The sequence below is a fragment of the Bacillus sp. Xin1 genome (assembly GCF_013314535.1).
GTDB lineage: Bacteria > Bacillota > Bacilli > Bacillales > Bacillaceae_G > Bacillus_A.
In genome coordinates, this window is sequence record NZ_JABUAE010000001.1 from 115,344 (window position 1) to 173,014 (window position 57,671).

Here is a 57,671-nt window from a genome sequence, read left to right on the forward strand (position 1 = left end):
ACAGTGTTAAACCATAGAGGATAGTTTTATTTTATATTATTTTTGTTTATAGATAAGTAATACAGGAGGGGGAAAATTTGAAAATTCATATCGTGCAAAAAGGGGATACCCTTTGGAAAATTGCGAAAAAGTACGGAGTAGACCTTGAAACGTTAAAAAAGGCGAATACGCAGCTTAGCAATCCCGATTTGATTATGCCAGGTATGAAAATAAAGGTACCATCTAGCAGTGTGCATGTGAAAAAAAATATGGGTGCTGGCTCAGCTCCTCCAAAAGAATATGTAAAAGAGGTACAACAAAAAGAATTTGCAGCGACACCTACGCCGCTTGGAATAGAAGATGAAGAAGAAGCACCATATCAATCTGCCCCAATTACGCAGCAACCGGCTATGCAACAAACACAAAAAGAAATGCAAGTAAAGCCACAAAAAGAAATGCCGATTCAGAAAGAAGTGCCAATACAAAAAGAAATACCGATTCAGAAAGAAGTGCCAATACAAAAAGAAATGCCGATTCAGAAAGAAGTGCCAATACAAAAAGAAATGCCGATTCAGAAAGAAGTGCCAATACAAAAAGAAATGCCGATTCAGAAAGAAGTGCCAATACAAAAAGAAAAACCAATTCAGAAAGAAGTACCTATTCAAAAACCTCCTGTCGTTGAAAAACCAGCTGTAATTGAAAAGCCACCAGTTGTAGAAAAAGTAGAGAAACCAGCGGGGAAAGAAAGTACAAAGTTTTCAGTAAATATATTACCACAGCCACCACAACCACCAATTAAACCTAAAAAAGACTATAAAATTTCAGATGTAATCAAAAAAGGAAGCGAGTTAATTGCCCCGCAAATTCAGAAGATGAAACCTAACAATATAGTGTCACCACAAACGAAAAAAGAAAACGTAAGTAATATAGTATCACCGCAAACAAAAAAGGAGAATGTAGGAAATATAGTGTCACCACAAATGAAAAAAGAAAATGTAGGTAATGTTGTTTCGCCGCAAGTGAAAAAAGAAAATGTAGGTAATGTTGTTTCGCCACAAGTGAAGAAAGAAAATGTAGGAAATATAGTGTCACCACAAACGAAAAAAGAAAATGTAAGTAATGTTGTTTCGCCACAGGTACAAAAAGAAAATGTGGGAAATATAGTTGCACCGGATGTAACAAAAGAAAAACTAGTTATTCCACAAGTAACACCGCCCCATATTACGATGCCAACGATGGATAATAACCAAATGCTAGATATCCTGTCGATGATGAATAATAATCAACCACCGAATATGATGCCGATGATGGATAATAACCAAATGCCGAATATGATGCCGATGATGGATAATAATCAAATGCCGAATATGATGCCGATGATGGATAATAACCAAATGCCGAATATGATGCCGATGATGGATAACAATCAAATGCCGAATATGATGCCAATGATGGATAATGACCAAATGCCGAATGTCATGCCGATGATGGATAATAATCAAATGCCGAATATGATGCCGATGATGGATAACAATCAAATGCCGAATATGATGCCGATGATGGATAACAATCAAATGCCGAATATGATGCCAATGATGGATAATGACCAAATGCCGAATGTCATGCCGATGATGGATAACAATCAAATGCCGAATATGATGCCAATGATGGATAATAACCAACTACCGCCAATGATGCCACACCAAATACCGATGCCATATCAACCACAAATGATGCCACAACAGCATCCATATTATCAAATGCCATATCAACCACAGCAAAATCCGTATTATCAAATGCCGTATACACAAGGTGTGCCAATAATGCCGTACCAAATGCCAGTGCAACATAATTCAATGCCATATCAACCACAAACGGATAATAACATGCCACCAATGATGCCGGCAGAAGAAGATTGTGGATGTGGTGAGGAAAGAAATTTATATAGTCCACAGCCAGGGGGACCATACTATCCGAATTCTCTATACTACCCAACAAATCAAGTTGCGTATGCACCGCAGCCAGGTGCGATGTTTTATCAAGATCCGCCGAGAGTTTTTGGAGAACCACTTGAAGAAGATGAGGAATAGAAAGAGTTGTGTTAACGGTAAAGAAGTAGTGTTAGAAAATTCCTAGTGAAATATTAACAAGTGTAAAAACCTCCTTTGTTACTCACTATAAGAAGGAGCTTTTCGAGAGGGAAGTTCAACCTAACAAGGGGGGTTTTTATATTGAGTAAAAAGATTAAGATTATTGCCGCTTCTTTGTTAGTTACCAGTGCGTTAGCTGCATGTGGTACACCTAATAATAACAATGCGATGGATGATCGTAATGCAACTTACAATTATGAACGTACATCGTATGATGATACACGTCCATATAGAAATAATGTGACGCGTACCGATCGATATACTGATTATGTAACATATCGTAATGGTGACCGAATGAATAATAATGTTTACGATCGTCGTGATAATGTTGGGTATAATTATTACCGTGATGTAAATTACCATGGTCAAATTGCAAATCCTTATCCAACTCGTAACATTACAATGAATAATTCATATATTAACAACGATGGTAAGACAGCAGAAAGAATTACAAATCGTGTTAAACGTATGAATAATGTAGATCGCGTTTCTACTGTTGTACGAGGAAATGATATAGTAATTGCGGTAAAACCACGTGGTGCAGTAGTAAACGAAACCGCAATGGCAAATGAAATTCGTCAAGCTGTTGCCAACGATGTGAAAAACCGTAATGTGTATGTAACTGTTAAAAATGACATGTTTGACCGTGTCGATACAGTGAATACACGTTTACGCAATGGAACAGTAACAAACGATTTAAACCGTGATATAACAGATCTGTTCCGAGACATCCGTGATGGTCTAACTGGTACAGTACGATAACAAAAAAAGGGGAAGGTTTACACCTTCCCCTTTTTTGTTATCGTAAGTATTAGCAGGATACATAGAAGATTATTCATCCATATCCTGTAATCTTTTTTTCTTAATAAAGTAACCAACAGAATAAGAAGCTAAAAAGCATAAGAAAAGAACGCTTCCAATAAGCAGTGCTTCCCACAATGGTCTTTCAGGACTGAAAATAACATAAATTACAACAAAGATGATTCCTACGATAGCAGAGCGGAAAACAAGTTTGTAGTAATGTGTTATATGTATCCCTTTTTCGTTTTCTTCTGTATCAACAGAGATTCCCATTTGTAAATAGGCTAGAAGTATACTTGTTAACATAAATAATAACCATAGCGGAGATTTTGTAATTTGATCTATACCTTCATGGAAGCCAATATACCCCAAAATCCCTATTATACCAATTGTTTGAAATAGAAAAGCGATTCGAACATTTTTTAGATTTTGAAGGATTAAACGTTCATCTTTTATTTTTTTCAATAGACTCACTCCTGTTTTACCATACTTTATCATTTTATACATGTTAATTGTAACATATATATTACATAAATCAATTTATATTTTACTTAAGGGGCTTGAGGAATACATATTGGTATGAAAAGGTAATAAAAAAAATTTAGGATTAGCTTGCGTTCCTTTTACATTAGTGTTATATTAGCAAAGCGATGAGCTAATTTACGTAAGACGAGAGATATGCTTAAGTGCTAAACACGCGGATGTGGCCGCCTGGTCTCTCGCCGTAAACGCATCAAGACGCCTGCTATGTTCAGGCGTCTTTCTTATTATATAATAGTAAACGACTCATGCAGGTAGGCTTATGTCTTACCTGCATTTTTTATTTTCATTAAAAATAACTATTGCTGTTATTATGGATAAATCCCCCATTTCCGGAAAAACTACAAATGGAAGTTTTATTTTGCTTAGAAGAGGTGAGCGGAAATGAAATTCATGATGATTGCAGTTCAAGTCGTAATCGCTATGTTTTGTTTATATCATGAATCAAGTGTGATGGCTGAGTCTTCTGTACCAAAAGTCACGCAAAAAGAACCTCAAGTTACGATTCTATTAGAGCGTATGTATGTAGATGGAGAAGTAAGTGAGGAGATTTTTACTGAAAAAGTAGCAAACTTAGAACAGTTTCTTCAGCAGTACAAAGAATGGCAACTTGTTGATCGTGATGATACACAAATTGTATTACAAAAAAAGGTAGATGATATTTCACCACTACTTAAAACGAGTGGATATTTTGGTGTTTCTAATGAGGGAATACTGCAAATTTTTAATGGGGTGCCAAAAGAAGATAATGCGATTCATTCATTCTTTCAAATTGATATGAAAAAGCTAGAAAGTTATGAACGAGCAGAGTTAAAACGCGGTATTCGCATCAAGTCCAAAGAACGTTTTGTGAAGACGATTGAGAAGATGAAGCAGTATGCAGTACAAAATAAGAAAAATAGCAGCTCGGGATGAGCTGCTATTTTTCTTATTTGTTTTTATCTAAAATTTGTTTTGCAATTTCATCAATTAGCATATCTTTTCCGATTGGATTGAATGCTTTTGTGTTAAAGACTTCATTGCTTACTTCGTAAACATGATTATTTTTTACAGCTTTATTATCTTTCCAAACAGCGCTGTTTTTGTAGTCGTCAAACACTTTATCTGCCTCGCCACCAAAGTTTACGATAAACATTTGATCAGGCTGGAATGCAACAAGACCTTCTAGTGATACTTGTGCCATCGTTTGTTTTAAATCTGTACCTTTCGTTGCAGGAAGCTTTAAATCGTTAAAGAGAATATCACCATATCCGAAACTACCATATACACGGAAGTTTTGCGGTGTTACAGCAAGGAACATAAAGTTCTCATCTTTTGTTTTCTCTTTAATTTTTTTAGATAAGGAAGCAGCTTTTTTATCGTAATCTGCAATCCATTTATCTGCTTTTTTCTCTTCGTCAAATAGCTTGCCTACTTCTTTAAATTTACCGCGCCAGTTTTCTAAGTTTGTTTCTAAAACAACTGTAGGTGCAACTTTTAATAGTTGATCATAAATTTTCAATTGACGGTTGTTTAAAATAATTAAGTCTGGTTTTAAAGCAGTAACCGCTTCTAAATCGACTTTAGGTGCCCAGTACCAACCAACTGCTTTTACACCTTCTAGTTCTTTTTGTAAATGATTTTGGATTTTATCTTTATACGTGTTGGCAGTACCAACTGGTTTATGACCAAGAAGTAATAATTCTTCAGATGATCCAGATAAATCAACAATTCTTTTTGGATTTGTCGGAATTTCAACTTCTCCTTTTGCATGTTTTACAACTTTTGTTTTTGGTTGTTCTTTTGCCTGTGATTCTTCTTTTTTAGAAGAGCAACCAACAATGGTAAGAACAACAAGAATGAGAGTAAGTAGAATAGATAGCTTGCGTTTCATCTTGTATGTAACCCCTTTAATTAGTATTGATAATCATTATCGCAATTGTAATATTAATTGGCACTATATCTTTCTGTCAATATTAAAAAAATGGAAAATCCAAATGGAGAACATTTGTTGGGTCAGTCTCGCTTTTCCAGCATTAGATATGTTAAAATGGAATACATGATTTAAGAGGGAGAGATCGTATTTTGTTTGAATATGTTACAGGCTATGTGGAATATGTAGGGCCAGAATATGTCGTTCTTGATCATAATGGAATTGGCTATCAAATTTTTACGCCAAATCCGTATGTATTCCAAAGAAGCAAGCAAGAAATTCGTGTATATACATATCATTATGTGAGAGAAGATATTATGGCGCTTTACGGATTTAAGACACGTGAGGAGCGTTTATTATTTACAAAACTCTTAGGTGTGTCAGGAATCGGGCCAAAAGGTGCGCTTGCAATTTTAGCTTCTGGTCAAACCGGACAGGTTGTACAGGCGATTGAACATGAGGATGAAAAATTCTTAGTGAAATTCCCGGGAGTCGGAAAGAAAACAGCACGTCAAATGATTTTAGACTTAAAAGGGAAGTTAGCGGATGTTGTACCAGATGTATTTGTTGATTTATTCTCAGATGTAGAACGTTTTGACGAGAAGAAAGGCTCATCAGCTGAGCTTGACGAAGCGCTTGAAGCACTGCGTGCACTTGGCTATGCAGAACGAGAAGTAAATCGCGTTATACCGGAGTTATTAAAAGAATCACTTACGACGGATCAATATATTAAAAAGGCACTTAGTCTTTTACTAAATGGTAAGAGGTGAGTAGAATGGACGAACGTCTCCTTTCAGGAGAATCGGCATATGAAGATGCGGATTTAGAATATTCGTTACGGCCACAGACGCTCCGTCAGTATATTGGCCAAGATAAGGCAAAGCATAATTTAGAGGTGTTTATTGAGGCGGCGAAAATGCGTGAGGAGACATTGGATCACGTACTATTATACGGACCGCCAGGACTTGGTAAAACGACGCTTGCGAATATTATCGCTAATGAAATGGGCGTTAATATTCGAACAACGTCAGGTCCAGCAATCGAGCGTCCAGGGGATTTAGCGGCAGTATTAACGGCGCTTCAACCTGGTGATGTACTATTTATTGATGAAATTCATCGCCTGCACCGATCGATTGAAGAAGTGTTATATCCAGCGATGGAGGATTTTTGCCTTGATATTGTCATTGGTAAAGGACCAACTGCAAGATCTGTAAGGCTTGATTTACCACCGTTCACATTAGTTGGTGCAACAACACGTGCAGGTGCTTTATCAGCGCCGCTCCGTGACCGATTTGGCGTGTTATCACGATTAGAGTATTATACAGTAGATCAACTTTCGGCGATTGTAGAGCGGACAGCAGAGGTGTTTGAAGTTGAAATAGACTCATTAGCTGCTTTAGAAATTGCAAGGCGTGCGCGTGGTACGCCGCGTATCGCGAACCGATTATTAAGACGCGTGCGTGATTTTGCGCAAGTTCGAGGCAACGGAACGATTACGATGGAAATTACTCAAATGGCATTAGAGCTCTTACAAGTCGATAAATTAGGGCTTGATCATATCGATCATAAGTTACTGCTTGGTATTATTGAAAAGTTCCGCGGTGGACCAGTCGGATTAGAGACTGTTTCAGCGACAATCGGGGAAGAATCTACGACGATTGAAGATGTATATGAACCGTATTTACTTCAGATCGGTTTTTTACAACGAACACCAAGGGGACGAATCGTAACACCGCTTGCATATGACCATTTCGGAATGGAGATGCCAAAAGTATGACGGATATGCCGAAGTTGCTTATTACGGCGGGTATCCTTCTCATTGTCGTGGGAATAGCTTGGAAGTTTATCGGGAGGCTTCCAGGCGATATTTTTGTGAAAAAAGGAAACGTTACCTTTTATTTTCCGATCATTACATGTATTGTGTTAAGTATTGTATTATCTTTTATTATGTATATAATAAATCGATTTAAATAGAAATAGGTGGCTATAGTTATGGATATTAATCTGTTTGATTTTCATTTACCGGAAGAACTTATTGCACAAACACCGCTTGAAGAGCGTGAAACATCAAGATTAATGGTGTTAGACCGTGAAACAGGTGATATCGAGCATAAGCATTTTACGGACATTCTTTCTTATTTACATGAAGGAGACTGTTTAGTTTTAAATGAAACGAAAGTTATGCCTGCTCGTTTGCATGGTGTGAAAGAAGATACAGGTGCACATATTGAAGTACTTCTTTTAAAACAAGAAGATGGTGATAAGTGGGAAACACTTGTAAAGCCAGCTAAACGTGTAAAAGAAGGAACGATTATTTCTTTTGGTGAAGGAAAGCTAAAAGCAACTTGCATCGGAACAGCTGATCAAGGTGGACGTCAGCTGGAGTTTTCGTATGACGGTATTTTTTATGAAATTTTAGATGAACTTGGAGAAATGCCGCTTCCTCCGTATATTAAAGAAACACTGGAAGACCGTGATCGTTATCAAACGGTATATGCGAAGGAAATTGGTTCTGCAGCAGCACCGACAGCTGGGCTTCATTTTACTGAAGAATTATTAGAAAAGTTGAAGCAAAAAGGTGTTCATTTAGCATTCATTACGCTTCATGTAGGTCTTGGTACATTTAGACCAGTGTCTGCAGATACAATTGAAGAACACCATATGCATGCGGAGTATTATCATATGTCAGAAGAAACGGCAGATTTGTTAAATCGTGTGAAAGAGAATGGTGGTCGTATCATTACAGTTGGTACAACATCAACTCGTACACTAGAAACAATTGCTACAGATCACGACGGTAAGCTTTGCGGAGCATCTGGATGGACGGATATTTTTATGTATCCAGGATATGAGTTTAAAGCAATTGATGGTTTAATTACAAACTTCCATTTGCCGAAATCAACATTAATTATGCTTGTAAGTGCATTTGCAAATAGAGAAAATGTTCTTCATGCTTACAATGAAGCAGTAAAAGAGAAATATCGTTTCTTTAGCTTCGGTGATGCGATGTTCGTTGCATCTCATGCTAAAGCAAGAAACAAATAAAAAGGAGTAAATCTATGACAGCAATTCGTTATGAATTTATTAAAACATGTAAACAAACGGGGGCACGTTTAGGGCGCGTCCATACACCACACGGCACATTCGATACACCAACATTTATGCCGGTTGGTACACTTGCGACAGTGAAAACAATGTCACCAGAAGAATTAAAAGCAATGGACTCTGGTATTATTTTAAGTAATACGTATCATTTATGGCTACGTCCAGGTCATGAAATTATTCGTGAGGCAGGTGGCTTACATAAATTTATGAACTGGGACCGCGCAATTTTAACAGATTCCGGTGGTTTCCAAGTATTTAGTTTAAGTGATTTCCGCCGTATTGAAGAAGAAGGCGTCCATTTCCGTAATCACTTAAATGGGGATAAATTATTCTTATCACCAGAAAAAGCGATGGAAATTCAAAATGCATTAGGTTCAGATATCATGATGGCATTTGATGAGTGTCCACCGTTCCCAGCTACGTTTGAATATATGAAAAAGTCTGTAGAGCGTACGAGCCGTTGGGCGGAGCGATGCTTAAAAGCGCATGAGCGTCCACAGGATCAAGGTTTATTCGGTATTGTGCAGGGCGGAGAGTTTGAAGAGCTTCGTCGCCAAAGTGCGAAAGACCTTGTTTCAATGGATTTCCCTGGTTATGCAGTAGGTGGTTTATCAGTTGGGGAGCCAAAGGATATTATGAACCGTGTACTTGAATTTACAACACCGCTTCTTCCGGACAATAAACCACGTTATTTAATGGGAGTAGGTTCTCCTGACTCATTAATTGACGGTGCAATTCGTGGTATTGACATGTTTGACTGCGTACTTCCAACACGTATTGCTCGAAATGGTACATGTATGACAAGCCAAGGGCGTCTCGTGGTGAAGAATGCGAAGTTTGCAAGAGACTTCGGTCCGCTTGATCCAAATTGTGATTGTTACACATGTAAAAACTATTCTCGTGCGTACATTCGTCACTTAATGAAATGTGATGAAACGTTCGGAATTCGTTTAACGTCTTATCACAACCTTCATTTTCTGTTAAACTTAATGGAGCAGGTGAGACAAGCCATTCGAGAAGACCGTCTTGGTGATTTCCGTGAAGAGTTCTTTGAACAATATGGCTTTAATAAACCGAATGCTAAAAACTTCTAATACATAATTTAAAAGGAGGAACAAAAAATGAATCCAGGTATGATGAATATTGTCATGATCGTTGCGATGTTTGCGATTTTCTATTTCTTATTAATTCGCCCGCAGCAAAAGCGTCAAAAGGCAGTAGCTCAAATGCAAAGTGAATTACAAAAAGGTGATGCGATTGTAACAATCGGTGGCTTGCACGGTACAATCGAATCAGTAGATGACACTACGATTGTAATTAAATCTGGTGGTTCACATTTAACATTCGATCGCAATGCGATTCGTGAAGTTGTGAAGAAGTAACAGTAAAAAGCCCTGCTAATAGCAGGGCTTTTTAATTCGAGTGTTTCGTCATGTTAACGCCGAATATACCACCAATTGTACTTGCCCCCATTAACATAAGTTGATAGAGAAGCTGTGAGTTGGATAGAGCGTGTGAGAAACCTAAGTAGCTGACGAGAAAAACAAGAATTGTAAAGGTAAGTCCGGTTGTGAAACCGACTAACCATCCTCTACCTTGTGCCTTTTTACCAGCGACAAAGCCAGAGATGAGGGTAGAGAGGATTGCAAATATGAAAAGAGTAATTGCCAATGCTCCTTCACTAATGTTTGTGAATTTTAATAAAAGTGCAATCACCATACTTGTAACAGAAGCAAGTATTAATAAAGTGATAATACCAAACCCAATTGCTGTAGATAACTTTTTCGTTCCATCCATGATAAATTCCCCCTTTTTAATACAAGCATATTTTCAATTCTTGTAAGTTAGACTAGTTTCTTTTTTGCTGGTTAAACTACGTCGTAGAAGAAAGAAATAGAAAGGGGATTACAGATGGAACTATGGGGAACTGCCTTTCGAACAGTTCTATTGTATTTCATTATGTTACTTATTTTTCGTGTTATGGGAAAACGAGAAATTGGTGAACTCAGTATTTTGGATTTGGTTGTTTTTATTATGTTAGGTGAACTTGCTGTATTAGGAATTATCGATGCTGATCGCCCTGTATGGGATCAAATTGTTCCTATGGCAGTAATTGTGATTATTCAAATGGTGTTAGCATACGCTTCTCTGAAAAGTGGGAAAATCCGACATTTAATAGATGGTGAACCAGCCATTATTGTTCGGAAAGGGAAAATTGATGAAAAACAAATGCGAAAGCAACGCTATAACATGGACGATTTATTAATGCAGTTAAGAGAAGAAGGAATTGGTGATATTCGCGATGTCGAATATGCTATTTTAGAAGCTTCAGGAAAACTATCTGTATTTCATAAACAAAAGGGTGAAAAAAATAAGGATGATACACCTATTTTTTCATTTCCACTGATTATTGATGGGGAGATGCAACAATCACATTTGCATATGATTGAACAGTCAGAAGAATGGCTTGTGAGAAAACTGAAAAACATAGGATACAGTGATATAACAGAAATTTCGTATTGTAGTTTCCAAAATGGGGAGTTTTTTGTGGATTTAAAAGATAAATAAGAAGCTTGCATTGAAAAAAGCAAGCTTCTTATTTTTATGGTTATTTCAAAAACGATAGCTTCCTGATAATCGGGAGACGCCGTAATTCGTCTTTGTGAATGAGTTTGAAAATGAGAAGAAGCAGTGTATAAAGGATGGTGGTTAATGTGATTTCCCATAATGTTTGTATGCCAAGTGAATGTGAAAAAATAATGTACCTGTGGAGGTAGAAACCGAAAGCGCCTGCAATGACAATCGCAACCCCTCCGAAAATATAATCTCTCATATAAATTGTAAATGTAATTTTTTTTAAGACGGTTGCGTAGTGAAGGAATGTCACAGTCACAATGTTAGCAGCGATTGCAATTGCGACCCCCATCATTTGGAATTCTGGGCGCGAAGCGAGTAAGAAAATAACGAGCAGTTTTACAATGGCTCCGATAAAAGTATTCATCATCGCGGCGCGTGCTAAGTTTAAAGCTTGCAAAACAGATGTGAGAGGACTTTGAAAATAGTGAAATAAAAAGCAAGGTGCAAGTAATTGAATGAATGCAGTTGCGCTATCTGAACCGTACATGAGAGTTAAAACAGGTGAAGCAAATACATAAAGAATAACGACCGACCAGCCTCCGGTAATTAAAGAAATTCGAAGAGCTTGTTGCAGGCGATGTTCTACTAATCGATGTTGTTTTTTTGCCATTGCTTCACTAATCGATGGTACCAGTGCTGTAGAAAGAGCGTATGTAATAAAGGCCGGTAGTGATAAAAGAGGGAACGCATAGCCATTTAATATGCCATATTGCTTCGTAGCAACTGAAGCAGCAACACCAGCTATCGCTAAGCTTTGCATAACGATAATTGGCTCGAAAAAATAAGAGATCGATCCAATTAAGCGACTCCCTGTAGTTGGAAGTGCAATTTCCATAAGCGAATGAAAAGTTTGTTTACTTTCTTTGACAGTACTTAGAAAACCGGTTCGGATGGAAAGATGTTTTTCGCGCTGGAATAAAGTGAGTAAGAATAATAAAGAAGCAACTTCTCCAAGAACAGCTGATAGCATTGCGCCTGAAGCAGCGTATTCAACACCGTAAGGTAAAAATAGACGAATACATACGGCAATAATGGTAATACGGACAACTTGTTCTAACACTTGTGCATATGCGCTTGGCTTCATATTTTGTTTTCCTTGGAAGTAGCCGCGCAAAACAGATGAAACCGCAATAACAGGAACGACGGGTAAAATGGCCATTAGCGGATAGTACGTTCTTTTATCTGTTAATAAAGTTTCAGCTAAAATAGGGGTTAGAAGCATGATTGTAATTGTTAAGATAATACTAATAACGGATGTAACAGCTAATGATACTGTTAATATTCTTTTTACTTTTTGTTTATCATTTACGGCTTCCGCCTCTGCTACGAATTTTGCAATGGCAACGGGAAGTCCGATTTGTGTTAAGGTAATTGCTAAAATGAAAGTAGGGACAGCCATCATATAAAGACCGACGCCTTCTTCTCCTAAAATACGCGCCATTACAATCCGATTTATAAACCCAAGAATTTTTGTAATAAAACCAGCTAGCATTAAAATAAATGCGCCTCGTAAAAAGCTTTGTCTTGTCATGGTCTTCTCCTACCTTCTCAAAATCAATGGAATGATTTACAATAATTTATATGCACGTATGAGACAAGAATGACAAGCATTTAAGAGGATGAACACATAAAGTAAAACTTCTACTAGGAAGGTACTCGAGAAATGGAACTCTTAAAGGCGGTTATTGCTGTCCGTTAGAGCGGGATGAAAAGCGACTTTTCGTGCTGAAATAAAAAGGAGATGTGATGTATGATTGAGAAAGAAGATTTGGTAGAGGCTTACCGCGGACAGTTGCAAGTCGTTTTAGAAAGTAAAGTAGAAGAATTTCAAATGATCGGCTACGACCGAGTGACGACTGAGGATATATGGAAATGTTTAAAAAGTAAAAAGTGGAAAAAGGTAGATAGTGATGTTAGATTATATGAACTTGTGAATGATGTGCTAACATTAACAACAAATGAGTATATGACATATTTAACGGTAGAAGCGTATCAAGAACCACTTGGGTCATTTGAAGAATATGAAAATAAATAACCGGCTGTAATTGGTTTGTTCTTCCTTTTGCAGTATAATGATAGGTATTGATAAAGAGGAATGTATATGTCAGAGATTCTAAGTAAAGGAGGTAGAAAGCAGAAAACATAACAATTCGTAGTAAGATATAGGGTTTTGTTGTACGTCTAGGGCGTGGAACTGAAGGTTTACCTATATGGCTAGTAGCACTAGTAGAAAAGTTGAAAATTCACAGAAAGGAAGCCTACTAACTAGACAAACACATAAGTGTAGAGGAATACCTGTGAATAAACAGGAATGATTGTTACAGGGATTTGTCTAGCGTAAATGAATGATATGATTTGTTTATGATTTTAGTAGCAGAAAGAAGGTACATATGGCAAAGCGAAGTACTAGAATCGTCGCGTTCTTTCTCATCGTATTGTTAATCGGTGGAATTATTGGTGCGACAGGAAAAAACATAACAAAAGGAATTAGTCTTGGACTAGACCTTCGCGGTGGCTTTGAAATCTTGTATGAAGTAAAGCCAGCGAAAAAGGGAGATAAGATTGATCATGATGCACTTGTAAGTACAGTTGGTGCTCTTGAGAATCGTGTGAATGTTCTCGGTGTTAGTGAACCGAATATTCAAATTGAAGGAAAAGATCGTATTCGTGTACAGCTTGCGGGTGTCAAAGATCAGCAAAAGGCACGTGAAATCTTATCTACTCAAGCAAAATTAACATTCCGCGATGTAGATGATAATCTTCTCATGGATGGAACGGATTTAAAGGGCGGAGGAGCGAAGCAAACATTTGATGATCAAGGTCGACCAAGCGTTGGGCTTACATTAAAAAGTGCTGATAAATTCCGTGAAGTAACTGAAAAAGTATCTAAAATGCCACCACCAACAAACTTAATGGTGATTTGGCTTGATTTTGAAGAAGGTAAAGATTCTTATAAAGCAGAAGCAGCAAAACCAAATCCGAAATTTTTATCAGCAGCAACAGTAAATCAAGTATTTAATCAAAAAGAAGTATCCATCGTTGGTGGAAACTTTACGGTTGAAAGTGCGAAGCAGCTTTCAGACTTATTAAACGCTGGTGCACTTCCTGTTGATTTAAAAGAAATGTATTCAACATCTGTTGGTGCGAAATTCGGTGAACAAGCATTACAGCAAACGATTTTTGCTAGTATAATCGGGGTTGCTATAATCTTCTTATTTATGCTTGTATTCTACCGCTTGCCAGGACTTGTAGCGGTTATCATGTTAGGTTTATATATTTTCGTGACATTGCTTGTCTTTAACTGGATGCATGCAGTCCTTACGTTACCAGGTATTGCGGCACTGGTGCTCGGAGTTGGTATCGCGGTTGACGCGAATATCATTACATATGAGCGACTGAAGGAAGAATTACGAATTGGTAAATCGATGATGTCAGCATATCGCGCGGGTAATCATCGTTCGTTAGCGACAATTTTAGATGCAAACATTACAACAATAGCAGCGGCTGGTGTGTTATTTGTTTATGGTACAAGTTCTGTAAAAGGGTTTGCGACAAGTTTAATTGTGAGTATTTTAGTCGGCTTTATTACAAACGTATTCGGTACGCGTTTCCTACTTGGATTACTTGTGAAAAGCCGTTACTTCGATAAGAAATTATCTTACTTTGGTGTGAAAGAGAAGGAAATTATTCCGTTATCAAAAGGTGTAGAACATGCACCAACGAGATTTGACCGTATTAACTTTGTAAATATTGGTCATAAGTTCTTCTTATTCTCAATTGTAGTTGTTATTGCTGGAGCAATTATACTACCAATTTTCAAAATGAACCTTGGAATTGACTTTGCAAGTGGTACACGTATGGACTTACAGTCAAAACAAGCGATTAGTGTAGATCAAGTTCGAAAAGATTTACATGAGTTGAAAATTGATGTGAAAAAAGAGGACATTGTACCAACTGGAGATGACAATAAAGGTTTTGCAGTTCGTACAATCGGTGTTTTATCGAAAGATGAAATTGCAAAAGCGAAAACATTCTTCCACGATAAATATGGTACAGATCCGAATGTAAGTACAGTTTCGCCGACAATCGGGAAAGAGATTGCACAAAATGCATTTATCGCAGTTATGATTGCATCGGCGGTTATCATTTTATATGTGAGTATTCGTTTCCGCTTCACATACGCATTATCTGCGGTAATCGCATTATTGCATGATGCGTTCGTTATGATTGTGGTGTTTAGTATCTTCCAATTGGAAGTAGATTTAACGTTTATCGCAGCGGTATTAACAATCATTGGTTATTCCATCAATGACTCGATTGTTACGTTTGATAGAAACCGTGAGCTATACAAGCAGAAAAAACGAATTCGCGACGTGAAGGATTTAGAAGAAATCGTAAACTCAAGTATTCGTCAAACAATTGGTCGTTCTATTAATACAGTTCTAACGGTGTTGTTCCCAGTTATTGCACTCCTTATCTTTGGTAGTGAATCACTGCGAAACTTCTCGCTTGCATTGATGGTTGGATTAGTTGTAGGTACGTATTCTTCTATCTTTGTTGCTTCTCAAATTTGGCTAATGCTTGAAAATCGCCGATTGAAAAAAGGAAAAGGTAAGAAGAAAGTAGAAACTGAAGTATCTGAACCACAAGTATAAAAATGAGAAAAAACATATAAAAAGATGATGCCTCTTTTGGAGGCATCTCTTTTTTCGTTTGCGGATACACTAAAGTGACACTTCCTTTAGCGTTTTTTTGCTAAAGGTTAGTGGAACCAATCAGGGTCATAGGGACAGTGAAACTTCTCGAATAAGCAAACAAGGTACTGTCCCTTAGACCGGGGTAAAGTGACACTTCCTTTAGCGCCTTTTGCTAAAGTTTAAAGTGGAGTGTTAGCTGCATAGTTAATGCGGAATAACAAGGGAGTTTGAGAAAAGAAGGGATTTTATTTATGGAAAAAGATGAACGTTTTAAACAGGCGGAGTTTGGTGCTATTGTTGGAATCGTTGGAAATATTGTCTTAGCGATTGTAAAGGCGGTAATCGGTTATATTGGGAATAGTAAGGCGCTTTTAGCGGACGCAGTTCATTCAGCGTCAGATGTAGTCGGTTCGTTAGCTGTCTTTTTTGGATTGCGTGCAGCGAAGCAACCGCCCGATGAAGATCATCCTTATGGGCACGGAAAAGCAGAATCGATTTCAGCGATTATTGTTGCAGTGTTATTATTTATTGTTGGGATTGAAATTGCGATTTCTTCTATAAAGGCTTTTTCGCAGGACCTGGAACCACCGAAGGGAATTACAATTTTTGCGGTTATTCTTTCTATCGTGGTAAAAGAAGGGATGTTTCAGTATAAGTATCGATTAGGGAAACGGGTACACAGTGATGCAATTATTGCAAATGCATATGAGCACCGTTCAGATGTGTTTTCTTCAATTGCAGCTTTAATCGGGATTTGTGCAGCTATTATAGGGGATAAATTAGGCGTAGATTGGCTTGTATACGCCGATCCTGTTGCGGGGTTATTTGTTTCTCTACTTGTTGTAAAGATGGCATGGAGTATTGGGAAAGAAGCAATCCATTCAACGCTTGATCATGTCCTCCATGAGGAAGATATTATTCCGTTGAGAGAAGCAGTTCTTGGAGTAGAAGGTGTGAAAAAAATCGGCTCCCTATATGCGAGAGAACATGGTCATTACGTTATTGTTGATATTAAAGTGTCTGTTGATCCATATATCACAGTGGAAGAGGGGCATCGCATTGGGAAGCATGTAAAAGAGGTATTGATGAAACAAGATAACGTACAGAATGTATTTGTTCATATTAATCCGTACTCTCCTGATTGAGATGAAACGAGTAAATGAACATCTATTTATAGAGATGTTTAATCTTAGTTAATAGAACTTGTATCATATTGTCACCCCTTAATCTGTCTTGTATAATGGACAGGTTAAGGGGTGATTTCGTGTTACAACCGAAGACGCGTTGGAAAGAAAAGTCATTTAATGAAGAGCAGGTAAGTGAGTTAGCAAGTAAATTGCAATTATCACCGCTTGTTATTTCGTTATTCCTCGGTAGAGGTTTAGATACAGAAGATAAGATTGTGGACTTTTTAAATACAGAAAGACAAGAATTTCACGATCCATTTTTACTTGAAGGAATGGACCGTACAGTAGAGCGTGTAAAACAAGCCATTCAAAATGGAGAACAAATTTTAATTTTTGGTGACTATGATGCCGATGGTGTAAGTAGTACGACAGTGCTATATCTTGCTCTTCAAGAACTAGGTGCGGATGTTGAGTTCTATATTCCAAACAGATTTACAGAAGGATATGGGCCAAATGAAGAGGCGTTCCGCTGGGCGCACCGTGCAGGATTTTCTCTTATTATTACTGTTGATACAGGTATTGCAGCAGTTCATGAAGCTAAGGTTGCAAAAGACCTTGGTATAGATCTCATTATTACAGATCACCATGAGCCACCACCAGAACTGCCAGAAGCACTTGCGATTATTCATCCAAAGCTAGAAGGCGGCGTTTATCCGTTTCATTATTTAGCAGGCGTTGGTGTTGCGTTTAAAGTAGCGCATGCATTACTTGGACGTGTACCGGAGCACTTATTAGAAATTGCAGTAATTGGTACGGTAGCTGATTTAGTGTCGCTTCATGGTGAAAATAGATTGCTCGTACAGCGTGGACTGAAACAAATGCGAATGACGAAAAATATTGGTTTAAAAGCATTATTTAAAGTAGCAAATGTTTCACAAAGCGAGATTACAGAAGAAAGCATTGGCTTCTCAATCGCACCGCGTATTAATGCAATTGGTCGTTTAGAAGATGCGGCACCAGCAGTTCACTTGCTTTTATCAGAGGATCCTGAAGAAGCGAAAGAGCTTGCTGAAGAAATCGATGAAATGAATAAGCTACGTAAAGATATAGTAAAGCAAATTACAGAAGAGGCGATTGCAGAGGTAGAAAACAATTATCCGCCAGAGGACAATAAAGTACTAGTGCTTGCGAAAGAAGGATGGAATCCAGGTGTAATAGGGATTGTTGCTTCTAAGCTAGTAGAGCGCTTTTATCGTCCAACAATCGTGTTATGTATTGATCCCGAAAAGCAAACAGCAAAAGGATCTGCTCGTAGTATTGCAGGATTTGATTTGTTTGCAAACTTATCAGATTGTAGAGAATTGTTACCACACTTTGGTGGTCATCCAATGGCAGCGGGAATGACGCTTCATATGAATGATGTGGAGGAACTGCGCTGCCGTTTAAATGAGCAGGCAGAAGCGATCTTAACACCTGAAGACTTTACACCGATTACAGCAGTTGATGCTTTTTGTAAAGTGGAGGATGTGACGCTCTCGGCAATTGAGGAAATGCAGAAGCTTGCGCCATTTGGCGTTGGAAATCCGAAGCCGCGTATCGCAATTAAGGATGCCGAGTTAGAAAGTATTCGTGCGATTGGATCAGATGGTTCTCATTTGAAGATGGCACTTCGTGATGGACAAGCAACGCTAGATACAATTGGCTTTGGTTTTGGTAGTTACGCGAAGGAAATCTCTCCAGTTGCCACTGTTTCAGTTGTTGGGGAAGCATCAATTAATGAGTGGAACAATTTTAAGAAACCGCAACTAATGATTCAAGATATTGCAGTAGAGGCATGGCAATTATTTGATTGGCGTAGCATGCGTAATGTGGAATCAAATTTAGCAGAACTTCCGAAAGAAAAAGTAACAATGGTGTATTTTTCTGAAGAGGTATTAAATAAATTTTCTTTAGAAGAATATAAAGAACAGCTTATGCATGCTTCAGAGGTGACTGAGCTAGATGATCGTTACATTGTTTTGCTAGATTTACCAAAGGCAACAGACGAATTACGTGGTTTATTTAAGGTAGGCTTCCCAGCGCGAATGTATACGCTGTTTTATCAAGAGAATAATCATTTATTTAGTACGATTCCAACAAGAGAACATTTTAAATGGTACTATTCCTTTTTACACCAAAAAGCACCATTTTCTTTAAGACAACATGGGGAACAACTATGTCGTCATAAAGGTTGGTCAAAAGATACAGTAAATTTCATGACACAGGTGTTTTTTGAGTTAGAATTTGTTACAATAAAAGACGGTGTCATTTTTATGGCAGAAGAAATGAAAAAGCGTGATTTAATTGAATCGAACACATATCGTGAGAAAATGAACCACCTTCAATTAGAAAAAGAGTTGGTTTATAGCACATATCAACAACTATACGCATGGTTTGAAGCGATTCGTAATCATAAAGAAGTAGAACAGTTAGGGTAAAGGCCTTGTATTTACAGACCTTTTATATCTGAGGAGGATTCAGAAATATGGATTTCAAGCAACATATCGCAATTGTACCGGATTATCCGAAAGAGGGTATTGTGTTTAAAGACATCACACCTTTAATGAACGATGGGAAAGCATACAAAGCAGCAACAGATGAAATCGTTGCTTATGCGAAAGAAAGAGACATTGATCTTGTAGTAGGACCAGAAGCACGTGGTTTTATTATCGGTTGCCCAGTTTCTTACGCGCTAGAAGTAGGGTTTGCACCAGTTCGTAAATTAGGGAAATTACCTCGTGAAGTAATTACAGTTGACTATGGTAAAGAGTATGGGAAAGATGTTTTAACAATCCATAAAGATGCGATTAAACCAGGTCAACGTGTATTAATTACAGATGACTTATTAGCTACAGGTGGAACAATTGAAGCGACAATTAAGCTAGTTGAAGAACTTGGCGGAGTTGTAGCAGGGATTGCATTCTTAGTAGAGCTTACTTACTTAGATGGCCGTAAAATGTTAGACGGTTATGATGTATTAGTGTTAGAAAAATACTAATTATTATATAGGTAAAACTACGGCGATAGAAAAAGTACCCGTGAATCTCTTGGAGAGGAGCGGGTACTTTTGTATAATTGTACAAAAAAGTATGGTGAAATATCTGTAAAATCTTTTCCTTTTCACAATTCACAATCATTAGGTTATAATGATAGAATAAAATTTATTCTATGATAAGGGAAAAGTCAATTTTCAATAAAAGGTGATTCGATGGCAAATGAGCAAGTACTAACAGCTGAACAGGTACTCGAGAAAGCACGGCAATATTTAGCAGATGATGATATTGAACTAGTGGCGCGTGCCTATGAATATGCGCGTGACGCACATAGTGAACAGTATAGAAAATCGGGTGAACCATATATTATTCATCCGATTCAAGTTGCAGGTATTTTAGTTGATTTACACATGGATCCATCTACAGTGTCAGCAGGTTTTTTACATGATGTAGTAGAAGATACCGAAGTTACATTAGAGGATATTGAACGGGAATTTAATAAAGAAATTGCAATGCTTGTTGATGGAGTTACAAAGCTTGGGAAAATTAAATACAAATCGCATGAACAACAGCAAGCGGAGAACCATCGCAAAATGTTTATCGCAATGGCCCAAGATATTCGTGTTATTTTAATCAAATTAGCTGACCGCCTTCATAACATGCGTACGCTGAAGCATTTGCCACAAGAAAAGCAGCGTCGTATTGCAAATGAAACGTTAGAAATCTTTGCACCTTTAGCTCATAGACTCGGAATTAATACTATTAAATGGGAGCTAGAGGATACAGCGCTTCGCTATTTAAATCCGCAGCAATACTATCGCATTGTTAACTTAATGAAGCGGAAACGCGCAGAGCGTGAAGAATATTTGGATGAAGTCATGACGGGTATTCGTGACAAACTGAAAGAAGTAGCGATTCAACCAGATATTTCAGGACGCCCAAAACATATTTATAGTATCTATCGTAAAATGGCACTTCAAAATAAACAATTTAATGAAATTTATGATTTATTAGCTGTGCGCGTTGTTGTGAATAGTATTAAAGATTGTTATGCGGTGCTTGGTATTATCCATACATGTTGGAAACCGATGCCAGGTCGTTTTAAAGATTATATTGCTATGCCGAAAGCAAATCTATACCAATCTCTTCATACAACCGTGATCGGGCCAAAAGGTGACCCGCTTGAAGTGCAAATTCGTACGAAAGAAATGCATGAAATTGCAGAGTACGGGATTGCCGCGCACTGGGCGTATAAAGAGGGGAAAGCTGCAGAAGCAACAGGGACCCTTGAGAAGAAACTAACATGGTTCCGTCAAATATTAGAATGGCAAAATGAAGCTTCTAATGCGGAAGAATTTATGGAGTCATTAAAAATTGATCTGTTCTCTGATATGGTATTCGTCTTTACACCAAAAGGCGATGTCATGGAATTACCCCTAGGATCAGTTCCAATTGATTTTGCTTACCGTGTCCATTCAGAAATCGGAAATAAAACAATTGGTGCAAAAGTAAACGGTAAAATGGTAACACTTGATTATAAGTTGAAAACAGGTGATATCATTGAAATTTTAACGTCTAAACATTCGTATGGACCAAGTCAGGACTGGGTGAAACTTGCTCAAACGTCTCATGCGAAAAATAAAATTCGTCAATTTTTCAAAAAGCAGCGCCGAGATGAGAATATTGAAAAAGGTCGCGAGCTTGTAGAGAAAGAAGTACGAGGTTTAGAGTATGAAATGAAAGAAGTATTAGCACCTGACAATTTAAAACGAGTAGCTGAGAAATATAACTTTGCGAATGAAGAGGATATGTTTGCAGCAGTTGGATATAACGGCATTACGGCGGCACAAATTGTAACGCGTCTAACAGACAAGTTCCGTAAACGGGAAGAAGAACAAGAAATTGTTGAAGTGAAAGAAGTTCGTAAACCAATGAAAATTCGGAAATGGGATTCTGGTGTAAAGGTAAGTGGAGCTGATAATTTATTAATCCGCTTATCGAAATGCTGTAACCCAGTTCCGGGAGACGATATTGTTGGATATATTACGAAAGGACGCGGTGTGTCGATTCACCGCCGTGATTGCGTCAATGTGCATACGGAAGAAGCACAAGAACGTTTACTAGAAGTAGAATGGGAAGGTAGCCCAGAGAAAGAAATTGAATACAATGTTGATATTGAAATCTCTGGATATGATCGCCGCGGTTTATTGAATGAAGTTCTGCAAGCTGTTACGGAGACGAAAACGTACATTTCAGCTGTATCAGGTAGAAGTGATCGTAATAAAATGGCGACGATCAATATGTCTATTTCTATTCGTAATTTACATCATTTGAAAAAGGTAGTAGAGCGTATTAAGAGAGTACCAGAAATCTATGCAGTACGCCGCATGATGCATTAATAGGGAGTGTATAAAATATGAGAGTTGTCTTGCAACGATCCAAAGCAGCGTCTGTTACAGTAGATGGTGAGATTGTGGGACAAATCCCGTTCGGTTTAACATTGTTAGTTGGCATTACACATGAAGATACAGAGAAGGATGCAACGTATATTGCTGAGAAGGTTGCGAATTTACGTATTTTTGAAGATGAGAACGGGAAGATGAACCATTCGGTACTTGATAAAGAAGGACAAGTTCTATCCATTTCACAATTTACACTGTACGGAGATTGCCGTAAAGGAAGACGCCCAAACTTTATGGATGCTGCGAAACCAGACTACGCAGAGCGCTTGTATGATTTCTTTAATGAAGAACTTCGCAGACAAGGACTTCACGTAGAAACAGGAAAATTTGGAGCAATGATGGATGTTTCTTTAATTAATGATGGTCCGGTGACCTTAATTTTGGAAAGTAAGTAAGGGTGAAGAGAGGAGAAATCCTCTCTTTTTTATTTGTTAAAAAAGGAATTTTTTGTAACGAAAAGGTATAATGATATCATCGGGAAATAGTGAGAAATATTAAAATCGTATGCTCCTATGGAAGAAGGGGAATCTGAATAAGGTGTTGTCGCGCTATACAATTTAACGGTACTCGACAGAAGTCCCCTTCCTCAAGCACGTGCAGGACATAGTCCAGTGGTAGGGGGCATTCACGGTATGTTACGTTAGCGAGCGTATTTGTCATGGTAATTATTGTTAACCGTGTTTTGATGTATGTATGGGAACAATAGTGTTCTGCTTTTACCTCTGTGTATAATAACGCTATCAATATGGAACAATAGAAGTAAAAACATCCATATTGATTGTGAGGGATACACGTATGCGCATGAATGAAAAAGGACACTCTGTGACGAACGGAGCGAACCAATTATTTAATGTGAATTTCCATGAATTTATCGACAAAGAACAAAACAATACTTCTATGGAGCTGGCTTCTGAATTTGGTATTTCATTGCAAGATGTCAAGCGATTGAAGAGGCAGATTGAACGCTCCTAAGAGACTTGACAACTGTTAGGAAGAAACGTATAGTAATTTTATATTTACATATGAAGAGAACCGATGATAGAGAAGAGTAGATGAGAGACACGTGAAAAGAGAAGAAATGTCCTAGGCTGAAAACATTTCTACACGATGACTGATCGAATGACACTCTGTAGGTTTCAACTTGAACAGCTTGTATGCTTAGTAGAGGTTGGACGCAAATTTAAGCGTTATTAAAAAAGTGGAAGCATAATGTGCTTCAATTAGGGTGGCACCACGGGTATTATACTCTCGTCCCTACTGTGTAATCAGTAGAGGCGGGAGTTTTTTTATTTTTAATAAGATTAAAACAATTTGAGGAGGAACTGAATATGTCTATTCAAATCCCACGCGGAACGCAAGATATTCTTCCAGGTAGTGCTGAGTTATGGCAGTATATCGAAGGACAAGCACGCGAAATTTGCCGTCGTTACAACTATAAAGAAATTCGCACACCAATTTTTGAGCATACGGAATTATTTTTACGCGGTGTTGGTGATACAACAGATATCGTGCAAAAAGAAATGTACTCATTCCAAGATCGCGGAGAGCGTAGCTTAACACTTCGTCCAGAAGGAACAGCACCTGTTGTACGTTCTTATGTTGAAAACAAAATGTATGGTGATGCAACACAGCCGACGAAATTATATTACATCGGTCAAATGTTCCGTTATGAAAGACCACAAGCAGGTCGCTATCGTCAATTCGTACAATTCGGTATCGAAGCAATCGGTAGTAATGATCCTGCAATCGATGCAGAAGTAATTGCACTTGCTGTAGAGTTTTACCGCGGCATGGGCTTAAAAAATATTAAAGTTGTCCTAAATAGTTTAGGTGATGCAGCGAGCCGTCAAGCACATCGTGAGGCGTTAATCGCTCACTTTGAGCCTCGAATCGGTGAGTTCTGTTCTGATTGTCAATCTCGTCTAGAGAAAAATCCACTTCGTATTTTAGACTGTAAGAAGGATCGTGATCATGAATTAATGAGCACAGCGCCATCTATTACAGAATACTTAAACGAAGAATCAACAGTGTACTATGAAAAAGTACAAGAATTATTAACAATGGTGGGTGTTCCATTTGAAAAAGATCCAAATCTAGTACGTGGTTTAGATTACTATCAGCACACTGTCTTTGAGATTATGAGTGAAGCAGATGGTTTCGGTGCAATTACAACATTAAGTGGTGGAGGTCGCTATAACGGACTTGTACAAGAAATCGGTGGTCCAGAAATGCCTGGTATCGGTTTTGCGATGAGTATCGAGCGTTTAATTATGGCGCTAAAAGCTGAAAACATTGAGTTGCCGATTGAAAATAACATTGATTGCTATATTGTAGCACTTGGAGACAAAGCAAAAGATCATGCTGCAAAAGTTGCGTTTGATCTTCGTAAAGCTGGATTATCAGTTGAAAAAGATTATTTAGATCGCAAAATGAAAGCACAATTTAAATCAGCGGATCGTCTAAATGCAAAATATGTAGCTGTATTAGGTGAAGATGAGTTAGATAAAGGTATCATTAACTTGAAATGTATGGCAACAGGTGAGCAAGAAGAAGTAGCATTAGATGTATTTGCTTCATATGTAGCAGAGAAATTAATATAGGGGGAACTCAAAGTGGCTGAAAGAACACATGCATGTGGAAAAGTAACAGTAGAAGCAGTTGGACAAACAGTTCAATTAAAAGGTTGGGTACAAAAGCGTCGTGACTTAGGTGGATTAATTTTCATCGACTTACGTGACCGCACAGGTATCGTGCAAGTTGTATTTAACCCAGAAACATCTAAAGAAGCACTAGAAGTAGCAGAAACAATTCGTAGCGAATACGTATTACACGTAGAAGGTACAGTTGTTGAGCGTGGCGCTGGTGCAATTAATGAAAATATGGCAACAGGGCGCATTGAAGTACAAGCTACAAAAGTAAATGTACTAAATGCAGCAAAAACAACGCCGATTATTATCGCAGATGATACAGATGCATCAGAAGATGTTCGTTTAAAATATCGTTACTTAGATTTACGTCGTCCGGTTATGTATAACACATTTAAAATGCGTCACGATGTAACAAAAACAATTCGTAACTTCTTAGATTCAGAAGAGTTTTTAGAAGTTGAAACACCAATTTTAACAAAGAGTACACCAGAAGGCGCACGTGACTATTTAGTGCCAAGCCGTGTGCATGAAGGTGAATTTTATGCATTACCCCAATCCCCGCAGCTATTTAAACAGCTTCTTATGGTCGGTGGATTTGAGCGTTATTACCAAGTAGCGCGTTGTTTCCGTGATGAAGATTTACGTGCGGATCGTCAACCGGAATTTACACAAATTGACATCGAGGCATCATTCTTAACACAAGATGAAATTCTAGAGATGATGGAACGCATGATGACGAAAGTGATGAAAGATGCAAAAGGTGTAGAAGTTCATGCGCCATTCCCTCGTATGAAGTATGCTGATGCGATGGCTCGCTATGGTTCTGATAAGCCAGATACGCGCTTTGCAATGGAGCTTACTGACCTATCTGAATTCGCAGCGGGTTGTGGTTTTAAAGTGTTCACAAGTGCTGTAGAAAACGGTGGGCAAGTAAAAGCAATTAATGCAAAAGGTGCGGCAGGCAAATATTCTCGTAAAGATATCGATGCATTAACTGAATTCGTAAAAGTATATGGAGCAAAAGGTTTAGCTTGGTTAAAAGTTGAAGAAGATGGCTTAAAAGGCCCGATTGCGAAATTCTTCGGTGAAGAAGATGCAAACGTACTAATGAGCACATTAGAAGCGGCTTCTGGTGACTTATTATTATTCGTTGCTGATAAGAAGAGCGTTGTTGCAGATAGCTTAGGGGCACTTCGTTTACGCTTAGGGAAAGAACTGGAGTTAATTGATGAAAGTAAATTTAACTTCCTATGGGTAACAGATTGGCCACTTCTTGAGTACGATGAAGATGCTGACCGTTACTTCGCAGCGCATCATCCATTCACAATGCCATTCCGTGAAGATGTTGAGTTATTAGAAACAGCACCAGAAAAAGCGCGTGCACAAGCATATGACCTTGTATTAAACGGTTATGAGCTTGGCGGTGGCTCACTGCGTATTTATGAGCGTGATGTACAAGAAAAAATGTTTAAAGCACTTGGATTCTCACAAGAAGAAGCACAAGAGCAATTTGGATTCTTATTAGAAGCATTCGAATATGGTACACCACCACATGGCGGAATTGCATTAGGTTTAGACCGTCTTGTTATGTTACTGGCAGGTCGCACGAACCTTCGCGATACAATTGCATTCCCGAAAACAGCGAGTGCAAGCTGCTTATTAACAGATGCGCCAAGCCCAGTTGCTGGAGCGCAGCTTGAAGAGCTGTACTTGCAATTAAACGTAAAAAAAGAGAAGTAAGAATGGATCCTAGATGGTTATGCTAAACCTATCTAGGATTCTTTTTTAGGGCATTGTTTTAAATTTCATGGTATATAGTAAATTTACAAAGGTAAAAATAAAAAAAGCTGGTGTAATACCAGCTTTTCATTTTAATCAAATGGATATTAGTGGAGCCCCTTCATGAAGCTTTGAATTTTTGTTGATAACATAAATAATGTTATGCTTAATACGATAGATATAGCGCCAATAACTCCAAAGTAAATAATTTCTGTTGCAGGATTGTATAATTTTACAACCTGTGCATTTATAGCTTGTGCGGATGCAGTAGATAAAAACCACAAACTTATTGTTTGTGCCGAAAACGCAGCTGGAGCTAATTTTGTTGTTATTGATAATCCGGCAGGTGATAAACAAACTTCCCCAATTACTACTAATAAAAAGCTAAGAACTAACCAGATAGGACTTACTAGAGAATCTGTACCGTTAATATAAGCAGGAATAATCATAATCAAGAATGATAATCCAGCAAAAAGTAATCCGATAGCAAATTTTTTTGTAGTAGAAGGTTGGCGTGTATTAAGTTTTACCCAAACCCATGCAAATAATGGTGCCAGTATTACTATAAATATAGGACTTAATGATTGAAACCATGCAGATTGTATTTTGAATCCAGCAAATTGTAACTGGGTCCGTTGATCAGCATAGGTAGCTAAAATAATTGCACCTTGCTCTTGTATAGCCCAAAACATTGTAGCTGCAATAAATAACGGTATATAAGCAAGAAGGCGAGAGCGTTCAACCTTTGTAGTTTTTGGACTACGATACATATAAATGAAGTAGCAAGTAGGAATAATAATTCCTAAGATACTTATTAAAAAAGTAAAACGATTAATAGTTAATAACCCAGTGGGTATTGTAACAGCACATAAGAAGACGATAACAAGTATGCTTATGCTAAAATGTTTAAGTGTTTTCTTTCGTTCCATACTTGTTAAAGGGTTTGGTATTTGTGTACCAGCTAAACCAAGAGTCTTCTTTTTCGTAAACACAAATAGTAATAAGCCTATCATCATACTAACTGCCGCAATTCCAAAACCGAGATGGAAATTATATTGTTGACCTAATGTACCAACGACAAGAGGGGCTACAAGAGCACCTAGATTAATGCCCATATAGAAAATGCTAAACCCGGAGTCTCGACGTGTGTCAGATTCACTATATAAATTTCCAACAATACTAGAGATATTTGGTTTTAATAATCCTGTTCCAAATATTAAAAAGACCATCGATATAAATAAAGTAGTAATACTACCTGGCAGCGATAGAATAAGGTGACCAACCATAATTAAAATGCCGCCCCAAAAAACAGTTCTACTTGAACCAAGTAGGCGATCAGAGACCCAACCACCAATAATACTGGACATATATAATAGGGATCCATAAATCGCCATAATTGAGGTGGCAGTAGCTAGATCAATCCCTAATCCGCCTTGTGCAATAGAATAATACATATAGTAAAGTAATATGGCCCTCATTCCATAATAAGAAAATCTTTCCCAAAATTCCGTGAAGAATAAAGTGAATAAACCTTTAGGATGTCCAAAAAAAACTTTTTGTGGAATACTCTCAATAATTTCGTTTTTTTCTTTCCTATCCATAATGTTATCTCCTTAATATATTTAGATATTATTTCAGTATAATTTAAGAGTTTTGATTTTAAAACAAATTTTTAAGTTTACTTCATCTAGTCATAGAACGATTCGGATTCCTTTATTATGTTTTTGGAATATGTATTTTTAGGAATTCTATAACTTTTTCTATACAAATAGTCGGAAAAACGCTAGAATACATCATGGTAGACCATTTTTTGTAATAGGAGTGTAGAACTGAATGTTACATCAATTTTCACGTAATGAATTAGCCTTTGGAAAAGAAGGTCTTGAAATATTAAAAAATAGTACGGTTGGTATTTTAGGAATTGGCGGCGTAGGCTCATTTGCAGCGGAAGCATTAGCGCGTTCTGGTGTAGGACGCCTTGTATTAGTTGATAAGGACGTTGTTGATATTACAAACGTTAACCGTCAAATTCACGCATTACTTTCTACTGTAGGTCGTTCAAAGGTAGAGTTAATGAAAGAGCGTATTGCTGATATTAATCCAGACTGTGAAGTAATAGGATTAGAAATGTTTTATACAGATGAAACATATGAAGAATTCTTTAAACACGGTTTAGACTTTGTAGTTGATGCATCTGATACAATTACGTTCAAAATTCATTTAATTAAACAATGCTTACGACGTAAAATTAAAATTATCTCAAGTATGGGTGCAGCAAACAAAATGGATCCAACTCGTTTCCGTATTGCGGATATTTCAAAAACACACACAGATCCAATTGCGAAAGTGATTCGTACGAAACTTCGTAAAGAAGGAATTAAAAAAGGTGTGAAAGTGGTATTTTCTGATGAAAACCCAATCGTAATTCGTGAAGAGGTTCGTAAAGAAATCGTTCCAGATGAAAACGCAAAAATTCGTAAAGCGAAGTTACCACCTTCTTCAAATGCATTCGTACCATCTGTTGCCGGTCTAATTATGGCAAGTCACGTTGTGCGTGAACGTATAAAGAATGTAGAAGTAAAGCGTGTAGGACAAGAATAACAGATAAAAAGGTGTATCCCTTATTAGAGGGATACACCTTTTTTGTTTCTAGTATATTTATTTATCCTTATATTTTTATTTTTCATGTATAATATAATTGTAAATACTTACATTTAGCTAGGAGGAGAAAGCGTGGAACAATTACATCCAGCGGTAGCATTTGTAGGAGTATGGGAAAATTCAAAAGGATGGCTTGTAAAATTTAGTTGTAAAAATGGAAATACTCATAAATTGGCTGGAAATGAAAAAGCGTATTGCCAAGCATGTCAAGTAATTGCGGAACATTTGAAAACGAAAGAAGAAGCGATGGAAGTTGCGAAAGAGACGGCTGATAGGCATAATTTAGAAGTGAAAGAGCTATCTTTCATGTATATGAATCCATTTTGAAATGAAAAAGAGATTCTGCTTTAAAAAGTAGGATCTTTTAAGTTTCAAAAAAGAAATACCCATATCGGTAATGCAATAGATTCAAAGGCGACTAAAAATAATAAATAATTATCATATTTGTCCGATTTGTATGAGGAAGTTTTTTTAAAGCCTTTAATAGTACAAAAACCTAAAATCAAAACAAGAATCCCGAGTGTAATTTTGAAAATTGTTAATGAAATAGATAACATCTCCTTTCAATAACGTGTTTCGTTAGGTATATAATAATATTAAAGTTATATTTTTCCTTATTTTGTTTTGAATGCACAAAAAATGCTCCCCACCGTGTAATATAAGGTGGGGAGTATTTCAATTTTCAGCTGAATATATAATGTCTAAATTCCCGTTTTGATCGGTTTTAAAAATAGGAGCAATTTGATCTTCTTGTTCATCTACTAGCACAAGTTTTCGCGCGCGGTCCATAATTCGAACAAGCATTGCATAATCTTCTTCGATTGCTTGTTGTTTTTTCGTTAAAGTAGCTAGTTTATCCTCTAATTTCTCGTTTGTTTGTTGTAAGGAGGCAAGCTTTTTATGCAAGTCTTCATTTTCAATTTGTATCTTTTCTAACCTAGGATTACTGTGGCCTAAGTTTTGCAAGAATGAGATTACATCCTGCATTGTAAGAGAAGGTTTATTAGAAACAAATTCTTCGGAAAATTCAGCATCGATTATAACTTTTTGTTTTGGTTTTAATAGTTGCTCTTTTTCCGTATTTGCTTCAGAGCGTTTTAACTCTTTTCTTTGCTTCTTAGCAAGTTGTACAGTATCCTCATAATTTTGTCTAACTTCAGCATTCCAGCGAAATCCACAAGCGGCAGAAGTGCGGTTTAATTTATCTCCGACTTCATCGAATGCTTTTAGTTGTGTGCTGCCACTGCGAATATGCCGTAAGACGGTTTCTGCTAAAAGGAGATCGTCTTCTCCTGTCCATGCATCTTGGCGCGTTTTCATAAGCGAAACCTCCATTATCATGTCGTTTTCGCTTAGATTACCCTTTTGGTTTGCTTTTATGCGAACTTTGTAATCTTTCATACACACCTGAAAGTGCTTGTTCAAACTTCCCGGTTGTTTTCGGTTTATAATATTGTCTGTTTTTAATTTTATCAGGTAAGTATTGTTGCTCAATCCATCCATTTGGATAATCATGTGGATATAAGTATCCGATACCTCTACCTAGTGATTCAGCGCCTTTATAGTGACTATCTTTCAAATGACTTGGCACATCGCCCGTTTGTCCGTTTCGTAAGTCATGAAGTGCAGCATCAAGCGCCTTGTAGGCTGAGTTTGATTTTGGAGAGAGACAAAGCTCAATTACTGCATTTGCAAGCGGGATGCGAGCTTCTGGAAACCCGACGCGTTCTGCTGCTTCAATCGCAGCAAGCGTACGTGGTCCAGCTTGTGGACTAGCAAGTCCGATATCCTCATATGCCATAATGAGAAGCCTTCTCCCGATACTTTGTAAGTCGCCAGCTTCAATAAGGCGCGCTAAATAATGAAGGGCAGCATTCACGTCGCTACCTCGCACAGATTTCTGGAAAGCAGATAGAACGTCATAATGAGCATCTCCGCCTTTATCGTGAACGAAACTTTTTTTCTGCAAACACTCTTCTGCAATGTCTAATGTGATTTCTACTTTTTGATCATCTGTTGTAAAGCTAGATAATACAGCAAGTTCAAGTGCGTTATAGGCAGAGCGCATGTCTCCACCAGAGGCGTTTGCAAAGTGGCGAAGCGCTTCATCTGTAACCGTTACATTATATTCCCTAAGGCCCCTTTCTTTGTCGTTGAGCGCTCGTTTTAAGCCGATTAAAAGGTCATCTTCTGTTAGTGCGTGTAACTCGAAGATTTGGCAACGACTGCGAATAGCAGAGTTAATCGCATGGAAAGGGTTACTCGTTGTTGCGCCAATTAAGGTTAGGAGCCCGCTTTCTAAATGGGGTAAGAGAAAGTCTTGTTTTGCTTTATCTAAGCGATGCACTTCATCTAAAATTAACACAAGGTGGCGGTGCATCTTTGCTTCTTGTACGACAACTTCCATATCTTTTTTATTATGCGTAACAGCATTTAATAGGCGAAAAGGCGTCCCTGTACTACCAGCGATTGCACTAGCAATTGATGTTTTTCCAGTTCCGGGTGGGCCGTATAAAATCATCGATTGGAAATGGTTTGCCTGAACCATTCGCCATAAAATTTTCCCTTCACTAACTAAATGCTCTTGTCCAATAATTTCTTTCATATTTGTTGGACGCATTCGGTGTGCGAGTGGTTGTTTCATTGTCACCGTCTCCCTTAATATATAATCTCATTCCATGGTAACATCTTTTGGGTGAAAAATTGAAATGTGATGCTATATAATATAAGTAATCCGAGCGAATATTTTTATTTTTCTATCAATTGCAATAATTTCCGAGTTTTTCAATGGGATTTTATGTTATCATTTTGATACATAAGTTGAAATTTCTTATAATACTATATTATGCTATAATTTCATAGGATTTTGATTTTTACATTGTGTTTTTCTTACGAATAAAGATTTAACTAATAGAAGTGAAATTTTGAAAAGAGGTGCGAAATAGATGAAAATTTCAACGAAAGGCCGTTACGGCTTAACAATTATGATTGATCTTGCGAAAAAGTTTGGTGAGGGTCCGATTTCTTTAAAATCAATTGCGCAGGCACATGACCTATCTGAACATTACTTAGAGCAATTGATCTCTCCACTTCGTAACGCTCGTCTTGTAAAAAGTACGCGTGGGGCATATGGTGGTTATGTATTATCTGATCAGCCAGCTAACATTACAGCAGGGGATGTAATTCGCGTGCTAGAAGGTCCGATTAGCGTTGTTGAAATGATAGAAGAGGAAGAGCCAGCACAGCGCCAATTATGGATGCGTGTTCGTGATGCAGTACAAGAAGTATTAGATAGTACAACTTTAGAAGATTTAGTACGCTATGAGGAAGAAAATCATGGGGGTTATATGTTTTACATTTAATTCCTTGTGAAACGATTTGGAAAGAAGGAGATCTGATGGAACGCATTTACTTAGATCATGCTGCGACATCTCCGGCTCACCCAGAAGTAGTCGAAAAGATGATTCCATATATGACAGAAATATTTGGTAATCCGTCTAGTATTCATTTTTATGGACGACAAACGCGCCATGCAGTAGATGAAGCAAGACGCGTTTGTGCACGCAGCATCAATGCAAATCCAAATGAAATTATTTTTACAAGCGGTGGTACGGAGGCTGATAATTTAGCGCTTTTAGGTGTGGCACGTGCAAACCGTAATAAAGGAAATCACATTATTACGACGCAAATTGAACATCATGCTATTTTGCATACATGTGAAGTACTAGAGCGAGAAGGCTTCGAAGTGACATATTTACCTGTTGATGAAACGGGCCGTGTTCGAGTTTCTGATGTGAAAGAGGCGTTAACGGGTGAAACGATTCTTGTATCCGTTATGTTTGGGAATAATGAAGTTGGAACGGTTCAACCAATTGCAGAAATTGGAGCATTGTTAAAAGAACATCAAGCTTATTTCCATACAGACGCTGTACAAGCATATGGTTTAACAGCGATTGATGTGAAGACTTTGGGCATTGATTTATTATCAATCTCAGCTCATAAAATTAATGGTCCAAAAGGTGTAGGGTTTCTATATGCTAGCACAGGGGTGAAATTCGAACCGTTATTAACGGGCGGAGAGCAAGAGCGAAAACGCCGTGCAGGCACTGAGAATGTGCCTAGTATCGTTGGATTACAGCATGCTGTTTTTCTCGCTGAAGAAACACGTGAGCAAAAAAATGCCCAATATGAAGAATTTAAGGATATAATGGTATCTGTCTTTCAAAAAGAAGACATTACTTTCGAGGTAAACGGAAACTTAGAATATCGCTTGCCACATGTGTTTAACGTAAGTTTTACAGGAATGGATATTGAGCCGTTTCTTGTAAATCTAGACTTAGCGGGCGTTGCAGTATCGAGTGGTTCTGCATGTACAGCTGGCTCTATTGACCCATCACATGTGTTAGTAGCGATGTTTGGAAAAGATTCTGATCAAATACGTTCATCCGTACGTTTTAGCTTTGGTCTTGGTAATACGAAAGGGCAAGTGGAAAAAGCAGCGTACGAAACAGTGAAAATCGTAAAGCGATTAACACAAAACTAGCATGGGAGGTGACAAGATGAACAAACTACCTCACGAAACGCGCGTTGTCATCGGAATGTCCGGTGGCGTCGATTCATCTGTAGCAGCTCTTTTATTAAAAGAGCAAGGTTATGATGTAATCGGGATTTTTATGAAAAACTGGGATGATACAGACGAAAATGGTGTCTGTACAGCAACGGAAGATTATAATGATGTAATCGAAGTATGTAACCAAATCGGTATCCCATATTATGCAGTAAACTTTGAAAAACAATATTGGGATAAAGTGTTTACGTACTTTTTAGATGAGTACCGAGCTGGTCGTACGCCAAACCCAGATGTAATGTGCAACAAAGAAATTAAATTTAAAGCCTTTTTAGAGCATGCAATCGCGCTTGGTGCGGATTATGTCGCGACAGGTCATTATGCGCGTGTTGCTTATATCGATGGCGAATATAAAATGCTTCGCGGCGTTGATGATAATAAAGATCAAACATACTTCTTAAATCAATTAAGCCAAGAGCAACTATCAAAAACGATGTTCCCATTAGGCAAATTAAAGAAACCGCAAATTCGTGAAATGGCGAAAGAAGCTGGTTTAGCAACAGCAACGAAAAAAGATAGCACCGGTATTTGCTTTATCGGTGAACGTAACTTTAAAGATTTCTTAAGTAACTACTTACCAGCTCAGCCGGGTGTGATGCAAACATTATCTGGTGAAGTGAAAGGAAAACATGACGGTTTAATGTACTATACAATTGGACAACGTCATGGTCTTGGTATTGGCGGTAATGGTGATCCATGGTTTGCTGTTGGGAAAAACTTAAAAGAGAACATCTTATACGTTGATCAAGGATTCCATAATGAGCTTCTATACGGTGATGAAGTTATTGCTACTAATGTAGGATGGGTAAGCAATAGAGCGAAAGAAAAGGAATTTAAGTGCACTGCAAAATTCCGTTATCGTCAAGAAGATAACAAGGTAACGGTTCAAATTGTTGATGATAATACGATTCGTATTCTTTGTGATGAACCAATTCGTGCGATTACGCCAGGACAAGCGGTTGTTTTCTATGATGGAGATGAATGTCTAGGCGGTGCTACAATCGATGAAGTATATCGTAGCGGTAAGAAATTAGATTATTTAGGATAAAACAAGAGAAGCCTCTGCCGATTAGCGGTCAGGGGTTTCTTTCTTAAAGAGCGAATTTTTGTTCGCTCGGAAAATAGATTCTTTGTTATAATTTGTTGTAGAGGTGAAGAACATGTCAAATAAGCTTGAAGCAGGCATTCAATATATGCAAGAAGGAAATTGGGAAGAAGCAGCTAAAAATTTTACAGAAGCAATTGAAGAAAATCCGAAAGATGCACTTGGATACATTAATTTTGCAAATCTATTAGATGTACTAGGCGATAGTGAGCGTGCGATTTTATTTTATAAACGTGCATTAGAACTAGATGAAAAATCTGCTACTGCCTATTATGGCCTTGGAAGCTTATATTATAGTCAAGAGCAATTTAACGAAGCAAAAGAAATGTTTGAGCAAGCGATGCAAGCTGGCTTACAATCAGCAGATGTGACATTTATGCTTGGAATGACACAGGTGCAACTTGGGAATGATCGTCTTGCATTGCCGTTTTTACAAAGGGCTGCAGAATTAAATGAGACAGACGTAGAAGCGGTATTCCAATGCGGATTATGCTTTGCAAGATTAGAACATATTCAATACGCAAAACCTTATTTTGAAAAGGTATTACAAATGGATGAAGAGCATGCAGATGCGTACTATAATTTAGGCGTTGTGTATGTATTTGAAGAAAATAATGAGCAAGCGCTTGTTTTATTTAAGAAGGCGACTGAAATTCAACCAGATCACTTTTTAGCAGGGAATGGTATTCGTTTATTAGAGCAAGAAGCTAAATAGAAGTTGTGCTTTAACGTGCAGTTATCCTTCATCTCATTGCAAAGAATGAGGTGGGGGTTTTACTGCTCGTTAGGGTGAGGGAAACCGGAAAGGAGAGAAAAGATGGGAAACCAACATGCAATGGATTTGTTTGAGGAAGAGCAAAAATTTATAAAAGCACAAGTTCTTCATACCATTTTCCACAACGAAGAAAACCTCTATTCCGTTGTCAGTATGAAAATCATTGAAACAAATGAAACGTACGACGAAAAAAAAGTGATGATCAACGGTCACTTTCCCCGTATGCATGAAGATGAAGTATTTACATTGACAGGTCACTTTAAAGACCACCCAAAGTATGGAAAGCAATATTTAGTTGAAACATTTAAAAAAGAATTGCCTCAAACAAAAACCGGTATGGTGCAATATTTAGCGAGTGATTTGTTTAAAGGGATTGGAAAACGGACAGCAGAAAAGATTGTTGATCATCTTGGGGAGCATGCAATTTCTAAAATTATGGACGATCCATCAGCGCTAGAAGGTGTGGTAAACAAGCAGAAAGCGCAAGAAATATATGACACAATCATTGAACATCAAGGTCTGGAAAAGGTCATGAGCTTTTTAAATGGTTATGGTTTTGGGACGAAGCTCTCAATTAAGATTTATCAGCAATATAAAGAAATGACACTTGAGGTAATTCGAAACAATCCATATCAGCTGATTGAGGAAGTTGATGGGATCGGATTTGGAAGAGCTGATGATATAGGACGAGCGCTTGGTATATCAGGGAACCATAACGACCGTGTACGTGCTGGATGTTTTTATACGTTAGAGAATGTTTCGCTGCAAGATGGGCATGTATTTATGGAAAGAGGTCAACTTGTTCAAGAGACGATCTCGCTTTTAAATAAGCAAGAGGGCATTGTGACAGAAGAAGATGTAGTGCAGTGTGTTGAAATGATGCAAGGAGAAGGGAAAGTTATTATCGAAGACGAGCGCATTTATTTGGCTTCTTTGTTTTATTCTGAAAAGGGTGTTGTCAAATCAATTCGTCGTCTCATGAATCAAGAAGAGACGCCTTCATTTCCTGAAGCAGAAGTGTTATTAACGCTAGGGAAAATTGAAGAGCAGCTAAAAGTACAATATGCGCCGCTTCAGCAAGAAGCAATTCAAACTGCACTTCATAAACCGATGATGTTATTAACCGGTGGACCTGGTACAGGGAAGACAACAGTTATTAAAGGGATTGTTGAAATGTACGCTTCCTTGCATGGTTTATCATTAAACCCGAAAGATTATAGTGATGATAATCCGTTTCCGATTTTGTTAACAGCTCCGACGGGCCGTGCTGCAAAACGGATGAGCGAGTCAACCGGTCTACCTGCTTGTACAATCCACCGCTTACTTGGTTGGACGCCAGAAGGTTCGTTCCAGAGAAATGAAACAGACCCTGTGCAAGGGAAGCTCCTTATTATCGATGAGTTTTCAATGGTTGATATTTGGCTTGCAAATCAATTGTTTAAATCATTACCAACAAATATTCAAGTTATTATTGTAGGTGATGAAGATCAATTGCCATCAGTAGGACCTGGACAAGTGTTGAAAGATTTGTTAGATGCGGGTGCGATCCCGACAGTGAAGCTAACAGAAATTTACCGTCAAGCAGAAGGTTCATCCGTTATTCAGCTTGCTCATGCGATAAAAAATGGTACGCTCCCACCAGACTTAGCACAAAATAAAAAAGATCGTTCGTTTATTGGCTGCTCAGGTGCTCAAATTGTTGAAGTCGTAAAGCAAGTATGTGAAAACGCAAAAACGAAAGGATTTAGCGCAAGAGATGTACAAGTATTAGCGCCTATGTATCGCGGGCCAGCGGGGATTAATGTATTAAATGAAGCGCTCCAAGAAGTATTTAATCCCAAAAAAGAAAAGAGTAGGGAAATTGCTTACGGTGATGTTGTATACCGAACGGGGGATAAAGTACTGCAGCTCGTAAATCAACCAGAAAGCCAAGTGTTTAATGGTGACATTGGAGAAATTGTTTCTGTATTTTATGCAAAAGAAAATGTTGAGAAACAAGATATGATTGTTGTTTCATTTGATGGGATTGAAGTAACGTATATAAAACCGGATTTAAATCAAATTACACATGCGTATTGCTGCTCGATTCATAAATCACAGGGAAGTGAATTCCCAATTGTAATTATGCCGATTGTAAAGAGTTATTACCGTATGTTGCGCCGAAATTTAATTTATACAGCTATTACGAGAAGTAAAAAATTTTTAATTATTTGCGGGGAAGAAGCAGCCTTTCAATCTGGTGTAAATCGTCTTGATGATTCCATGCGGCAAACGACATTAGCTAGTCGTTTGCCGGAATTAAAAGGGGAAGTACAAATGGTTACGATTGATGGTCAAGAGATGGATGTGGAAAACATTTCACCGTATGATTTTATGTAGTAAGGTGAGATTATATAGTGAACCTTTCAACGTGTATAACGTTATTTTGAAAGTGTAGAGCCGTTCTAGTATGTATAAATGAATGCAGTTTGGACATAATGGCGAATAGAATCTGGGAGACTGTAAGGAGATGAAAGCCATATGTTCAGTTGTCCAAATTGCAGAGGAAAAGACATTGGGAAAATAGGTGTCAACCAATTTTATTGCTGGAACTGCTATATTGAATTATCGGTTTCAAAGGGGAAAATCCATACGCATCAAGTAGAAGAAGATGGCTCGCTTAGTTCTCTTGATGATTTATTTGATGAGAATGAACGAACCATCGGATAATCAAAAGGGGGATTTACTTTGAACGTACGCAATTCACTAATCGCATTAGGTATCGGAGCTGCGGCATATCAATATGCACGTAAACAAGACGTGTTTTCCAAACGCAATATGAAAAGAGCACGAAAAATGATTAAGTCTTATCTATAATTATTTCTATAAAGTGAAAAACTCCCGTATGCATTAGGGAGTTTTTTCATGTGCTCGTATATAAATAAAATAGTCCGATTTCAGAAAAAAGATAAGAAAGTCCGTAACATCCAATACCGAGAACTCCATAATACCATAACTGTTTTGCACGTTCTTTCCGCGTTGAACGTGTGAAGAGTCCTTTCCAAATACCAAAGCCAATGCAAACCCATTCTAGTATCATGAAAAGTGCTGAAAGAACTAACATGAACCAAACCACTTGATCCCTCCTCACCTAAATGCTTGTCCATATGATGTTAAATATATGTAAGTTTTTTAAAAACAGTATGGTCTGTATGAAATTATTTTAGTCCGGTTATTTTTTTAAAAGTTTTGCACATAACCTTCTCTATTTCTTTTCAAAATAAGAGGGGAGGAGGTTTTTCGTTTGAAGAATCTTAAAATTATTTGGATCTATCGATTGGGATTATTGTTATTAGTGTTTCTATGTTTACTCGTTTTCTTAAAAATCAAGCCATTATGGGCGCCGATTATATTTGTTTTTAAAGTAGCAATTACACCATTTTTTATCGCTTGTTTCATTGCGTATTTACTGCATCCCTTAATTGAAAAATTACATAAAGAAGGAATGCCGCGTACACTTGCTATTTTGCTTATTTATATTCTCTTTTTCGGCGGTCTCGGATACGGGATTTATAAAGGGACACCAGTTGTCATTAGTCAGTTGCAAGAAATTAATAAGCAATTCCCTCAATTTATGAAAATGTATGATTCTTGGCTGGACGGTGTGACGGAACAGACGGATAATTTTCCATCGTTTATTCATGAAAAAGTAAAGCAAATATTTGTCGGCATTGAAATGAAGATACAAGCGCTTTTAAATAAAGTGATGAGTACAGCGCGTGGTGTACTAGATTCATTGCTCATTATTTTCTTAATTCCGTTTATTGTATTTTACATATTAAAAGACTATGGAGAGTTTTATCATATCTTTTGGAAGATGGTTCCGAGTAAATGGCGTAGCACAGGGCAAGTGTTAGCGAAAGAAATTGATAAGTCACTTGGAAGTTATATTCGAGGACAATTATTTGTTTGTTTAGTTTTAGGGGGAGTGTCTGCTCTTTCATTTTGGTTTATTGGTATGAAATATCCTTTACTACTTGGGATTATTGTTGGGGTTACTGATATTATTCCTTACTTTGGTCCAATTTTAGGAGCGATTCCGACATTGATGATTGCGGCAACGGTATCCACGAACCTTTTCATTAAAGCGAGTATTGCACTTGCTATTTTGCAATTTGTTGAAAGTAACATTCTCTCTCCGTATATTGTTGGGAAATCGTTACGTATGCATCCTGTTATTATTATGCTGGCTCTGTTGATTGGAGGAGAAGTAGGCGGAATCGTAGGTCTTTTAATAGCGGTTCCTATTTTAGCGGTAGTTCGTACAGTCATTGTTCATATAAAGCCACTATGGAAACATTGACAAATGGAAACGGATTCGCTACAATTTTGGCATATAGTATATGATTTTAAATTGATGACGGAACGAGTATGTCACAGCCCATTTCTAGAGAGAAACTTCCATCGGCTGAAAGAAGTTTTAAATGAAGGGTGACAGAACGCTAATCCTGAGAGCAGCTAATCACTGTCGTCTTGCCACGTTACGGCGCCATGAGGTGATGAACCGAGATTGTAAAGATCGGTTCATAATTAGGGTGGTATCGCGAGTTAACTCTCGTCCCTTTTATAGGGACGGGAGTTTTTTGATTTTATGGAATTTCTTAAAGGAGGAAATATAGATGAAACAATTAACAGGCGCGCAAATTCGTCAAATGTTTTTAGACTTTTTCGAGGAAAAAGGGCATGCAATTGAACCAAGTGCATCATTAGTGCCGCATGAGGATCCATCTCTTTTATGGATCAACAGTGGTGTAGCAACATTAAAGAAATACTTTGATGGTCGTGTAATCCCGCAAAACCCACGTATTACAAATGCGCAAAAATCAATTCGTACAAACGATATTGAGAACGTTGGGAAAACAGCTCGTCACCATACATTCTTTGAAATGTTAGGGAATTTCTCAATTGGTGACTACTTTAAAGAAGAAGCGATCACATGGGCTTGGGAATTTTTAACGAGCGACAAATGGATTGGATTCGATAAAGAATTACTATCTGTTACAATTCATCCGGAAGATGATGAAGCATTTACAATTTGGAATGAGAAAATGGGTGTTCCAAAAGAACGAATCATTCGTTTAGAAGAAAACTTCTGGGATATTGGTGAAGGACCAAGTGGGCCAAATACAGAAATTTTCTATGACCGTGGTGAAGCTTATGGCAATGATTTTAGCGATCCAGAATTATATCCAGGCGGAGAAAACGAGCGTTATTTAGAAGTATGGAACCTTGTATTCTCTCAATTTAACCATAATCCAGATGGCTCATATACACCACTTCCAAAGAAAAACATCGATACAGGGATGGGTCTAGAGCGTATGACATCCATCGTTCAAGATGTACCTACAAACTTCGATACAGACTTATTCATGCCAATGATTGGTGCAACAGAATCAATCTCTGGTGAGAAGTATCGTGATGGTGATGTAGAAAAAGATATGGCGTTTAAAGTAATTGCTGACCATATTCGTACAGTAACATTCGCTGTAGGTGATGGTGCTCTTCCTTCTAACGAAGGCCGCGGTTATGTATTACGTCGTTTATTACGCCGTGCTGTACGTTATGCGAAGAAATTAAACATTAACCGTCCATTCATGTTTGAATTAGTACCGGTTGTTGGCGAAGTAATGAAAGACTTCTATCCAGAAGTTCTTGAAAAGAAAGACTTCATTGCAAAAGTTGTGAAAAATGAAGAAGAGCGTTTCCATGAAACTCTTCATGATGGTGAAGCAATTTTAGCAGAAGTAATTGCAAAAGCGAAAGAAGAAAAAACAACTGTTATTTCTGGAGTAGATGCGTTCCGTCTATATGACACATACGGTTTCCCAATTGAATTAACAGAAGAATATGCAGAGGAAGCTGGTATGACAGTTGATCATACAGGTTTTGAAGCGGAGATGGAAAAACAACGTGAACGTGCACGTGCTGCTCGTCAAGACGTTGATTCTATGCAAGTTCAAGGCGGCGTACTTGGGGAAATTAAAGTAGCGAGTGAATTCGTTGGTTATGGTACAGTTGCGACAGAAAGTAATGTTGTTGCACTTGTGAAAAATGGCGAGTATACAGATAGCTTACAAGCGGGCGAAGAAGGGCAATTAATGCTTGATGTAACACCATTCTATGCTGAGAGCGGTGGACAAATTGCAGACCGTGGTTACCTTCTTGCTGATGGTGTAAAAGTCCTTGTAAAAGACGTACAAAAAGCGCCGAATGGTCAAAACTTACACAAAGTTGTTGTTGAAGAAGGTACTTTAACGAAAGAAGCGGCTGTAAAAGCTGTTATCGATATGAAAAACCGTAGCAGCGTTGTGAAAAACCATACAGCGACTCACTTACTTCATCAAGCATTAAAAGATGTACTTGGAACACATGTTAACCAAGCTGGTTCTCTTGTAACATCAGAACGTTTACGCTTTGACTTTTCTCACTTCGGTCAAGTACAAGCTGACGAATTAGAAAAAATTGAGCGTATTGTAAACGAGAAAATTTGGGAAAGTATTGATGTTGAGATTTCTCAAAAAGCAATTGAAGAAGCAAAAGAAATGGGTGCAATGGCATTATTCGGTGAAAAATACGGAGATGTTGTACGCGTTGTCCAAGTAGGCGATTACAGCTTAGAACTTTGTGGTGGTTGTCACGTTGATAACACAGCATCTATCGGTATTTTCAAAATCGTTGCTGAGTCTGGTATCGGAGCAGGAACGCGCCGCATTGAGGCAGTGACAGGTAAATCTGCATACGAATTAATGAACGATCAAGTAGGGTTATTAAAAGAAGCTGCAGGTAAAATGAAAACAAATCCAAAAGATATTTTAACAAGAGTAGATGGTCTGTTTGCTGAAGTGAAACAACTTCAAAAAGAGAATGAATCTCTTGCTGCGAAATTAAGCAATATTGAAGCTGGAAACTTAACAGATTCAGTTGTTACAGTGGACGGAGTAAATGTATTAGCAACAAAAGTAAATGTTGCGGATATGAATAACTTACGTACAATGATGGATGATCTGAAAAATAAATTAGAGTCAGCAATTGTTGTATTGGCAGCTGTAAATGAAGATAAAGTGAATATCCTAGCAGGTGTAACGAAAGATTTAATCAGCCAAGGTTACCATGCTGGTAAACTTGTGAAAGAAGTTGCTTCTCGTTGCGGTGGTGGCGGTGGTGGCCGTCCTGACATGGCTCAAGCAGGCGGTAAAAACCCAGCACAAGTGGATGAAGCTTTAGCATTTGTAGAAGAGTACGTTAAATCTGTTTCAAAATAAAGAGAGAGTAGTGTACAATAGTAGGGAGAGGAGAAATTCTTCTCCCTATACTTACTACTTATAAGTGAGGTGCTTAAAATGGACGGTTTTGATAAAACAATGAAGTTTAACTTTCAAGATGAAAAACAGAGTGTCCATGTAAATGATGTACTTTTAACTGTGTATGATGCACTTCAAGAAAAAGGATATAATCCGATTAACCAAATTGTCGGTTATTTATTAAGTGGAGACCCAGCATACATACCTCGTCATAAAGATGCACGAAACATTATTCGTAAGCTAGAACGTGATGAAATAATTGAAGAGCTTGTGAAGTCTTATTTGAAACAACATCGTGAGGAGTAGTTTATGCGGATATTAGGTTTAGATGTTGGTACAAAAACAGTTGGCGTGGCGATTAGCGATGAAATGGGCTGGACAGCACAAGGTTTAGAAACGATTAAAATCAATGAAGAACGAGAAATTTTCGGTTTTGATCGCATTTCTGAGTTAGTAAAACAGTACAATGTGGACAAGATAATAGTAGGATTGCCAAAGAACATGAATGGTACAATCGGACCACGTGGTGAGGCTTGTCAGCAATTTGCACAAAGCCTACGTGAACTGTTACAATTAGAAGTCATGATGTGGGACGAGCGTCTGTCAACAATGGCGGCGGAACGTCTTCTTATTTCGGCTGATGTAAGTCGAAAGAAGCGGAAGCAAGTTATCGATAAGATGGCGGCAGTCGTGATTTTACAAGGATATTTAGATAGTAAATAAGAGGTGACTAAAATGGAAGAAAATCAAATTACAATTGTAGACGAAAAAGGAAACGAACATTTATGTGAAATTATTTTCACTTTTGATGCTGAAAAATTTGGCAAAAAATCTTATGTAGTCTTCTCTCCAATCGGTGAAGTTGACGAAGATGGCGATCAAATTTATGATGCGATGGCTTTCGAACAAAACGAAGAAGAATCAGGTGGAACATTACTTCCAATCGAATCTGAAGAAGAGTGGGAAATGGTACAAGAAATGTTTAACACACTTGCTGAAGAAGAAGAGGGCGAAGAGTAATTTAGGTGAAAAAGATGGGCTGTACATACAGTCCATCTTTTTTGTATTCTTGTGCAAAATGACAGATTTTTTGTCGAAACTACATAATTATTTATAGTATAATGAGACGGATTGTATTAAATAAAAAACTATCTGCAAATGAATGAGTTTTGCTTTAGGTTTGTAGGGCATTGTATAGAGGAAGTACATATGGTCTACAATGGAATAAGGAGGAAAGATTTTGATAGAGAATCAAGTAAAGAAGAAGCGTAGGCGTGGTTTTCTAATTGCGATTATTGCGCTACTCGTAGTCTGCGGGTCAGTCTATGTGTATATTTCATCAGCGTTAGGACCGGTTGATAGCGGAAATAAAAAAGAGGTTGAAGTAGAGATTCCAAAAGGTTCATCTACAAGTAAAATTGGAGAGATTTTGGAAGAAAAAGGCGCGATTAAAAACGGTACAATATTTAGCTTTTATGCAAAAGTAAAATCTAAAAATTTACAAGCTGGTACATATTTATTGAACTCCTCAATGAATGTAGAAGAAGTAATGGAACAAATGTCATCAGGTAATGTACATCGCCCAGTTGCTTATAAATTGACGATTAAAGAAGGTGCACAAGTTGTTGAAATTGCCGATATCATTGCAAAAGAACTGAAATGGAATAAAGATGATGTTGTGCGTCAATTAAACGATAAGGCATTTATTCAAAAGATGCAGCAAAAGTATCCGGTACTATTAACGAACAAAATTTTTGATGTTAATATTAAATATCCGTTAGAAGGTTATTTATATCCAGCGACGTATTCTTTCTATAAAAAAGATACGACTTTAGAAGAAATTGTAACGCAGATGCTTGAAAAAACGAATGCATTAATTGTTCAAAATGAGGCGAAAATGAAAGAGAAGAAGTGGGACGTTCATCAGCTTTTAACATTGTCTTCACTCATTGAAGAAGAAGCTACTGGTTTTACAGACCGTCAAAAAATTTCTAGCGTCTTTTACAATCGTTTAGCGAAAGGAATGCCGCTTCAAACAGATCCGACAGTATTATATGCACTTGGAAAGCATAAAGACCGCGTGTTATATGAGGATTTAAAAGTAAATTCGCCTTACAATACGTATGTTGTAAAGGGATTACCTGTTGGACCAATTGCGAACTCTGGTAAACATTCTGTACAAGCAGCATTAGAACCTGCACAAACAGATTATTACTATTTCTTAGCAGCACCAAGCGGTGAAGTGTATTATGCGAAAACGTTAGAAGAACATAATGCATTGAAACAAAAATATATTACGCAAAAGAAATGAAAATAGGAGGGAGAGCGAAAAGGGTCGCATATCCCTCTTTTTTATGGTAAAATATATCGGGTTAAAAACTGGCAGAAGAATCGTTTTTAATATCAAAACGGGACGTACAAGCTAAGGGTGAAGCTGGCTTGTATTTTTATTGCATTCTATGTGTGAAAAGACAAAGGCTGACACGTCATAGAGGCACTTCTCCATGTAAATAAGGAGGACCATTTATGGAGGATGCAGTTAACGAGTACCTATTATCATTTATTGATCCAAAAGATGAACTGATTCTTGAAATGGAACAGTATGCAAGTGAACATCATGTGCCGATTATGGATCGTCTTGGAATGGAGTTTATGTTGCAATTTTTACGCTTAATTGGACCGACAAGCATATTAGAGCTTGGAACAGCAATTGGTTATTCGAGTATTCGTATGATGCAAGCTATTCCAAATTCGCGAATTGTGACAGTAGAACGCAATAGCGATCGATATGAAAAAGCACTTGAATATATAGAGCGTTCTCCTGTAAAAGAACGTATTTCCGTTATTTATGGTGATGCACTAGAAACAGGTGAACAAGTGAAAGAACATGGAACATTTGATGTTATTTTTATTGATGCCGCAAAAGGACAATATCGTCGCTTTTTTGACTTATATGAACCGTTATTAAATCCGGGTGGTGTCATTATTTCAGATAATGTTATGTATCACGGACTTGTAACGACGAAAGAGAAAATCGAAAATAGACGTACGCGTGGTTTGATTCGTCGTATTAAGACGTACAATGAATGGCTTATGAACCATGAAGGATATGATACAACCATTTTCCCAATTGGTGATGGAGTAGCCGTGAGTAAAAAGAGAGGGTGACAAAGGTATGAAAAAACCTGAATTGTTAGTAACGCCAAGAGCGGTGGCGGATATTGAACCTCTTGCAAAAGCAGGGGCAAGTGCCGTAATGATCGGTGAACAAAAATTTGGTTTACGTTTAGCAGGGGAATTCTCACGTGATGATGTAAAACAAGCTGTGAGTATTGCGCATGAAAATAGTATGAAAGTATATGTAGCGATGAACGCTATGTTCCATAACGACAAAGTAGAGGAACTAAAAGACTACGTTGCATTCCTGCAAGAAGTAGATGTAGATGCGGTTGTCTTTGGAGATCCAGCAGTATTAATGACTGTACGTGAAGTAGCACCAAATATGCAAATGCACTGGAATACAGAAACAACAGCAACAAACTGGTTCACATGTAACTATTGGGGCCGTAAAGGTGCAAAACGTGCCGTACTTGCACGTGAATTAAGTTTAGATGAAATTGTTGAATTAAAAGAAAACGCTGAAGTTGAAGTGGAAGTACAAATTCATGGTATGACATGCATGTTCCAATCAAAACGTTCATTAGTAGGGAACTACTTCGAGTACCAAGATCGTAATCTGGAAATTGAAAAGAAAAAGCATGAAGAGAATATGTTCTTACATGATCCAGAGCGTAATAACAAATATCCAATTTATGAGGATGAAAATGGTACTCATATTATGAGTCCGAATGATATTTGTTTCATTGATGAGTTAGATGAACTGATCGATGCTGAAATTGATAGCTTGAAAATTGACGGTGTGTTAAAAAGCTCTGCGTACATTATCGAAGTAACAAAGAAATATCGTAAAGCTATTGATTTATGTGTAGAAGATCGCGATGCGTATTATGACGTGAAAGACGATTTATATAAAGAGATAGAAGAAATACAACCAGTAAATCGTCCGTTAGATACAGGATTTTTCTTTAAAGAAACGGTTTACTAAACGAGGAGGGTGTAGGATATGACTGTACAAGAAATTTCACGAGTAATCGATGGAAAACGTGTTATTGTGAAAAAACCTGAACTGTTAATCCCTGCAGGTAATTTAGAGAAATTAAAAGTAGCTATTCATTACGGTGCAGATGCTGTATATTTAGGTGGACAAGAATTCGGTCTTCGTTCAAATGCAGGGAACTTTACGCTAGAAGAAATGGCAGAAGGCGTAGAATTTGCAAAGAAATACGGTGCGAAAATATATGTAACAACAAATATCTTTGCACATAATGAAAACATGGATGGATTAGAAGATTATTTAAGAGGGATTGAAAAAGCTGGTGTAACAGGTATTATTGTTGCAGACCCTCTTATTATTGAGACGTGTAAACGTGTAGCACCTTCTGTTGAAGTACATTTAAGTACACAGCAGTCTCTATCCAATTGGAAAGCAGCGCAGTATTGGAAAGAAGAAGGCTTGCATCGTCTTGTATTAGCACGCGAAGTCGGCTATGAAGAAATGAAGGAAATTAAGGAAAACGTTGATATTGAAATCGAAGCGTTCGTCCATGGGGCAATGTGTATTGCATACTCTGGAAGATGTACATTAAGTAACCATATGACAGCACGTGACTCGAACCGTGGTGGTTGTTGCCAGTCTTGTCGCTGGGATTATGACTTAGTTCAAACAGTATCACAACATAAAGAAGCAGAAGAACTTCCTTTATTCCAAGAAGGCGATGAACATTTTGCAATGAGTCCAAAAGACTTAAATCTGATTCTTTCGATTCCGAAAATGATCGAAATTGGAATTGACAGCTTGAAGATTGAAGGGCGCATGAAATCTATCCATTACGTAGCGACAGTAGCAACTGTGTACCGCAAAGTAATTGATGCGTACTGCGCGGATCCTGATAACTTTGAGTTTAAACAAGAATGGTTAGACGAGCTTGATAAATGCGCAAATCGTGATACAGCTCCTGCATTCTTTGAAGGCGTTCCAGGATATAAAGAGCAAATGTTCGGGAACCATAGTAAGAAAACAACGTATGATTTTGCTGGTTTAGTGTTAGATTATAATGAAGAAACAGGCATTGTTACGTTAGAGCAGCGTAATTACTTTAAACCAGGACATGAAGTTGAATTCTTTGGGCCAGAAATAGAAAACTTTACACAAACGGTGGAGAAAATTTGGGATGAGGATGGAAACGAATTAGATGCAGCGAGACATCCGTTGCAAATCGTGAAATTCAAAGTGGATCAACCAGTGTATGTGAATAATATGATGCGAAAAAGCATACATCAATAAGAAAGAGTGGTAGTCGAATGGGGACGAATAAGCCGGTTGTAATTGGAATTGCTGGTGGTTCAGGATCAGGTAAAACAAGTGTAACAAAAGCGATTTTTGATCAATTTCAAGGTCATTCCATTTTAATTTTGGAGCAAGATTATTATTATAAAGATCAAAGCCATTTGCCAATGGAAGAGCGTTTAAAAACAAATTATGACCATCCATTAGCGTTTGATAATGACTTATTAATTGAGCACTTACATCAGTTGCTTGCATATAAGCCGGTTGAGAAACCCGTATATGATTATACATTGCATACACGCTCAGAAGAAATTATTCCAGTAGAACCGAAAGATGTAGTGATTTTAGAAGGGATTCTCATCTTAGAAGATCCGCGTCTTTGCGATTTAATGGATATTAAAGTGTTTGTTGATACAGATGCTGACCTTCGTATTTTACGTCGTATGCAACGTGATATAAAAGAGCGCGGTCGTACAATGGATTCCGTTATTGAGCAATATGTAAATGTTGTACGTCCAATGCATAATCAATTTATTGAGCCTTCTAAGAAATTTGCGGATATTATTATCCCAGAAGGTGGACAAAACCACGTTGCAATTGATATTATGGTTACAAAAATTGCAACAATTCTTGAAGAAAAAGTGAATTTGTAATAGCATAGTAAAAGATATACGATAGGAAGGGATTTTTTCCCTTCTTATCGAATACAATGAAACATGCAACCTCACCTAATGCTAGGTGGGGGCATATTTATATGAGATTTCCATACATATCTTCTTTATATAAAGAGGCATTGGAAAAAATATGGGGTTGTGTGTGACAACTCCACTGGTGTGTGATTACGCTAGAAACCTCCGCTATTTAATACAGCGGAGGAGTTTTCATATTGAACTCCTCTTTTTTTCGGGGGATTGGTATATAAAAGGAGTGGAAAACATGGCAACAGAAAAAACATACCCTATGACACTTGAGGGAAAACAAAAGCTAGAGAATGAAGTTGAGCAATTAAAAACAGTAAGACGTAAAGAAGTAGTAGAGCGTATTAAAATCGCGCGTAGCTTCGGTGATCTTTCTGAGAACTCAGAGTACGATGCAGCGAAAGATGAGCAAGCATTCGTAGAAGGTCGTATTACACAACTTGAAAATATGATTCGTAACGCAGTTATCATTGAAGATAATGGTGAAGAATCTACAGTTGTAACATTAGGTAAAACAGTAACATTTAAAGAATTACCAGATGGAGACGAAGAAGCTTACACAATCGTTGGTAGCGCAGAAGCAGATCCATTTGAAGGAAGGATTTCTAACGATTCTCCAATCGCAAAAAGCTTACTAGGTAAGCAAATTGGTGAAAAAGTAGCAATCCAAACACCAGGCGGAGAAATGCAAGTAGAGATTATCTCTGTAAAATAATAAAAAAGGTTCACTCCTATGAGTGGGCCTTTTTTATTTTTTCTCTTTTATTATCCCAATGCTCTCAAGATTCTGAGTGAAAAGTTCTATATAATTGTTCATGATAATCAGGTTTGAGCGATAAAATAGAAAGAGATTCTTGAGGGGATTTTCACTTTATTCGACATAATATGACAATATAAGAGCTTTAATTCTGATATTATTAGTGAGGAATTTTTATACTTTATGTTTGAAGTGTGAAGAGAGTTTAAGAGGGATAAGGAAGAGGGACAGTTCATGAAAAAGAAATTATTTGCAGCACTCACTTGTGGCGTTATGATGACAGGATTAGCGGCATGTGGATCTAGTGAGAAAACAAGTGCATCAAACGAATCGAAGCAAGAAGAAAGAAAGGACGATATATCTTCGTCTTCCAAAAACGAAACGAATACAAAAGAAAAGCAAGAATTAAATAAGGATAAAAAGAGAGAGAAGTTTGAAGACTTTGATCCAGAGTACCAATTAGCCATTGTCATGAGACTTTTTAATGATGTAACTGTTAAATATGATAATGCAATTGGAAACCCAGAATATATGTTACAAGAGTCGATGGATCAGAAAGCAATAGATGACATGAAGAAGTTATTGCAAGAACAGGCAAAAAATAATGACAAACTTTTAAAAGATGAAGTAAATCAAGCTGTTACTTTCCTAAAAGGATCTAAGTTAAAGAAGGATGAAACTCAAAAATTAATCAATGCAGAAAATAACTATTTAAAGATAACAGAAAAGTTGATAGCGTGTTTAGATTCTGTAACAGTTGAGAATGCAAAGGAAAAAAGAAATGAAATGAATTCTCTAAAACAAGAATATGTGAAAAGTGCAGAGCAAGTAAGGACTACCGCAGTTGAAGTTGCTCAAAATTCCGGTTTAAATGTGGAAACTTATAAATCAGTTTTCGAAAAATATGCAAAGCAACCCGACAGCCAATAAAAAATAATTACACCATATAGGACTGGATAACATTTCACTTTGTATAAAAGGACTAACACCTCGTCTAAACTGAAAAAAGACGAGGTGTTTTTGTATGAAAATCAAGAAGAGAATGATTATCATTTTATTATGCTTTATATGTATGATGCTTGTATTACTTGGCAGGCTAGCACAGATACAACTTATAGCCACGGAATCATTTACGAAGAGGCATATAAATTTACTTGAAAAGAGTGTCACCCAACGTACACAAGCTGTCACAGTGGATGATGGTAGGGGGCATTTTGTTGATCGAAATGGGGAAATTCTGGGTGAGGAAAGATACCCAGCTTTAGTTATTTTTCCATTTCTACAAATAAAAAGTGACATGTTAGAGAAAATTGCGCATATCATTGGTGTGTCAAGGCAAGACATAAATCTGCAAATGAAAGGAAAACGAAAACCATTTATATTTCAAAGAGGTGATAAACCGTTACAATTAACGAAAGAACAGATGAAGAAGGTGAATCGTACTGATATGTTAGGTATGGTGGCAACTGAAGTAAAAATAAAACAACCATCTGAAGCGGAGCACCTTATCGGTGTAGTCGGGGAAAATGAGAAGGAATTTAAAAAACGATATGAGGAACTAAAAAAAAAATCTAGCCAAACACCGATTGGTATTTCTGGATTACAGCAATCGTTTGATGAGTTTTTAATGACTGATGGTGAAACGAAAGTACTGTATCAAGTAGATAGGCAAGGAGAACCGATTTTTGGAAAACGCGCGAAATATACATCTCCTGGAAATCCTTTTTATCCCGTTACGATTCAAACAACGATAGAAAAATCGTTGCAACAAAAAGCTGAAGAAATCGTGCAGAAACATGGACTCAAGAAGGGTGGATTAGTATTACTTGATGTTAAGGTGAGTGAAATTGTAGCAATGGTGAGTAAACCGTCCTTGCAGATGAACAATCAAAATACATATAAAAAAAGAATAGAGAATCAAATGCTAACACCGCATTTTCCTGGTTCTGTCTTTAAAACAGTTATTGCGGCTGCAGCAATTGATAATGATATAATTCAATCCCATCGTAAGTTTAACTGTGATACAGATCCGTACGGCGAAAATCCCCCCCAGGTTATGATGGGAAAGTTAAGCTTTACAGAGAGCTTTGCTAGAAGTTGTAATAGGACATTTGCAGTGCTTGGTGACGAATTGATGCAAAAGGATAAACATGTAATGGAAACGTATTTAGAGGCGCTAGGAGCAAGTAGGACGGTAGGATGGCAAGGACAAGTGTTTCATACACATGACTTTAAACAATTGTTAGAAGAGAAAAAAGCAACCGTTTGGAATGGGGAAGAAAATAAGGGGAGTCATAAAGCAATCGCTCAAACGGCCATTGGGCAAAAAGACGTAAAAATATCTCCTTTAGCCGTTGCAAATATGATGGCGACGATTGCGAGGAATGGTGAAAAGAGAGAAGTAAAAGCTGTAAAAGAAATACGTTACAAAAATGGAACAAAATTTTTGAATTTTGAAGACCATAAACTGGAAGGGCAACAACTCCCTTATAGTACAATGAAACAAGTACAATCCTTGTTAAGGAAAGTCGTAACGATGGAACAAGGCACGGGTGCGACTTTTCAGTCATTACCGCTATCTATTGCCGGAAAATCTGGGACGGCACAAACAGGAAAAGGGGAGCGTGTAAATCGCTGGTTTGCGGGGTATTTCCCGTACGAAAACCCGAGATATGCGCTAGTAGTTGTTGATTTAGAAACGAATAATAAAGAAAATACTGTAACACCGATTTTTAAAGAATTTGTAGAAGAGATTTCCCGCTTGGAAAACAGAAGGTAATCTTGCAATTTATTATCAAATGTTTTCATTTCGTGAAAATATCACTGTAGTTGTTCAACCTTTTAAGATTTAATGTTACAATAGCAAGTAGGAAAAACTGCATGGAGGTTTGAAGAATGGCAGGAGGATCTAGATTTCAAAAGAAACAACAAAAACGTCGTCAAAACGGTGTTTTAAATATTGCAATTGCTATCGTGTTGTTAGCAGTCCTTGTTGTAGCGTACCAAGTATTCTTTACTTCTGATACAACAGAACAAGCGTCTTCTCAAGACAAAAAAGTATCTCAGGAAACGAAGAAAGAAAATAAAGCTGAGAAAAAGAACGAGAAAGAAGAACAAGCGAAAATAGACGAACAGAAGAAAAAAGAGGAAGAAGAGAAGAAAAAGGCTGAAGAAGAGAAACAAAAAGCTGAGGAAGAAGCAAAAGCAAATGAAAAAGTACCAGCTGAAAAAACACAGTCAAACGCAACAGATGCGTACACAAATCCTTCTTGGAAGCCGGTAGGTACAACGCAAGGTGCGACACCTGCGATGACATTTAAAATAGGCTCAGCAGATTGGAATGAAATGAAACAAGCAATTTCCTCTGCAATTGAGGTTCCGGTGGAGCAACTAACTGTTCATCGTATTGGAAATAACGGTAAGCAAAAAGCATACGGTAACGTCCAAGATAAACAAAGCGGTAAAAGATATTATGTAAATATTGATTGGGTAGAAAATGAAGGCTGGAAACCAGTCCTTGTTCAAACTCTAAACTAAAAGAGAGAGGTTCTCATAACCTCTCTCTTTTTTATTAGCGTAATTTTTTTAATTTGAAATGAACGACTGCACTATAATAAGGTCTCTTGCTTTCAGGATCCATAACCATTTGATGAGAAATATGATGAACTTCCAGCATAAGTGCTTTGTTATTGTCAATTTGCTCATTAATTTTCTTTTCTAAGGAAACTAAGTTTGATGCTTCAAAAAATTCTACTTTATCTTCCAGCATTTCAAAGGTAAATGACACAAAAAACGCTCCTCTCCATATAATCAAGTTAAGTGTAGCAAAGAAAAGAAGGAAATACCATTTTCGTTTCAATTGACATTTTCGTAAAGAAAGCATATCATACTGATAAAACCGATAAGAAAAAGGGGAATTTTATATGGGTACAGAATTTAACGGTTTATTTGATGAGTGGGCTCATACGTACGATTCATTCGTACAAGGCGAAGATATACAATATAAAGAAGTTTTCGCTCGTTATGAGGAGATTTTAGAGGATGTAGTAAATAAATCATTTGGAAATGTATTGGAATTTGGTGTTGGTACTGGCAATTTAACAAATAAATTATTACTTGCTGGTCATACTGTTTATGGAATAGAGCCATCACGTGAAATGCGTACAATCGCAAAACAAAAGTTGCCAGAAGGATTTTCAATTACAGAAGGAGATTTTCTTTCTTTTGATGTTCCGGGTTCTATTGATACAATTGTAAGCACCTATGCGTTTCATCATCTAACAGATGAAGAAAAAGATGTGGCAATTGCGAAATATAGTCAATTGCTTCATAAAGGTGGTAAAATAGTGTTTGCTGATACGATATTTGCAGATCAAGAAGCGTATGATAAAACTGTTGAAGCTGCAAAGCAAAGAGGTTTTCACCAGTTAGCAAACGATTTGCAAACAGAATACTACACACGTATTCCTATCATGCAATCTATTTTTGAAAACAATGGTTTCCATGTAACATTCACGAGATTAAATCATTTTGTGTGGGTAATGGAGGCAACTAAGCAATAGAAAGAGGGATTAGATTGAGAATTGCTGTAATTGGAGCAATGGAAGAAGAAGTACGTATTTTACGTGACAAATTAGAACAGGCAGAAACAGAAACTGTCGCAGGTTGTGAATTTACGAAAGGACGATTGGCAGGACATGAAGTAATCTTGTTAAAGTCTGGTATTGGTAAAGTAAATGCAGCGATGTCAACGACAATTTTATTAGAGAGATATCAGCCTGAAAAAATAATTAATACAGGTTCAGCTGGTGGATTCCACCAATCTTTAAATGTTGGGGATGTTGTCATCTCAACAGAAGTTCGCCATCATGACGTGGATGTAACTGCGTTTGATTATGAATACGGTCAAGTGCCGGGGATGCCACCAGGATTTAAAGCTGATGAAGCATTAATAGCACTAGCAGAGAAATGTATGAAATCAGAAGAGGATATTCAAGTTGTGAAAGGAATGATTGCAACAGGAGATTCATTTATGAGTGATCCAAACCGAGTTGCAGCAATCCGTGATAAATTTGAAAATCTTTACGCAGTAGAAATGGAAGCAGCAGCGGTTGCGCAAGTATGTCATCAATATAACGTTCCATTTGTAATTATTCGCGCACTTTCTGATATTGCTGGTAAAGAATCAAATGTTTCATTTGATCAATTTTTAGATCAAGCAGCTCTTCATTCTACAAACTTTATTGTAAAAGTATTAGAAGAGTTAAAGTAATGTAACAAAAAGGCAACTGTTTCATATACAGAAGATACATACAGTTGCCTTTTCTTTATTGGCAAATAAGGAGGAGAACACGATGAAGGTGTATCGTGGGGTTCATGAATTAATCGGTCATACACCGATTGTAGAAATTACTCGTTTTTCACTTCCAGAGGACGTTCGTTTATTTGCAAAGCTTGAATTTTATAATCCAGGTGGAAGTGTGAAAGATCGCTTAGGAAGAGAATTAATTGAAGATGCATTAGCAAAGGGACTTGTCGCAAAAGGTGGAACAATTATTGAACCGACGGCAGGGAATACTGGGATTGGACTGGCACTTGCTGCACAAGAGCATGATTTACGCGTTATTGTTTGTGTACCAGAGAAATTTAGTATTGAGAAACAAGAGCTCATGAAAGCACTTGGTGCAACGGTTGTGCATACACCTACTGAACAAGGGATGACGGGTGCAATTGCGAAGGCAAAAGAATTAGTAAAAGAAATTCCAAACTCATACTCTCCAAGCCAATTTGCAAATGAAGCAAATCCACGTGCCTATTTCAAAACATTAGGACCTGAGCTGTGGGAAGCGCTAGATGGAGAGATTAACATATTTGTGGCAGGTGCAGGTACTGGCGGTACATTTATGGGAACTGCGTCTTATTTAAAAGAACAAAACCGTGAGATTAAAACGGTGATTGTAGAACCGGAAGGATCTATTTTAAATGGTGGTGAAGCAGGTTCACATGAAACAGAAGGAATCGGTCTTGAATTCATTCCGCCATTTTTAAAGCCATCATATTTTGATGCAATTCATACTATTTCTGATCGAAATGCATTTAGACGTGTGAAAGAGTTAGCGCAGAAAGAAGGACTTCTTGTAGGTAGTTCCTCGGGAGCGGCATTTCATGCAAGCTTATTAGAGGCTGAAAAGGCAAAACCAGGTACAAACATTGTAACGATTTTTCCAGATAGCAGTGAGCGTTACTTAAGTAAAGATATATACAAAGGGTGGGAATAAAAATGAGAGCAAAAACAAAGTTAATTCATGGTATTCGCATAGGAGAACCTTCAACTGGATCTGTAAACGTACCAATTTATCAAACAAGTACGTATAGACAAGAAGCGGTTGGTAAACATCAAGGATACGAATATTCACGCACAGGAAATCCAACACGTGCAGCATTAGAAGAAATGATTGCAGTACTAGAAAATGGTCATGCGGGATTTGCATTTGGATCAGGGATGGCTGCTATTACAGCAACGATTATGTTATTCTCAAAAGGAGATCATGTCATTTTAACAGATGACGTATACGGTGGAACATATCGCGTGATTACAAAAGTATTGAATCGCTTCGGCATTGAGCATACATTTGTTGATACAACGAACTTAGACGAAGTAGCAGAAGCAGTTCGTCCGAATACGAAAGCAATTTATGTAGAAACACCAACAAATCCACTATTAAAAATTACAGATATTAAGCAAATTTCCACATTTGCAAAAGAGAAAGGTTTACTAACAATTATTGATAACACATTCATGACGCCTTACTGGCAGTCACCAATTTCTTTAGGAGCAGATATTGTGCTTCATAGTGCAACGAAATATTTAGGGGGACATAGCGACGTTGTTGCCGGACTAGTTGTTGTTAATAGCGCGCAATTAGCAGAAGATCTTCATTTCGTTCAAAATTCAACAGGTGGCATTCTTGGACCACAAGACAGCTTCTTATTACTTCGTGGTTTAAAAACATTAGGAATTCGTATGGAAGAACATGAAACAAATTCACGCGCGATTGCTGAGTTTTTAAACAATCATCCAAAAGTAAATAAAGTATATTATCCAGGTCTTGAATCTCATCCGAATCATGCATTAGCAAAAGAACAAGCTGGTGGATATGGTGCAATTATTTCATTTGATGTAGATAGTGAAGAAACGTTAAATAAAGTACTTGAGAAATTGCAATACTTTACACTAGCTGAAAGTTTAGGAGCAGTAGAAAGTTTAATTTCTATTCCATCTCAAATGACACACGCATCGATTCCAGCAGATCGCCGTAAAGAGTTAGGAATTACAGATACATTAATTCGTATTTCTGTTGGTATTGAAGACGGTGAAGATTTAATTGAAGATTTAGCACAAGCATTGGCATAATGGAAGGAGCACTGCTGA

General features: G+C 37.5%; 55 protein-coding genes, 1 pseudogene and 2 other annotated features. Of the genes and pseudogenes, 47 read left to right on the forward strand and 9 right to left on the reverse strand.

The genetic code is table 11. From position 1 onward, the window contains the following. Positions 1-77: 77 nt before the first annotated feature. Both safA and HRG09_RS00585 read left to right on the forward strand, forming a co-directional pair. Positions 78-246: pseudogene (gene safA / locus HRG09_RS29610) on the forward strand (SafA/ExsA family spore coat assembly protein); the annotation flags it as partial. 1,964 nt (positions 247-2,210) lie between these two features. Beyond that, complete coding sequence (locus HRG09_RS00585; protein WP_174098871.1) at positions 2,211-2,891, forward strand: YhcN/YlaJ family sporulation lipoprotein; 681 nt, start codon at positions 2,211-2,213, stop codon at positions 2,889-2,891. A gap of 69 nt (positions 2,892-2,960) precedes the next feature. On the opposite strand, the gene HRG09_RS00590 is transcribed toward HRG09_RS00585, so the two are convergent. After that, entirely contained in the window at positions 2,961-3,395 is a 435-nt protein-coding gene (locus HRG09_RS00590; protein ID WP_174098872.1) for a branched-chain amino acid ABC transporter substrate-binding protein, read from the reverse strand. Between the two features lie 459 nt (positions 3,396-3,854). On the opposite strand from HRG09_RS00590, the gene HRG09_RS00595 reads away from it, so the two are divergent. Continuing rightward, positions 3,855-4,385, forward strand: coding sequence for a BofC C-terminal domain-containing protein (locus tag HRG09_RS00595; RefSeq protein ID WP_174098873.1), 531 nt, complete (start codon positions 3,855-3,857; stop codon positions 4,383-4,385). A gap of 13 nt (positions 4,386-4,398) precedes the next feature. Here the strand turns inward: HRG09_RS00595 and HRG09_RS00600 are convergent, their stop codons facing one another. Beyond that, complete coding sequence (locus HRG09_RS00600) at positions 4,399-5,343, reverse strand: iron-hydroxamate ABC transporter substrate-binding protein (protein WP_174098874.1); 945 nt, start codon at positions 5,341-5,343, stop codon at positions 4,399-4,401. Positions 5,344-5,534: 191 nt separating this feature from the next. Here HRG09_RS00600 and ruvA point away from each other — a divergent pair, with 191 nt between their 5' ends. The 6 genes from ruvA to yajC are packed head-to-tail and all read left to right on the forward strand — an operon-like array spanning position 5,535 to position 9,869. Then, entirely contained in the window at positions 5,535-6,152 is a 618-nt protein-coding gene (gene ruvA, locus HRG09_RS00605) for a Holliday junction DNA helicase RuvA (protein ID WP_174098875.1), read from the forward strand. A 5-nt stretch (positions 6,153-6,157) separates the two neighbouring features. Beyond that, positions 6,158-7,159 (forward strand): Holliday junction branch migration DNA helicase RuvB, encoded by a 1,002-nt coding sequence (ruvB, locus tag HRG09_RS00610; protein WP_174098876.1) that lies wholly within the window; start codon positions 6,158-6,160, stop codon positions 7,157-7,159. Beyond that, positions 7,156-7,356: a DUF2905 domain-containing protein gene (locus HRG09_RS00615; protein ID WP_174098877.1), complete on the forward strand. Its 201-nt coding sequence runs from the start codon at positions 7,156-7,158 to the stop codon at positions 7,354-7,356. Before ruvB ends, HRG09_RS00615 begins: the two co-directional genes overlap by 4 nt. A gap of 18 nt (positions 7,357-7,374) precedes the next feature. Next, the gene (gene queA / locus HRG09_RS00620; protein ID WP_174098878.1) at positions 7,375-8,427 is read left to right on the forward strand and encodes a tRNA preQ1(34) S-adenosylmethionine ribosyltransferase-isomerase QueA; all 1,053 of its coding nucleotides are present in this window, start codon (positions 7,375-7,377) and stop codon (positions 8,425-8,427) included. Between the two features lie 14 nt (positions 8,428-8,441). Beyond that, positions 8,442-9,581, forward strand: coding sequence for a tRNA guanosine(34) transglycosylase Tgt (tgt, locus tag HRG09_RS00625; protein WP_174098879.1), 1,140 nt, complete (start codon positions 8,442-8,444; stop codon positions 9,579-9,581). Between the two features lie 27 nt (positions 9,582-9,608). Further along, on the forward strand, positions 9,609-9,869 hold the full coding sequence (yajC, locus tag HRG09_RS00630; RefSeq protein ID WP_017150677.1) for a preprotein translocase subunit YajC: 261 nt from the start codon (positions 9,609-9,611) through the stop codon (positions 9,867-9,869). 31 nt (positions 9,870-9,900) lie between these two features. Here the strand turns inward: yajC and HRG09_RS00635 are convergent, their stop codons facing one another. Continuing rightward, positions 9,901-10,284 (reverse strand): TIGR04086 family membrane protein, encoded by a 384-nt coding sequence (locus HRG09_RS00635; protein WP_174098880.1) that lies wholly within the window; start codon positions 10,282-10,284, stop codon positions 9,901-9,903. Positions 10,285-10,398: 114 nt separating this feature from the next. Between HRG09_RS00635 and HRG09_RS00640 the strand changes: the two genes are divergently transcribed. Further along, the gene (locus HRG09_RS00640) at positions 10,399-11,055 is read left to right on the forward strand and encodes a DUF421 domain-containing protein (RefSeq protein WP_174098881.1); all 657 of its coding nucleotides are present in this window, start codon (positions 10,399-10,401) and stop codon (positions 11,053-11,055) included. Positions 11,056-11,095: 40 nt separating this feature from the next. Here HRG09_RS00640 and spoVB read toward each other — a convergent pair whose 3' ends face one another. Then, positions 11,096-12,655 carry a stage V sporulation protein B gene (gene spoVB / locus HRG09_RS00645; RefSeq protein WP_174098882.1) on the reverse strand — a complete coding sequence of 520 codons (1,560 nt, stop codon included), beginning with the start codon at positions 12,653-12,655 and terminating at the stop codon, positions 11,096-11,098. 219 nt (positions 12,656-12,874) lie between these two features. Here spoVB and HRG09_RS00650 point away from each other — a divergent pair, with 219 nt between their 5' ends. The 10 genes from HRG09_RS00650 to aspS all read left to right on the forward strand — a co-directional run bounded on the left by HRG09_RS00650 (position 12,875) and on the right by aspS (position 26,830). Next, positions 12,875-13,159 carry a post-transcriptional regulator gene (locus HRG09_RS00650; RefSeq protein ID WP_174098883.1) on the forward strand — a complete coding sequence of 95 codons (285 nt, stop codon included), beginning with the start codon at positions 12,875-12,877 and terminating at the stop codon, positions 13,157-13,159. Positions 13,160-13,514: 355 nt separating this feature from the next. Further along, positions 13,515-15,779 carry a protein translocase subunit SecDF gene (gene secDF, locus HRG09_RS00655; RefSeq protein ID WP_174098884.1) on the forward strand — a complete coding sequence of 755 codons (2,265 nt, stop codon included), beginning with the start codon at positions 13,515-13,517 and terminating at the stop codon, positions 15,777-15,779. Positions 15,780-16,072: 293 nt separating this feature from the next. Next, positions 16,073-16,966 carry a cation diffusion facilitator family transporter gene (locus HRG09_RS00660; RefSeq protein WP_174098885.1) on the forward strand — a complete coding sequence of 298 codons (894 nt, stop codon included), beginning with the start codon at positions 16,073-16,075 and terminating at the stop codon, positions 16,964-16,966. A gap of 119 nt (positions 16,967-17,085) precedes the next feature. Continuing rightward, positions 17,086-19,425 carry a single-stranded-DNA-specific exonuclease RecJ gene (gene recJ, locus HRG09_RS00665; RefSeq protein WP_174098886.1) on the forward strand — a complete coding sequence of 780 codons (2,340 nt, stop codon included), beginning with the start codon at positions 17,086-17,088 and terminating at the stop codon, positions 19,423-19,425. 47 nt (positions 19,426-19,472) lie between these two features. Then, positions 19,473-19,985: an adenine phosphoribosyltransferase gene (locus HRG09_RS00670; RefSeq protein ID WP_174098887.1), complete on the forward strand. Its 513-nt coding sequence runs from the start codon at positions 19,473-19,475 to the stop codon at positions 19,983-19,985. Positions 19,986-20,195: 210 nt separating this feature from the next. Continuing rightward, a complete protein-coding gene (gene relA / locus HRG09_RS00675) occupies positions 20,196-22,379 on the forward strand; it encodes a GTP diphosphokinase (RefSeq protein ID WP_174098888.1) in 2,184 nt (727 codons plus the stop codon). Between the two features lie 17 nt (positions 22,380-22,396). Further along, positions 22,397-22,837, forward strand: coding sequence for a D-tyrosyl-tRNA(Tyr) deacylase (locus HRG09_RS00680; RefSeq protein WP_174098889.1), 441 nt, complete (start codon positions 22,397-22,399; stop codon positions 22,835-22,837). A 400-nt stretch (positions 22,838-23,237) separates the two neighbouring features. Next, positions 23,238-23,414, forward strand: a complete 177-nt coding sequence (locus tag HRG09_RS00685) for a hypothetical protein (protein ID WP_001242606.1) — start codon at positions 23,238-23,240, stop codon at positions 23,412-23,414. A gap of 54 nt (positions 23,415-23,468) precedes the next feature. Further along, positions 23,469-23,701 (forward strand) — a binding site (T-box leader). Between the two features lie 69 nt (positions 23,702-23,770). Then, positions 23,771-25,042 (forward strand): histidine--tRNA ligase, encoded by a 1,272-nt coding sequence (gene hisS, locus HRG09_RS00690; protein ID WP_174098890.1) that lies wholly within the window; start codon positions 23,771-23,773, stop codon positions 25,040-25,042. Between the two features lie 12 nt (positions 25,043-25,054). Beyond that, complete coding sequence (gene aspS / locus HRG09_RS00695) at positions 25,055-26,830, forward strand: aspartate--tRNA ligase (protein WP_174098891.1); 1,776 nt, start codon at positions 25,055-25,057, stop codon at positions 26,828-26,830. A gap of 146 nt (positions 26,831-26,976) precedes the next feature. On the opposite strand, the gene HRG09_RS00700 is transcribed toward aspS, so the two are convergent. Continuing rightward, on the reverse strand, positions 26,977-28,470 hold the full coding sequence (locus HRG09_RS00700) for a peptide MFS transporter (RefSeq protein WP_174098892.1): 1,494 nt from the start codon (positions 28,468-28,470) through the stop codon (positions 26,977-26,979). Positions 28,471-28,702: 232 nt separating this feature from the next. Between HRG09_RS00700 and HRG09_RS00705 the strand changes: the two genes are divergently transcribed. Together HRG09_RS00705 and HRG09_RS00710 are read left to right on the forward strand one after the other, a co-directional pair. After that, positions 28,703-29,470, forward strand: coding sequence for a tRNA threonylcarbamoyladenosine dehydratase (locus tag HRG09_RS00705; RefSeq protein ID WP_000903174.1), 768 nt, complete (start codon positions 28,703-28,705; stop codon positions 29,468-29,470). Positions 29,471-29,602: 132 nt separating this feature from the next. Then, positions 29,603-29,857 (forward strand): hypothetical protein, encoded by a 255-nt coding sequence (locus HRG09_RS00710; protein WP_174098893.1) that lies wholly within the window; start codon positions 29,603-29,605, stop codon positions 29,855-29,857. Positions 29,858-30,205: 348 nt separating this feature from the next. Here HRG09_RS00710 and HRG09_RS00715 read toward each other — a convergent pair whose 3' ends face one another. Further along, complete coding sequence (locus tag HRG09_RS00715) at positions 30,206-30,850, reverse strand: RsfA family transcriptional regulator (protein ID WP_174098894.1); 645 nt, start codon at positions 30,848-30,850, stop codon at positions 30,206-30,208. Positions 30,851-30,887: 37 nt separating this feature from the next. After that, entirely contained in the window at positions 30,888-32,174 is a 1,287-nt protein-coding gene (locus tag HRG09_RS00720) for a replication-associated recombination protein A (protein ID WP_174098895.1), read from the reverse strand. 301 nt (positions 32,175-32,475) lie between these two features. Between HRG09_RS00720 and cymR the strand changes: the two genes are divergently transcribed. The 7 genes from cymR to HRG09_RS00755 all read left to right on the forward strand — a co-directional run bounded on the left by cymR (position 32,476) and on the right by HRG09_RS00755 (position 38,893). Further along, complete coding sequence (cymR, locus tag HRG09_RS00725) at positions 32,476-32,892, forward strand: cysteine metabolism transcriptional regulator CymR (protein ID WP_000704116.1); 417 nt, start codon at positions 32,476-32,478, stop codon at positions 32,890-32,892. A gap of 35 nt (positions 32,893-32,927) precedes the next feature. Beyond that, a complete protein-coding gene (locus tag HRG09_RS00730) occupies positions 32,928-34,073 on the forward strand; it encodes a cysteine desulfurase family protein (protein ID WP_174098896.1) in 1,146 nt (381 codons plus the stop codon). A gap of 16 nt (positions 34,074-34,089) precedes the next feature. Next, on the forward strand, positions 34,090-35,205 hold the full coding sequence (gene mnmA, locus HRG09_RS00735) for a tRNA 2-thiouridine(34) synthase MnmA (protein ID WP_174098897.1): 1,116 nt from the start codon (positions 34,090-34,092) through the stop codon (positions 35,203-35,205). Positions 35,206-35,317: 112 nt separating this feature from the next. After that, positions 35,318-35,977 carry a tetratricopeptide repeat protein gene (locus HRG09_RS00740; RefSeq protein WP_174098898.1) on the forward strand — a complete coding sequence of 220 codons (660 nt, stop codon included), beginning with the start codon at positions 35,318-35,320 and terminating at the stop codon, positions 35,975-35,977. 102 nt (positions 35,978-36,079) lie between these two features. Continuing rightward, positions 36,080-38,416: an SF1B family DNA helicase RecD2 gene (gene recD2 / locus HRG09_RS00745; RefSeq protein WP_174098899.1), complete on the forward strand. Its 2,337-nt coding sequence runs from the start codon at positions 36,080-36,082 to the stop codon at positions 38,414-38,416. Between the two features lie 141 nt (positions 38,417-38,557). Then, the gene (locus HRG09_RS00750; protein WP_174098900.1) at positions 38,558-38,746 is read left to right on the forward strand and encodes a hypothetical protein; all 189 of its coding nucleotides are present in this window, start codon (positions 38,558-38,560) and stop codon (positions 38,744-38,746) included. 18 nt (positions 38,747-38,764) lie between these two features. Beyond that, complete coding sequence (locus tag HRG09_RS00755) at positions 38,765-38,893, forward strand: YrzQ family protein (RefSeq protein ID WP_001102898.1); 129 nt, start codon at positions 38,765-38,767, stop codon at positions 38,891-38,893. 46 nt (positions 38,894-38,939) lie between these two features. Here the strand turns inward: HRG09_RS00755 and HRG09_RS00760 are convergent, their stop codons facing one another. Then, positions 38,940-39,152 (reverse strand): hypothetical protein, encoded by a 213-nt coding sequence (locus HRG09_RS00760; protein WP_174098901.1) that lies wholly within the window; start codon positions 39,150-39,152, stop codon positions 38,940-38,942. A gap of 168 nt (positions 39,153-39,320) precedes the next feature. Between HRG09_RS00760 and HRG09_RS00765 the strand changes: the two genes are divergently transcribed. From HRG09_RS00765 to HRG09_RS00830, 14 genes are all read left to right on the forward strand, one after another. After that, positions 39,321-40,379 (forward strand): AI-2E family transporter, encoded by a 1,059-nt coding sequence (locus tag HRG09_RS00765; RefSeq protein ID WP_174098902.1) that lies wholly within the window; start codon positions 39,321-39,323, stop codon positions 40,377-40,379. 45 nt (positions 40,380-40,424) lie between these two features. After that, positions 40,425-40,642, forward strand: a binding site (T-box leader). Between the two features lie 53 nt (positions 40,643-40,695). Continuing rightward, positions 40,696-43,338 carry an alanine--tRNA ligase gene (gene alaS, locus HRG09_RS00770; RefSeq protein WP_174098903.1) on the forward strand — a complete coding sequence of 881 codons (2,643 nt, stop codon included), beginning with the start codon at positions 40,696-40,698 and terminating at the stop codon, positions 43,336-43,338. Between the two features lie 78 nt (positions 43,339-43,416). Continuing rightward, positions 43,417-43,683, forward strand: a complete 267-nt coding sequence (locus tag HRG09_RS00775) for an IreB family regulatory phosphoprotein (RefSeq protein WP_174098904.1) — start codon at positions 43,417-43,419, stop codon at positions 43,681-43,683. A gap of 3 nt (positions 43,684-43,686) precedes the next feature. After that, positions 43,687-44,100 (forward strand): Holliday junction resolvase RuvX, encoded by a 414-nt coding sequence (ruvX, locus tag HRG09_RS00780; RefSeq protein WP_174098905.1) that lies wholly within the window; start codon positions 43,687-43,689, stop codon positions 44,098-44,100. Between the two features lie 12 nt (positions 44,101-44,112). After that, a complete protein-coding gene (locus tag HRG09_RS00785) occupies positions 44,113-44,397 on the forward strand; it encodes a DUF1292 domain-containing protein (protein ID WP_174098906.1) in 285 nt (94 codons plus the stop codon). Between the two features lie 220 nt (positions 44,398-44,617). Beyond that, positions 44,618-45,688, forward strand: a complete 1,071-nt coding sequence (gene mltG / locus HRG09_RS00790; RefSeq protein WP_174098907.1) for an endolytic transglycosylase MltG — start codon at positions 44,618-44,620, stop codon at positions 45,686-45,688. A 215-nt stretch (positions 45,689-45,903) separates the two neighbouring features. Continuing rightward, on the forward strand, positions 45,904-46,545 hold the full coding sequence (locus HRG09_RS00795; RefSeq protein WP_174098908.1) for an O-methyltransferase: 642 nt from the start codon (positions 45,904-45,906) through the stop codon (positions 46,543-46,545). Between the two features lie 7 nt (positions 46,546-46,552). Continuing rightward, positions 46,553-47,482, forward strand: a complete 930-nt coding sequence (locus HRG09_RS00800; protein WP_174098909.1) for a peptidase U32 family protein — start codon at positions 46,553-46,555, stop codon at positions 47,480-47,482. 18 nt (positions 47,483-47,500) lie between these two features. Then, positions 47,501-48,781 carry a peptidase U32 family protein gene (locus HRG09_RS00805; RefSeq protein ID WP_174098910.1) on the forward strand — a complete coding sequence of 427 codons (1,281 nt, stop codon included), beginning with the start codon at positions 47,501-47,503 and terminating at the stop codon, positions 48,779-48,781. Between the two features lie 17 nt (positions 48,782-48,798). Further along, on the forward strand, positions 48,799-49,437 hold the full coding sequence (udk, locus tag HRG09_RS00810) for a uridine kinase (RefSeq protein ID WP_098490236.1): 639 nt from the start codon (positions 48,799-48,801) through the stop codon (positions 49,435-49,437). A gap of 283 nt (positions 49,438-49,720) precedes the next feature. Beyond that, complete coding sequence (gene greA / locus HRG09_RS00815; protein WP_174098911.1) at positions 49,721-50,197, forward strand: transcription elongation factor GreA; 477 nt, start codon at positions 49,721-49,723, stop codon at positions 50,195-50,197. A 276-nt stretch (positions 50,198-50,473) separates the two neighbouring features. After that, entirely contained in the window at positions 50,474-51,169 is a 696-nt protein-coding gene (locus HRG09_RS00820) for a hypothetical protein (RefSeq protein ID WP_174098912.1), read from the forward strand. 94 nt (positions 51,170-51,263) lie between these two features. Next, complete coding sequence (locus HRG09_RS00825; RefSeq protein ID WP_174098913.1) at positions 51,264-53,018, forward strand: peptidoglycan D,D-transpeptidase FtsI family protein; 1,755 nt, start codon at positions 51,264-51,266, stop codon at positions 53,016-53,018. 116 nt (positions 53,019-53,134) lie between these two features. After that, positions 53,135-53,776, forward strand: a complete 642-nt coding sequence (locus tag HRG09_RS00830) for a YrrS family protein (protein WP_174098914.1) — start codon at positions 53,135-53,137, stop codon at positions 53,774-53,776. Between the two features lie 34 nt (positions 53,777-53,810). On the opposite strand, the gene HRG09_RS00835 is transcribed toward HRG09_RS00830, so the two are convergent. Beyond that, positions 53,811-54,026 (reverse strand): YrzA family protein, encoded by a 216-nt coding sequence (locus HRG09_RS00835; RefSeq protein WP_174098915.1) that lies wholly within the window; start codon positions 54,024-54,026, stop codon positions 53,811-53,813. Positions 54,027-54,162: 136 nt separating this feature from the next. On the opposite strand from HRG09_RS00835, the gene HRG09_RS00840 reads away from it, so the two are divergent. The 4 genes from HRG09_RS00840 (at position 54,163) to HRG09_RS00855 (ending at position 57,653) form a co-directional block, all read left to right on the forward strand. After that, positions 54,163-54,801, forward strand: a complete 639-nt coding sequence (locus HRG09_RS00840; RefSeq protein ID WP_174098916.1) for a class I SAM-dependent methyltransferase — start codon at positions 54,163-54,165, stop codon at positions 54,799-54,801. 14 nt (positions 54,802-54,815) lie between these two features. Further along, the gene (gene mtnN, locus HRG09_RS00845; protein ID WP_174098917.1) at positions 54,816-55,511 is read left to right on the forward strand and encodes a 5'-methylthioadenosine/S-adenosylhomocysteine nucleosidase; all 696 of its coding nucleotides are present in this window, start codon (positions 54,816-54,818) and stop codon (positions 55,509-55,511) included. Between the two features lie 82 nt (positions 55,512-55,593). Then, positions 55,594-56,517, forward strand: coding sequence for an O-acetylserine dependent cystathionine beta-synthase (locus HRG09_RS00850; protein WP_174098918.1), 924 nt, complete (start codon positions 55,594-55,596; stop codon positions 56,515-56,517). A 2-nt stretch (positions 56,518-56,519) separates the two neighbouring features. Next, positions 56,520-57,653 (forward strand): bifunctional cystathionine gamma-lyase/homocysteine desulfhydrase, encoded by a 1,134-nt coding sequence (locus HRG09_RS00855; RefSeq protein WP_174098919.1) that lies wholly within the window; start codon positions 56,520-56,522, stop codon positions 57,651-57,653. Positions 57,654-57,671 lie beyond the last annotated feature (18 nt).

Excerpts from the sequence above, each read along its gene's own strand:
- hisS (WP_174098890.1), top strand. The coding sequence starts at position 23,771 with ATGTCTATTCAAATCCCACGCGGAACGCAAGATATTCTTCCAGGTAGT.
- recD2 (WP_174098899.1), top strand. The coding sequence starts at position 36,080 with ATGGGAAACCAACATGCAATGGATTTGTTTGAGGAAGAGCAAAAATTT.
- HRG09_RS00795 (WP_174098908.1), top strand. The coding sequence starts at position 45,904 with ATGGAGGATGCAGTTAACGAGTACCTATTATCATTTATTGATCCAAAA.
- HRG09_RS00640 (WP_174098881.1), top strand. The coding sequence starts at position 10,399 with ATGGAACTATGGGGAACTGCCTTTCGAACAGTTCTATTGTATTTCATT.
- HRG09_RS00685 (WP_001242606.1), top strand. The coding sequence starts at position 23,238 with ATGCGCATGAATGAAAAAGGACACTCTGTGACGAACGGAGCGAACCAA.
- queA (WP_174098878.1), top strand. The coding sequence starts at position 7,375 with ATGGATATTAATCTGTTTGATTTTCATTTACCGGAAGAACTTATTGCA.
- HRG09_RS00800 (WP_174098909.1), top strand. The coding sequence starts at position 46,553 with ATGAAAAAACCTGAATTGTTAGTAACGCCAAGAGCGGTGGCGGATATT.
- HRG09_RS00595 (WP_174098873.1), top strand. The coding sequence starts at position 3,855 with ATGAAATTCATGATGATTGCAGTTCAAGTCGTAATCGCTATGTTTTGT.
- HRG09_RS00715 (WP_174098894.1), bottom strand. The coding sequence starts at position 30,850 with ATGAAAACGCGCCAAGATGCATGGACAGGAGAAGACGATCTCCTTTTA.
- HRG09_RS00825 (WP_174098913.1), top strand. The coding sequence starts at position 51,264 with ATGAAAATCAAGAAGAGAATGATTATCATTTTATTATGCTTTATATGT.
- HRG09_RS00805 (WP_174098910.1), top strand. The coding sequence starts at position 47,501 with ATGACTGTACAAGAAATTTCACGAGTAATCGATGGAAAACGTGTTATT.
- secDF (WP_174098884.1), top strand. The coding sequence starts at position 13,515 with ATGGCAAAGCGAAGTACTAGAATCGTCGCGTTCTTTCTCATCGTATTG.
- HRG09_RS00775 (WP_174098904.1), top strand. The coding sequence starts at position 43,417 with ATGGACGGTTTTGATAAAACAATGAAGTTTAACTTTCAAGATGAAAAA.
- HRG09_RS00840 (WP_174098916.1), top strand. The coding sequence starts at position 54,163 with ATGGGTACAGAATTTAACGGTTTATTTGATGAGTGGGCTCATACGTAC.
- HRG09_RS00650 (WP_174098883.1), top strand. The coding sequence starts at position 12,875 with ATGATTGAGAAAGAAGATTTGGTAGAGGCTTACCGCGGACAGTTGCAA.
- HRG09_RS00700 (WP_174098892.1), bottom strand. The coding sequence starts at position 28,470 with ATGGATAGGAAAGAAAAAAACGAAATTATTGAGAGTATTCCACAAAAA.
- ruvX (WP_174098905.1), top strand. The coding sequence starts at position 43,687 with ATGCGGATATTAGGTTTAGATGTTGGTACAAAAACAGTTGGCGTGGCG.
- HRG09_RS00830 (WP_174098914.1), top strand. The coding sequence starts at position 53,135 with ATGGCAGGAGGATCTAGATTTCAAAAGAAACAACAAAAACGTCGTCAA.
- HRG09_RS00855 (WP_174098919.1), top strand. The coding sequence starts at position 56,520 with ATGAGAGCAAAAACAAAGTTAATTCATGGTATTCGCATAGGAGAACCT.
- HRG09_RS00720 (WP_174098895.1), bottom strand. The coding sequence starts at position 32,174 with ATGAAACAACCACTCGCACACCGAATGCGTCCAACAAATATGAAAGAA.
- relA (WP_174098888.1), top strand. The coding sequence starts at position 20,196 with ATGGCAAATGAGCAAGTACTAACAGCTGAACAGGTACTCGAGAAAGCA.
- yajC (WP_017150677.1), top strand. The coding sequence starts at position 9,609 with ATGAATCCAGGTATGATGAATATTGTCATGATCGTTGCGATGTTTGCG.
- ruvB (WP_174098876.1), top strand. The coding sequence starts at position 6,158 with ATGGACGAACGTCTCCTTTCAGGAGAATCGGCATATGAAGATGCGGAT.
- HRG09_RS00615 (WP_174098877.1), top strand. The coding sequence starts at position 7,156 with ATGACGGATATGCCGAAGTTGCTTATTACGGCGGGTATCCTTCTCATT.
- HRG09_RS00750 (WP_174098900.1), top strand. The coding sequence starts at position 38,558 with ATGTTCAGTTGTCCAAATTGCAGAGGAAAAGACATTGGGAAAATAGGT.
- HRG09_RS00785 (WP_174098906.1), top strand. The coding sequence starts at position 44,113 with ATGGAAGAAAATCAAATTACAATTGTAGACGAAAAAGGAAACGAACAT.
- HRG09_RS00670 (WP_174098887.1), top strand. The coding sequence starts at position 19,473 with ATGGATTTCAAGCAACATATCGCAATTGTACCGGATTATCCGAAAGAG.
- HRG09_RS00600 (WP_174098874.1), bottom strand. The coding sequence starts at position 5,343 with ATGAAACGCAAGCTATCTATTCTACTTACTCTCATTCTTGTTGTTCTT.
- HRG09_RS00820 (WP_174098912.1), top strand. The coding sequence starts at position 50,474 with ATGAAAAAGAAATTATTTGCAGCACTCACTTGTGGCGTTATGATGACA.
- udk (WP_098490236.1), top strand. The coding sequence starts at position 48,799 with ATGGGGACGAATAAGCCGGTTGTAATTGGAATTGCTGGTGGTTCAGGA.
- cymR (WP_000704116.1), top strand. The coding sequence starts at position 32,476 with ATGAAAATTTCAACGAAAGGCCGTTACGGCTTAACAATTATGATTGAT.
- HRG09_RS00850 (WP_174098918.1), top strand. The coding sequence starts at position 55,594 with ATGAAGGTGTATCGTGGGGTTCATGAATTAATCGGTCATACACCGATT.
- spoVB (WP_174098882.1), bottom strand. The coding sequence starts at position 12,655 with ATGACAAGACAAAGCTTTTTACGAGGCGCATTTATTTTAATGCTAGCT.
- greA (WP_174098911.1), top strand. The coding sequence starts at position 49,721 with ATGGCAACAGAAAAAACATACCCTATGACACTTGAGGGAAAACAAAAG.
- alaS (WP_174098903.1), top strand. The coding sequence starts at position 40,696 with ATGAAACAATTAACAGGCGCGCAAATTCGTCAAATGTTTTTAGACTTT.
- HRG09_RS00730 (WP_174098896.1), top strand. The coding sequence starts at position 32,928 with ATGGAACGCATTTACTTAGATCATGCTGCGACATCTCCGGCTCACCCA.
- HRG09_RS00635 (WP_174098880.1), bottom strand. The coding sequence starts at position 10,284 with ATGGATGGAACGAAAAAGTTATCTACAGCAATTGGGTTTGGTATTATC.
- tgt (WP_174098879.1), top strand. The coding sequence starts at position 8,442 with ATGACAGCAATTCGTTATGAATTTATTAAAACATGTAAACAAACGGGG.
- HRG09_RS00705 (WP_000903174.1), top strand. The coding sequence starts at position 28,703 with ATGTTACATCAATTTTCACGTAATGAATTAGCCTTTGGAAAAGAAGGT.
- HRG09_RS00680 (WP_174098889.1), top strand. The coding sequence starts at position 22,397 with ATGAGAGTTGTCTTGCAACGATCCAAAGCAGCGTCTGTTACAGTAGAT.
- HRG09_RS00740 (WP_174098898.1), top strand. The coding sequence starts at position 35,318 with ATGTCAAATAAGCTTGAAGCAGGCATTCAATATATGCAAGAAGGAAAT.
- HRG09_RS00660 (WP_174098885.1), top strand. The coding sequence starts at position 16,073 with ATGGAAAAAGATGAACGTTTTAAACAGGCGGAGTTTGGTGCTATTGTT.
- mnmA (WP_174098897.1), top strand. The coding sequence starts at position 34,090 with ATGAACAAACTACCTCACGAAACGCGCGTTGTCATCGGAATGTCCGGT.